Below are 57,026 nucleotides of genomic sequence, written 5' to 3'. Positions count from 1 at the left end.
CGTCGCTCGATGCGCTGCGCGCCAAGCTGGTGGGGATGATTCAGACCCCTGCCACGCGGATCGCGGGCGTCGTCCAGGCGCCGGCCGGCAACCTCGCGCGGGTCTTCGGGGCCTATGCCAGGAAGGACGAGGCGGCCTGACGCGTCAGGACGTGCCGATCTTTCCAAGATGTAATGCCGTTCGGGCTTGCATCGAACCGATCAGAGTTTTTATATAGGAATTTGACAATGGCTGACCTTTCCCGCCTGGTGGAAGAGCTTTCGAGCCTCACCGTCCTGGAAGCCGCTGAGCTTTCGAAGCTCCTCGAAGAAAAGTGGGGCGTTTCCGCCGCTGCTCCGGTGGCGGTTGCCGCCGCTGCCGGCCCGGCCGCCGCTGCCGCTCCGGTCGAAGAGCAGACTGAATTCACCGTCATCCTGGCCAAGGCCGGTGACAAGAAGATCAACGTCATTAAGGAAGTTCGCGCCATTACCGGCCTCGGCCTGAAGGAAGCGAAGGACCTCGTCGAGGGCGCGCCGAAGCCGCTGAAGGAAGGCGTGAACAAGGACGAAGCCGAGAAGATCAAGAAGCTTCTCGAGGAGAACGGTGCCGCTGTCGAGATCAAGTGATTTCGACCATTCCGGCCTTCGCGCCGGAATGGATATTGCGCGCTAAGATGGGGTGGGGACCGGCTTGGTCTCCACCCTTTCCTTGGTTGCGGGGAAGAGTTGTCCTCGCCGGGGCGCCACACGGCGTCTGATGATTGTAGAACGGTCCTGGGGGTCCCTCCGGATCGGGGCTGAGCTTCGCCGGCGCCTTCCGGGGCGTGGAAGGACGCGAAGCGGGATCGAAGACTTGGCCGGCCCTCCCCAGAGGCGCCGATCACAGTGCAGGCCGGCCGGCATTGTTCCGGCTGGGTATGAAATCGAGGGCTAAGGGCAAGCGATGAACGCTATTTCAGGTGGCTCGAACCAATCCTTCACCGGGCGGAAGCGCATTCGCAAGAGCTTCGGTCGCATCCCGGAAGTGGCGCCGATGCCGAACCTGATCGACGTGCAGAGGGCCAGCTACGAGGCCTTTTTGCAGATGAACGTGGCGCCCGACAGCCGGACGCAGACGGGCCTTCAGGAAGTTTTCAAGTCGGTCTTCCCCATTGACGACTTCGCCGGCCGCGGCCGGCTTGAATTCGTCTATTACGAGCTGGAAGAGCCGAAATACGACGTCGAGGAGTGCATCCAGCGCGGCATGACCTTCGCTGCGCCTCTCAAGGTCGTCCTGCGTCTGATCGTATGGGATCTAGACGAGGATACCGGCGCCCGCTCCATCCGCGACATCAAGGAACAGCCGGTCTACATGGGCGACCTGCCGCTCATGACCGACAACGGCACCTTCGTGATCAACGGCACCGAGCGCGTCATCGTCTCCCAGATGCACCGCTCCCCCGGCGTGTTCTTCGACCACGACAAGGGAAAGACGCATTCCAGCGGCAAGTTCCTTTTTACCGCGCGCGTCATCCCCTATCGCGGCTCCTGGCTCGATTTCGAGTTCGACAGCAAGGACCTCGTCTACGTCCGCATCGACCGCAAGCGTAAGCTGCCAGTGACGACGCTGCTCTATGCCCTCGACAGCGAGGCGACGGGCAAGCTGCGCGAGGCCCGTGCCGCGAAGGGCGAGACCGTCGATATCAGTGAAATCCGTGGCATGGACCCGGAAGAAATTCTCGGCAGCTTCTACGGCACGGTGACCTTCACCCAGACGCCGAAAGGCTGGGCGCGGCCGTTCGAGCCGGAAGCCTTCCGCGGCATGAAGCTCTTCGAGAACCTCGTCGATGCCGAGACCGGCGAGATCGTGGCCAAGCCCGAAGAGAAGATGACGGCGCGTCTCACCCGCCGCATCGCCGAGAAGACCAAGACGGTCCTCGCCACCCGCCTCGACCTGATCGGCCGCTTCATGGCGGTCGACCTCGTGAACGAGAACACGGGCGAGATCTATGTCGAGGCCGGGGAAGAGCTGACCGAGGCCCGCCTGACGGCGCTGGAGGAGGCCGGCATCACCGAGCTGCCGACGCTCGCTATCGACCAGGCCAAGGGCCCCTGGATCCGCAACACCCTGGCGGTCGACAAGAACACCAGCCGTGACGACGCGCTGATCGACATCTATCGCGTCATGCGTCCGGGCGAGCCGCCGACCAGCGAGACGGCGGAGGCGCTGTTCCGCGGGCTCTTCTTCGATGCCGACCGTTACGATCTTTCTGCCGTCGGCCGCGTGAAGATGAACATGCGTCTCGGTGTCCATGCCGAGGACACGGTGCGTGTGCTGCGCAAGGAAGACATCCTCCGGACCGTGCAGATCCTCTGCGAGCTCAAGGACGGCCGCGGCTCGATCGACGACATCGACAATCTCGGCAATCGCCGCGTGCGGTCGGTCGGCGAGCTGATGGAGAACCAGTATCGCGTCGGCCTGCTGCGCATGGAGCGCGCCATCCGCGAGCGCATGGGCTCGGTCGACATCGACACGGTGATGCCGCACGACCTGATCAATGCGAAGCCGGCGGCTGCCGCCGTGCGTGAATTCTTCGGCTCCTCGCAGCTGAGCCAGTTCATGGACCAGACCAACCCGCTCTCCGAAGTGACGCATAAGCGCCGCCTCTCGGCGCTTGGGCCGGGCGGTCTGACCCGTGAGCGTGCCGGCTTCGAGGTGCGCGACGTGCATCCGACGCATTACGGCCGCATCTGCCCGATCGAAACGCCGGAAGGCCCGAACATCGGCCTCATCAACTCGCTCGCGACCTATGCCAAGGTGAACAAATACGGCTTCATCGAGACGCCCTATCGCCTGGTCGAGAACGGCGAGGTGAAGGACGGCTGGAAGTATCTTTCCGCGATGGAAGAGGAAAAGCTGGTCGTCGCCCAGGCGGACGTGCCGCTGGATGGCAACCGCTTCTCGGAAGAGCTCGTCTCCGTCCGTCAGCAGGGCGATTTCCGCCTGGTGCCGCCGGATCAGGTGACGGCGGTTGACGTCTCTCCGCGCCAGCTCGTCTCGGTCGCGGCTGCGCTCATTCCCTTCCTCGAGAACGACGACGCGAACCGCGCGCTCATGGGCTCGAACATGCAGCGTCAGGCCGTGCCGCTGATCCGCGCCGATGCGCCGCTCGTCGGCACCGGCATGGAAGCGGCCGTCGCCCGGGATTCCGGTGCGACGATCGTGGCCCGCCGTGGCGGTATCATCGACCAGATCGACGGCGCCCGTATCGTGGTCCGCGCCTCTTCCGGCGAGGGCGGCACGGGTGGCGTCGACATCTACCGCCTGCGCAAGTTCATGCGCTCCAACCAGTCGACCTGCATCAACCAGCGGCCGCTGGTGCGCGTGGGTGACCGCGTGCAGGCCGGGGACATCATCGCCGACGGTCCGTCCACCGAGCTCGGCGAACTGGCCCTCGGCCGCAACGTCCTCGTCGCCTTCATGCCCTGGAATGGCTACAACTTCGAGGACTCCATCCTCATATCCGAGCGTATCGCGCGCGACGACGTCTTCACCTCGATCCATATCGAAGAGTTCGAGGTCATGGCGCGTGACACCAAGCTCGGCCAGGAGGAAATCACCCGCGACATTCCGAACGTGGGTGAGGAAGCGCTGCGCAACCTCGACGAAGCCGGCATCGTCTATGTCGGGGCCGAAGTGCATCCCGGCGACATCCTCGTCGGCAAGGTGACGCCGAAGGGCGAGAGCCCGATGACGCCGGAAGAGAAGCTGCTGCGCGCGATCTTCGGCGAAAAGGCATCCGACGTGCGCGACACCTCGCTGCGTCTGCCGCCCGGCGTCTCCGGCACCATCGTCGACGTTCGCGTCTTCAGCCGTCGTGGCGTGGACAAGGACGAGCGCTCGATGGCGATCGAACGTGCCGAGATCGAGCGTCTGGCCAAGGACCGCGACGACGAGAAGGCAATCCAGGAGCGGTCCTTCCTCAACCGCCTCAAGGAGCAGCTGCTGGGGCAGAAGGCTTCGGGCGGCTTCAAGGGCATCAAGGCGGGCACCGAGATCACCGAGGAGGTGCTGGCCGAGCATCCGCGTGGCGCGATGCGCCACATGGGTGTGCAGGACGATGCGGTGATGGCGGAGATCGAGCTGATCAAGCGCGAGTTCGATGCCTCGGTCGCGCGTCTCCAGCAGCGCTTCGAGAACAAGGTCGACAAGCTGCAGCGCGGTGACGAGCTGCTGCCGGGCGTCATGAAGATGGTCAAGGTCTTCGTCGCGGTGAAGCGCAAGCTGCAGCCGGGCGACAAGATGGCCGGCCGCCACGGCAACAAGGGCGTTGTTTCACGTGTGACACCGATCGAGGACATGCCCTTCCTCGAAGACGGCACGCATGTCGATCTCGTGCTCAACCCGCTGGGCGTGCCGAGCCGCATGAACGTGGGGCAGATTCTCGAGACCCATCTCGGTTGGGCCTGTGCGGCCCTCGGCCGCGAGGTCGGCGAGCTGGTCGAAGAGTATCGCCGCACCGGCCAGGCGCAGCAGGAACTGCACGAGAAACTGCGCGACATCTACGGCGAGAAGGTCTACCGCGACGTCATCGCCAATATGTCGCAGCAGGAGCTGGTCGAACTCGGCCAGAACCTGAAGAAGGGTATCCCCATCGCGACGCCGGTCTTCGACGGCGCGCGCATGGACGATATCGAAGGCATGCTGTCCAAGGCAGGGCTCGATACGTCCGGCCAGGTGACGCTGACCGATGGCCGCACCGGCGAGCCCTTCGAGCGCAAGGTGACGGTGGGCTACATCTACATGCTGAAGCTGCACCACCTGGTCGACGACAAGATCCATGCGCGGTCGATCGGCCCCTATAGCCTCGTGACCCAGCAGCCGCTGGGTGGCAAGGCACAGTTTGGTGGCCAGCGCTTCGGTGAAATGGAGGTCTGGGCGCTGGAGGCCTACGGCGCCGCCTATACGCTGCAGGAGATGCTGACGGTGAAGTCCGACGACGTGTCGGGCCGCACCAAGGTCTACGAAGCCATCGTGCGCGAGCAGGACAACTTCGAAGCGGGCATTCCCGAAAGCTTCAACGTGCTGGTGAAGGAACTGAAGTCGCTCGGCCTGAACGTCGATCTCGACAATCAGCCGGCATGATCGGGATGGCCGGGGGCTGGCGCCCCCGGCAGCTCCGGTCCGACGAATAGAATGCGTTCGATGAATCCCCAACGCCTCGGCGGCTTCGGCCAGAGGAACGGGGTTTGAAGGTGAAGCCCGCATGAACGAGCTTATGAAAATCCTGGGTCAGACCGGTCAGCCGATGACCTTCGACCAGATCCAGATCAAGATCGCCTCGCCCGAGCAGGTGCGCAGCTGGTCCTACGGCGAGATCAAGAAGCCGGAGACGATCAACTACCGTACCTTCAAGCCGGAGCGGGACGGCCTGTTCTGTGCCCGTATCTTCGGGCCGATCAAGGACTACGAGTGCCTGTGCGGCAAGTACAAGCGCATGAAGTTCCGCGGCATCATCTGCGAGAAGTGCGGCGTCGAAGTGACGCTCGCCAAGGTCCGGCGCGAGCGCATGGGCCATATCGAGCTCGCTTCGCCCGTTGCCCATATTTGGTTCCTCAAGTCCCTGCCGTCGCGCATCGGCCTGATGGTCGACATGACGCTGAAGGATCTCGAGAAGGTTCTCTATTTCGAGAACTACGTGGTGCTCGAGCCGGGTCTGACCGACCTCAAGCTGCACCAGATGCTGACGGAAGATCAGCTGATGGCGAAGCAGGACGAGTTCGGCGAGGACGGGTTCCGCGCCGGCATCGGTGCGGAAGCGGTGAAGCAGATCCTTGCCAACATCGATCTCGACGCCGAGAAGACGCGCATGCGCGTGGAGCTGAAGGCGACGACTTCGGAAGCCAAGCGCAAGAAACTCGTCAAGCGCCTCAAGCTGGTCGAAGCTTTCGCCGAATCCGGCTCGCAGCCGGCCTGGATGATCCTGGACGTCGTGCCGGTCATTCCGCCCGAACTGCGCCCGCTGGTGCCGCTCGACGGTGGCCGCTTCGCGACCTCGGATCTGAACGACCTCTATCGTCGCGTCATCAACCGCAACAACCGCCTCAAGCGGCTGATCGAACTGCGCGCGCCGGACATCATCGTGCGCAACGAAAAGCGCATGCTGCAGGAATCGGTCGACGCGCTGTTTGACAACGGCCGCCGCGGCCGCGCCATCACGGGCGCGAACAAGCGCCCGCTGAAGTCGCTCTCCGACATGCTGAAGGGCAAGCAGGGCCGCTTCCGCCAGAACCTGCTCGGCAAGCGCGTCGACTATTCCGGTCGTTCGGTCATCGTCGTGGGTCCCGAGCTGAAGCTACACCAGTGCGGCCTGCCGAAGAAGATGGCGCTCGAGCTGTTCAAGCCCTTCATCTACGCGAAGCTCGAGAAATACGGCCACGCCACCACCATCAAGGCGGCCAAGCGCATGGTGGAGAAGGAGCGTCCGGAGGTTTGGGACATCCTCGAAGAGGTGATCCGCGAGCACCCGGTCATGCTCAACCGCGCGCCGACGCTGCACCGCCTTGGCATCCAGGCCTTCGAGCCGGTGCTGATCGAGGGCAAGGCGATCCAGCTGCATCCGCTCGTCTGCACTGCCTTCAACGCGGATTTCGATGGTGACCAGATGGCGGTGCACGTGCCGCTTTCCATCGAAGCGCAGCTCGAAGCGCGCGTGCTCATGATGTCGACCAACAACATCCTGAGCCCGGCCAACGGCAAGCCGATCATCGTGCCGAGCCAGGACATCGTGCTCGGCCTCTACTACCTCTCGCTGGAGACGCCGGAATTCCGCGCGACCGACGAAAAGGACGCGCCGGCCTTCGGGCAGATCGGCGAGCTGGAGCATGCGTTGGCCGCCAAGCGCATCAAGATGCACGACAAGATCCGCGCGCGCATCAAGGTGAAGGAAGCCTCGGGCGAGGTCGTCAGCAAGATCGTCGTCACCACCCCGGGTCGTCTGCTCATCGGCCAGATCCTGCCGCTGCATCCGAGCGTCCCCTTCGCGCTGATCAACAAGCAGCTGACGAAGAAGAACGTCTCGGACGTCATCGACGCCGTCTATCGCCATTGCGGCCAGAAGGAGTGCGTGATCTTCGCCGACCGCCTGATGGGTCTCGGCTTCTCCAATGCGGCCAAGGCCGGCCTCTCCTTCGGCAAGGATGACCTGATCATTCCGGCCGAGAAGAGCGAGCTGATCGCCAAGACGCAGGCCGAGGTGAAGGAATTCGAGCAGCAGTATCAGGATGGTCTGATCACCGCCGGCGAGCGCTACAACAAGGTGGTCGACGCCTGGTCGCGTTGCACGGACAACGTCGCCGCGGCGATGATGAAGGAGATCTCGAAGCAGGAAGCCGGCAAGGCGACCAATTCGGTCTGGATGATGAGCCATTCCGGTGCGCGTGGGTCGCCGGCGCAGATGCGTCAGCTCGCCGGCATGCGCGGCCTGATGGCCAAGCCCTCGGGCGAGATCATCGAGCAGCCGATCATCGCGAACTTCAAGGAGGGCCTCTCGGTTCTCGAATACTTCAACTCGACCCACGGCGCCCGCAAGGGCCTCGCGGACACGGCGTTGAAGACCGCGAACTCGGGCTATCTCACCCGCCGTCTGGTGGACGTGGCGCAGGACAGCATCATCGTCCAGGAAGATTGCGGTACCGAGAAGGGGCTGACCGTCCGCGCCGTCATGGATGGCGGCGAGGTCGTCTCCTCGCTCTCCGAGCGCATCCTCGGCCGCACCGCGGCGGAAGACGTGCTGGACCCGGCCTCGGGCAAGCTGCTGGTTGCCAACAACACGCTGATCGAGGAGGCGGAAGCCGAGCTGATCGAGAAGTCCGGCGTGGAAGCAGTGAAGATCCGGTCGGTCTTGACCTGCGAAGCGCCTGTCGGCTGCTGCGGCCATTGCTATGGCCGTGACCTCGCCCGCGGCACCCCGGTCAATGCCGGTGAAGCGGTCGGCGTCATCGCCGCCCAGTCCATCGGCGAGCCGGGCACGCAGCTCACCATGCGCACCTTCCACATTGGTGGCGCGGCGCAGCGTGGCGCCGAACAGTCGAGCGTGGAAGCGAGCCATGACGGCACGGTGCAGATCCGCAACCGCAACGTCGTCGTCAACTCCGCCGGCGTGCCGGTGGTGATGAGCCGCAACTGCGAAATCGTGCTGGCCGACACCAACGGCCGTGAGCGCGCACGCTTCCGCGTGCCCTATGGTGCGCGCCTGCTGACGGATGACGGCGCGGCCGTCACTCGTGGGCAGAAGCTCGCCGAGTGGGATCCGTACACCCTGCCGATCATCACCGAGCGGGCCGGCGTCATCGAATTCGCCGACGTGCTCGAGGGTGTGACGCTGGTCGAGCGGATGGACGAAGTGACCGGCCTCACCTCCAAGGTCATCGTTGACTACAAGCAGGCCTCGAAGGCGGTCGATCTCCGTCCGCGCCTCCTGCTGAAGGATGCGAAGGGCGAGGTGGTGAAGTTCGCCAATGGTTCCGAGGCGCGCTACTTCCTCTCGCCGGACAGCATTCTCTCCGTCGAGAATGGGGCGACGGTCGCGGCGGGTGACGTGGTGGCGCGCATTCCGCGCGAAGGCTCGAAGACGCGTGACATCACCGGCGGTCTGCCGCGCGTCGCCGAACTCTTCGAGGCGCGGCGTCCGAAGGACCACGCGATCATCGCGGAAATCGACGGGCGCGTGGAATTCGGCAAGGACTACAAGGCGAAGCGCCGTATCATCGTGAAGAACGACGAGACCGGCGAAGAGACCGAGTATCTGGTGCCGAAGGGCAAGCACGTTTCGGTGCAGGAAGGTGACTTCGTGCGCCTGGGCGACCCGCTGGTCGATGGTCCGCGCGTGCCGCACGACATCCTGCGCGTGCTGGGCGTCGAGGCGCTGTCCGACTACCTCGTCAACGAGATCCAGGACGTCTATCGACTGCAGGGCGTGAAGATCAACGACAAGCACATCGAGGTGATCGTTCGCCAGATGCTGCAGAAGGTCGAGATCACCGACCCGGGCGATACGACCTTCCTCGTCGGCGAGCAGGTGGACCGCGCCGAGTTCGAGTTGGAGAACGACAAGCGCATGAATGCTGGCGAACGGGTGGCGGTTGCCATGCCCGTTCTCCAGGGCATCACCAAGGCCAGCCTGCAGACGCACAGCTTCATCAGCGCCGCCTCCTTCCAGGAGACGACGCGCGTGCTGACCGAAGCGGCGACGGCGGGCAAGATGGATCAACTGCAGGGCCTGAAGGAGAACGTCATCGTCGGACGTCTCATCCCGGCGGGCACCGGCAGCGTCATGAACCGTCTGCGCCAGGTGGCAACGGGCAATGCGAAGGGCCGGACGCTGCGTCAGGAAGTGACGAAGTTGGAAGGTTCCGACATCGCTGCCGAGTGATCGGGGCGCCTGGCCGGGTGGTTCTGCCGCCCGGCCAGGTCGTCCGATTGAGTTAGCCGAGATTTAACGCTGGCCCTGTCGACTGACAGCGCAAAACGGGGCATTGTGGGGCTCCCGCAACCTGACCGGGTGGGGGCCGTGGCACGTCAGGCAAGTGACAGCCCCGCCTTTTCGGCCGAGCCGCACGGAACGTTGGAAGAGTGGCATCCCTGCACAAAGGTTCAGACTCGGATCTGATGGATCGAGACTTCCCGGGTGAAGCGCCTGAAATGGCGGGCCATGGGGGCTCCCGTCTCGGCGGCGAGTTGCGTGCCGCCCGCGAGCGGCTGGGATGGGACGTCGATGCCGTGGCCGAGGCCCTGCGTCTGAAACCCGCCTATATCCACGCGATTGAACAGGGCGATATCCGCAGCCTGCCCGGCACCGCCTATGCGGTGGGCTTCGTGCGCACCTATGCCCAGGCGCTGGGCCTGGATTCGAACGAGGCGATCCGCCGCTTCCGTGCGGAGCGGGAAGAGGTGAACCGCAAGACCGAGCTGGACTTCCCGGCCCCCGTGCCCTCCCGTGGGGTGCCTGCGGGGGCGTTGGTGCTGGTCGGCCTCGTCATCGCCATCGGCGGCTATGCCGCCTGGTATCACTATTCCGGGCGCAGCGACCGGCCGTCCCAGACGGTCGAGGCGCTGCCTGCCCATCTCGAACCACTGGCGCCGCCCCCGGCGCCGAAAGTGGCGAGCGCGACGCCCGCAGCCCCGGCCGCGACGACGGCGCCTGCCGGCGGGACGGCGGCACTGCCCAATCCGACGGTCGCGAACCTGCCGCCTGCCTCCGACGTTTCGCCCTCCTCCGCCGCGGCTGCCGTGCCGCTGCCCAAGATCGCGAGCGAGACGCCTGCCGCCGAGGGTGGCGACGGCGGCACTGCGCCCGGGGCCCCTGCTACGACCGGCGCGGGCACCGTCGCCTCCGTAGCGGTGCCGCCTGCCGCAGGCAATGCGACGGGTTCCGCCAATGTCCCGGCCATGGCGACGAGCGCCACCGATACCGTGGGTCCGGGCGCGCCGGCACCGATGGTCATTCAGGCGACGGCCGATGCCTGGATCGAGATCAAGGATGCCAAGGGGAAGGTCCTCTATCAGACGATCCTGCATCCTGGGGATAAATACACGGTCCCCGATCAGCCGCAGCTGACGCTGACGACTGGCAATGCCGAAGGCACCGAGGTCGTTCTCTCCGGCAACGTCATCGGTCCGCTCAAGGGCCACGTGCTGCACAACATTCCGCTCGACCCCGGCAGCCTCAAGGCGGCCAGCGGCATCGTCCCCGCTGCGGCGCCGGTGACCAGCACCCCCTCGGTCGGAACCACCCCCGCGGCGCAATGAGACGGATCCCCAGGCGGGCCGGAGTCTGCGGACACAGGAGCAAGCCATGAACTATCGCGCCTATCAGCGGATCGACCGCCGCAAGTCCCGGCAGATCAGCGTCGGACCCGTGAAGGTGGGTGGCGACGCCCCGATCAGCGTCCAGACCATGACCAATACGCTGACGACCGACGTCGCCGGCACGGTGGCGCAGATTGGTCTCGCCGAGGTGGCCGGCGTGGATATCGTGCGCGTCTCCTGCCCGGATCAGGAAAGCACGGCCGCGCTGCGCGAGATCGTGCAGCAGGTGAAGGTGCCGATCGTCGCCGACATCCATTTCCACTATCGCCGCGCCATCGAAGCCGCGGAGGCGGGCGCCGCCTGCCTTCGCATCAATCCCGGCAACATCGGCAGCGCCGAGCGCGTGCGCGAGGTGGTGAAGGCGGCGAAGGACCACAACTGCTCCATTCGCATCGGCGTGAATGCCGGCAGCCTGGAGAAGCATCTGCTTGAGAAATACGGCGAGCCCAACCCCGATGCGCTGGTCGAAAGCGCGCTGGAGCACGCCAAAATCCTGCAGGATCACGATTTCCACGAGTTCAAGATCAGCGTGAAGGCGTCGGACGTCTTCCTTGCGGTCGCGGCCTATCAGCAACTGGCCGAGGTCTGCGACCATCCGCTCCACATCGGCATCACCGAGGCTGGCGGCTTGCGCACCGGCACGGTGAAATCTTCGATCGGCCTGGGCTCTCTGCTCTGGGCGGGTATCGGCGATACCATGCGCGTCTCTCTGTCGGCCGAACCCGAGGAAGAGGTGCGCGTCGGTTGGGAGATCCTGAAGTCCCTCGGCCTCCGCCATCGCGGCGTGCGCATCATCTCCTGCCCTTCCTGCGCGCGGCAGGGCTTCGACGTCATCCGCACCGTCCAGGCTCTGGAAGAGCGGCTGGAGCATATCGAGACGCCGCTCACCCTCTCCATCATCGGCTGCGTGGTGAATGGCCCGGGCGAGGCGCTGATGACCGATCTTGGCGTCACCGGCGGCGGCGCCGGCCGCCACATGGTCTACAGCGCCGGCAAGCAGGACCATACGGTCGACCGCGAGGCGATGATCGACCATGTCGTCGAACTCGTGGAGCAGAAGGCCGCGGCCATCCGGGCTGCTGAAGCGAAGGCCGAGCCGGCCCCGGCCGCCGCCGCCGAGTAGCGCCCCGGCCCAACAAGGAAGGGTCTCGCTTCCCGCATAGGGAGGCGGGACCTTTTTCGTTTAAGAGCCTGTCCACACGTTCCGAAAAGAGGCCTTCCCCTTGTCCAGCCTGCAGCCCGTGCGTGGTACCCGTGATCTCATCGGCGAGGATCAGCGCCGCCATCGGCATGTCGAGAGCACGGCGCGTCATGTCTCGGGCCTTTATGGCTTCGAGGAATGGTCCACCCCGATCTTTGAAGACACCCGCGTCTTCTCGCGCACCCTCGGCGAAACCTCCGATGTGGTGACCAAGGAGATGTACACCTTCACCGACCGCGGCGGTGACAGCGTGACCCTGCGGCCGGAAGGAACGGCGGCCGTCTGCCGTGCCCTGGTCACCAACGGGCTGACGCAGAGCCTGCCGCAGAAGGTCTTCTATGCCGGTCCGATGTTCCGCTACGAGCGGCCGCAGAAGGGGCGCTACCGCCAGTTCCACCAGATCGGTGTCGAGTTGATCGGCCCCGCCGAACCGATGGCCGATGCCGAGGTCATCGCCTGCGGCTGGCAGATCCTCTGCGATCTCGGTGTCGCCAAGGATGTTACTCTTGAGGTGAACACGCTCGGCGATGCCGAGAGCCGCGCCGCCTATCGCGCCGCCCTCGTCGCCTATTTCACCCGCTTCGCCGCCGATCTTTCGGAGGACAGCCGCCAGCGGCTGGAGCGCAACCCCTTGCGCATTCTCGACAGCAAGGACGAGGGAGATCGCCGGATCGTCGCCGATGCGCCGACCATCGCCGCCCATCTCACTCCCGCGGCGGCGACGTTCTACGACAAGCTGCGCGGCTATCTCACGCAGCTCGGCATACCCTTCGTCGACAATCCGCGCATCGTCCGCGGGCTCGACTACTACAACCACACTGCCTTCGAATTCGTGACGACGGCACTCGGGGCGCAGGGGACGGTGATGGGTGGCGGTCGCTACGATGGTCTCGTGAAGCAGATGGGCGGCCCCGAAACGCCGGCCGTGGGCTGGGCCGCGGGTATCGAGCGCCTCGCCATGCTGATCGCCGAGCCGCCGGCGGAGGCCTCCGCCATTGCCGTGATTCCCGCGGGTGAGGATGCCGAGCAGGCAGCCTTCGGCATCGCGCAACAGCTGCGGGGGGCCGGCCTGCGTGCCGACATCGGCTACAAGGGCAATCTCCGCCGCCGGATGGAGCGCGCGAACAAGACCGGAGCGCGGGCTGCCGTCATCCTGGGTGGCGAGGAAGCCGCGCGGGGAGTGGCGCAGGTGAAGGACCTCGTTTCGGGAACCCAAAGCGAAGTCGCGCTCGATCGTCTGGTGGAGGCGCTGCGTGCCTTGCCGGGGGTGGGCGCGTGACCCTCGCGGCCCGTTTCGACGATATCCTGGCGCGCGCCGAGGAGCTGCGCGACCTGCTCGCCTCCGGCGCGCAGGGGCAGGAATTCGTTCGCGCCTCGCGCGAACTCGCGGAGCTCGACCAGGTGGTGGGGCTCATCAGTGATCTGCGCGAGACCGAGCAGCATCTGAGCGAAACCACCGCTCTGCTCGCCGACCCCGAGATGCGCGAACTGGCGGAAGCGGAAGCCCAGGCGCTCAAGGCGCGCATTCCGGTGCTGGAGCATGAGATCCAGCTCGCGCTTCTGCCGAAGGACGAGGCGGACGAGCGTTCTGCCATCCTCGAAGTGCGTCCCGCGGCGGGTGGGGACGAAGCCGCGCTCTTCGCCGCACAGCTCTTCGCCATGTATCAGCGCTATGCCGAATCCCAAGGCTGGCGCTGGGAGATCATGGAATACGCCGACACCGAGCTGGGCGGCCTCAAGGAAGGCATCGCCTCCATCACCGGGCGCAACGTCTTCGCCCGGCTGAAATTCGAATCCGGCGTGCATCGGGTGCAGCGCGTGCCGGCGACGGAAGCGCAAGGCCGCATCCACACCTCGACCGTCACGGTGGCCGTGCTGCCGGAGGCCGAGGAGGTCGACGTCGAGGTCAATGAAAGCGACCTCCGCATCGACGTCTACCGGGCGTCCGGCGCTGGCGGCCAGCACGTCAACAAGACCGAAAGCGCCGTCCGCATCACCCATATCCCCACCGGCATCGTGGTGGCGATGCAGGAAGAGAAGAGCCAACACAAAAACCGCGCCAAGGCGATGAAGATCCTGCGTGCCCGCATGTATGAGCGGGAGCGGGCAACGGCCCACGCGACGCGGGCGGCGGACCGCAAATCCCAGGTCGGCACCGGCGACCGCAGCGAGCGCATCCGCACCTACAACTTCCCGCAGGGCCGGGTGACGGACCACCGCATCAACCTCACCCTGTACAAGATTGACCGGGTGATGATGGGCGAGCTGGACGAGGTGGTGCAGGCTCTGGTGGCGGACGATCAGGCGACGCGCCTCGCCAGCCTCGCCTCGGCGGCGTGACCGTCGATCTCGACGCCACGCTGCGGGATGCCACGGCTCGCTTGGGCGCTGCCGGCATCGAAGAACCCTATCGTGAGGCGCGCATCCTGCTTGCCGCGGCGATCGGCGCTGATCTCGCCGGTCTCCTCCGCCGTCGCGGCGGGACGCTGACGGCCGCAGAAGCGGAGTCCTACGTGGCAATGGTGGCCAAGCGGGCGATGCGTATCTCGGCCGCCCATGTGCTGGGCCATCGCGAGTTCTGGAGCCTCGATTTCCTGGTCACCGAGGATACGCTGGCGCCCCGCCCGGATTCCGAAGTGATGATCGAGACGGCTCTGGCGCTGCGGCGGGACCGCGCGGCCGTGCGCCGCATCCTCGACCTCGGCACCGGCACCGGCTGCCTGCTGCTCGCGGCGCTCAGCGAATATCCCGAGGCCTGGGGCCTCGGCGTCGATCTCTCGCCGCGTACGGCGGCGGTCGCCGCGGAGAACGCCCGCCGCCTCGGAATGGCACCGCGATGCGCGATTGCCGTAGGGCGCTGGTGGCAGCCTGTCTCTGCTCGGTTTGACCTCATCCTGTGCAACCCGCCCTATATCCCGGCGGCTGACATCGCGGGCCTCATGCCGGAGGTTCGGGATCATGAACCGCGTCTCGCCCTCGATGGCGGGATGGATGGCCTCGATCCCTATCGGCTGCTCTTCGCCGATCTGCCCAACCACCTGAATCCCGGGGGGCTCGCCCTGTTCGAATTCGGGATCGGCCAGGCTGAGGCCCTGGAGAGGCTCGCGGTTGCGGCGGGGCTCGGCGTTCGGGCGTTGCGCGCCGATCTCGGCGGTCAACCTAGGGTTCTGGCTGTATCCCACCGATAAAAAAACGGTTGGCTTCGGCTGTGGTGCGGGGTAGCGTGCGGCCTGCGCGGTGCAGGAGCCAACAGCGGTTTCTGCCTGCCACCGTTCTCCGGCCTTGCTTGCTCGGACTTGGTCCGATCCGAAGCCTGCCGGCGAGCCCCAAAGTCCGAAGCGTGCAACCTGGCCGATCACCACCCCTGTGTGTCACGGGGACTGTGCGAGGTTGCTAACAGGAAAGCGACTTGTCGTAATAATGAACATCAAACGTATGCGGGGCCGTGGCCATCGTGGAAACGGCTCCAATGGCGGCGGTGGCAATGGCGGCGGAATGCGGCACCAGGGATCCAGTTCCAACGGAATCCCGCTGAACCGCAACCACGTTTTCGACAGCAATGGGCCCGATCTGCGCGTGCGCGGCACGGCGCAACAGCTTTTCGAGAAGTATCTGCAGCTTGGCCGCGACGCCACGAGCTCGGGCGACCGGGTGATGGGCGAAGGCTATTTCCAGCATGCGGAGCATTACTTCCGCATCGTCAGCGCCATGAACCAGGCCGCGGCGCAGCAGCAACAGCAGCACCAGGCGAATCAGCAGCGCCGCGCGAACCACGACGACCAGCAGGTTTCGACCGACGAAACCGGCGGCGACGCGGTGGAGCGGGATGCCGAAGAAGCGCGCGGGGTGCCCGCGGAGGCGCGGGAAATCCCGATCGCCGTCGCCGCTCCCGAAGCCTGAGACCGCGTTTTATTTATCCGTCAGCCCGAGGCGAGAATCCGGAAGCCGGGTTCCGCCGGCGGGTCGGCGATCTCTTCCGCGATCGTGGTCACCTGGGCCAGGCGTGGTCCTCTGCGGCAGGCACGGGCCATCTCCTCCACGGCGTCGGCCGTGCCGCTGATCAAAGCCTCCACTGCGCCGTCAGGTCGGTTGCGCACCCAGCCATCGATGCCATGGGCCTGCGCATAGTCTGCCGCCCAAGCGCGGTAGCCGACGCCCTGGACGTGGCCGGAAATCACGAGGCGCTTGCAGCTCATGCCGTCCTCCTGCGATCAACCTGATCGGGTCAAAGCGAGATAGCGCGCGGCGTCGGCCGCCTCTGCTGCTTTCTGCGCCCGGCGGTTCGCCGCATCCGCATCTTCACCCCAGCGTTCTGCCTGAAAGATCTCGTCCAAGACCGACAGCCGATAGGCCTCGGCCGCGTCGAGCGCGCCGTCGATCACGGCGAGGCCCAGCACGAGACTACCATAGAGAGGCACCAACACGCCGAGCGTGGCGAGGCCCGCATCATCCAGCGCGGCGACTGCGGCATCGAGGGCGGCGAGGCTCGTCGCAGGTTGCTCAAGGAAGCCGATGCCCCGCGTCACCTGCAACAGCGCGTCGTGCCGGCGCGTCGCCCAGTCCAGCCAAGGCTGCCAGAGCTGCTGCTGCCGCTGCACCAGATCGGGCGGTTCGGCGGCACGGTAGCAGAGCAGATCGCTGCGGCCATAGGCGGCAATTGCGGCTTCGGTTTCCGCGCGCTTCGCCGGAATGCGGAACTGCGTGGTCGCCGCCAACTGGGTCAACGGCAGCAGGGCAGGCACCACCTCCGCCTGCATCGGCATGCTGCGCCACTCGGCGGCGATGGCCTCGGCCAGCGCCGTGCCCGCAATTGTCAGCACTTCACCGCCCGGCAGGCGCATCGGCTTGCCATCCAGCAGGATGACATGGCCCTCAGCCCCTCGGGTGGTGCCAGTTTCCGTCCAGAAGCGCTTCATCGCTCGTCGCCGTCTTTCGCCAAATCGGTGCCGCTCACTGGCCGTTCAGCAGCTTGTTGAACAGGTTCATCGGCTTCTGCAGCAGCCCGGCATCGCCACCGGCGGTCGCGTCCGGCCCCGGCTGTCCGTTGCGGGCGAGGACCAGAGCCGGGGCGCAAGCGGGAGAGACCCCGCGCGCCGCCTTGCGGCCACCGCCGATGATCGACTGGAACAGGCCGTTCAGCCCCTGAGCGCCATTCCCTGCTTCCTGGTTGATCACGACCTTGCCGACTTTGCCCACCTGCGGGTCCGCAAAGCTGCCGCCCACCGTCAGCGGCACGGTGAGATCCATTTCGCCGATATAGAGTTCGGGTGTCAGCGCTAGAGCAAGGCGCTCCTGGCCGAAATCCAGCGTTCCGGTGCCCTGCATCTGCAGGGCACTGGTATCAAGCAGCATGGCTGCGACATTGGCCTGGCCCTGCGTCGCATTCAGCCGCAGCGCCAAGCAGTAAAGCGGCACCTCTCCCGCGCGGTTCAGCAGGTTGCTGGGCACGACGCCCGCCGCCTGCACGGCCGGCGCCAGCATCTGGGCGAGGGCCCGGCCGTCGATCGTCCCGTTGACGGCGGCGAGACCGACGGCGCCGGTCATGCTGCCGGCGAGCGCCCGGGTCGTCGCACCGTCCGCCGCCAGATTGGCGAAGACCTGGACGAGGCCGCGCGCCGCCGTGGGCAGGCCGAGGGCCTGTAGCAAGGGCGCCACTGCGAGATTCTGAGCCTGCATTGCGAAGGTCACATGCGGCACGGCGGTCTGCGCATCGATCTTGCCAGCCGCGAGGATCTGGCCGCCCGGCACGACGACCGAGGAGGGGGCGAGGGAGAAGACGCCATTCTCCAGCGTCGCTGTCGCGACCAGGGCGCGATATTCGGCGCCGCCGAGCTTGAGGCTGGCGAAGGCGAACTTGGCCGAACCATCGAAGGCGTGGAGCAAGCCCACGGGCAGCGGCACGTCCGGGATCACGCGGCGCGGCCCCTGGGGCTTCGGTGCCGCTTGTGCCGGTGCGGCCGTGGCAGGGGGGGCCGGCTGAGGCGCGGCCGACCGAGGTGCCGCCGGGTTTGCATTCAGAATGCCGTCGAGATCGAGCCGCGCGGAGCGCAGGCTGGCGAGCACCGTGGGGCGTTTCGCGTAATCCACCGACACAGCGCCTTCGAGATCGCCTTGGGCGGCCGTCAGGTCGAGCGCCGTCAGGGTGAAGTCCTGGCTCAAGCCTTGCGCGCCGTCCGCCAGCTGTGCCGTGCCGTTGAGACTGACCAGCGCCGGCAGAGCCTGCGCGCCGAAGAGCGGGCCAAGCGTGCTGAGGTTGGCGATCGCGGCGGTCAGGCCGAGATGGAGTCCGCGCAGCGCCAGCGGGTCGGCGATCGAACCCTGCAGGTGCAGGCTGGATTGCGCCGCCGTCAGCATCAGGTCCACCGGCAGCCCGGCCGGCGCCGGGGCGGCGCTGCTTGGCTGAGGTGTCGCTGCGGCCGCCGGCACAGGCGGCGGCATCAGCGCAGTGAGCGGCCCCGTGCTGCCTGAGAGCGTGAAGGCGAGGCCGTTGCGCTGGCCGAGCAGGTTCACCGTCACCGGTTGGTCGAGGGCCGGCGTGATGACGGAGAGGCTGTCGAGCGCGAGATCGGGCAAGAGACTGCCGAGATCGGAGTTCTGCGCCTGCAGGCTGAGATTGGTGACGGCGGGCTTGCCCTGGCCGGCATCGGTGACCGTCGCGGCCAGGGCGACGCCATGGACGGGCGGCAGATGCGCGTCCTTGGGCAGGAGGCCGGGTGGCAGCAGCGGGGTGACGCTCTCGAGGGCGGGGATCGCCCCGTTCACCGCGAGCCGGTAGCCCAGCATGTGCTGCGGATCGGCAACCGTGCCCTTCATCGTCAGGGTGGCGCCGGCCGCGGCGAGGGTCAGATCGATCGGCCAATCCGTCGCGGCAGCCTGGCCCGTCAGCGCCGCAACCGGCCCCGTGCTTCCTTTCAGGGTGACGGCCTGGCCTTGCCAGACGGTGTCGGCCGAGAGGCTGAGCGGTGATGCTTCCGGCGGTTGGTCTGCCTGCCCGGTCGTCGCCAGCCGCGCATTCTTGATGGTGAGGCTGTCGTTCTGCCCGGTTGCGAGATCATGCCAGGTGAGCGTGCCATCGGTGATGTCGAGCCGCGAGAGGGACACCGACCACTGGCTGTGCCCGGCCTCAACCTTGACCGGTTGCGCGGCTTGTTGAGGTTCGGCCGGCTGAGGTGCAGCCGGCTGAGGCGCGGTCGGCTTGAAGACCCAGTTCGGCGTTCCGTCCTTCGTCCGCTCCAGCAGGATCGTCGGGTGCTGCAGGACCAGCGCCTCGATGTCGATCGCATGGTGCAGCAGCGGCAGCAGCGCGATGCGCGTCTCGATGGAGCCAACCTGGACCATGGCGGGCGAAGAGCCGCCAGTCAGGTTCGCGACCGTCACGTCGTGGGCGGTGATGGTCGGCACGAGGGAGAATTTGAGGGCGAGAGGCCCCGCGATCGTCACCTGCCGGCCGGTCGCCTGTGCCGCGGCCGACTCGATCTGCCCCTTATAGGCATTCGGGTCGAAGCTCAGCAGGAAGGCGCCTACGGCCGCCACGGGGACGACGACCACGATGACGACGGCGCCGATGAGCAGTTTCGGCCACAGCCTGCGCCGCCTGCGGCGCGTGGGGACGGAGGAGGGCGGAGGGGCGATGGGCTCGGGCGTTTCGTCCATGCGGCCTTGTACCATGGCCCGTCGCCTCAGGCGCCTCCCTCGGCGCGCTTCACCGCGCCCCACTCCGCTTCCATCTCGGCGAGACTCGCCTGATCCGCGCTCGATCCTGCAGCGACGAGCCGGGCTTCGACGGCCTGGAAGCGCCGCGTAAACTTTGCGTTAGCGGCGCGCAGAACCGTCTCTCCGTCGAGCCCGAGCTTGCGGCAGAGATTGGCCATGACGAAGAGCAGATCGCCCATCTCGTCTGCGATGCGATCGCGGTCGCCGCCAGGCAGCTCCGCCTTCAGCTCGGCCACCTCCTCGTCCAGTTTGTCGAACAGATCCTCGATCTTCGGCCAGTCGAAGCCGACGCGGGCGGCGCGGCCGGAGAGTTTCTGCGCGCGGGTGAGGGCAGGCAGCGTGACGGCCACACCATCCAGCGCGCTCACGCTGGCTTTCTTTTTCGCCGCGCGTTCCTCGGCCTTCTGCGCTTCCCAGGCGATGGTCTGGGCGCTGGCATCGCGCTGCGCGGCCTCGCCGAAGATATGGGGATGGCGGCGGATGAGCTTGTCGTTGATGCCCGCGGCGATCTCGGCGACGGAAAACAGCCCGGCCTCGCGGGCGAGCTGTGCATGGAAGACGACTTGCAGCAGTAGGTCGCCCAACTCCTCCCGCAGCGCCGACATGTCGCCGGCCTCGGCCGCTTCGGCCACCTCATAGGCTTCCTCGACCGCATAGGGGGCGAGGCTCGCGAAACTCTGCTTGAGATCCCAGGCGCAGCCCCCCACGGGGTCGCGCAGGCGTGCCATGGTGTCGATCAGGGCGTGCAGCGCCGCGGCGGCGTCCGGGCTGCGGTCATCCGGTCTGTCGTTCATGCCGTGAATTGTTCCGTGAGAATGCGTTCGGACAGGCCCTGGTCCGGATCGAAGAGGACGGTGACGGACATCGCCCGCTCCTCGCTGACGGCGACCGACACCACGCGCCGCACCTCGAAGGAATCCGCGACCGCAGCGACCGGCCGCTTGTCCTCTTCCAGGATTTCGAACAGTACGTCGGCCGAACTGGGCAAAAGGGCGCCCAGCCAGCGGCGTGGCCGGAAGGCGCTGATCGGCGTCAGCGGCAGAAGATTGGCCGAGAGCGGCACGATCGGCCCGTGGGCGGAGAGGTTGTAGGCGGTCGACCCCGCCGGGGTGGAGATGAGGATCCCGTCGCAGATCAGCTCCGGCATCCGCACCCGGCCGTCCACGGAGATGCGAATCTTGGCGGTCTGCCGCAGCTGGCGGAGGAGGGAGACCTCGTTCAGCGCCAGCGCTTCCTCGACCGCGCCGGTCTGCGTCACCGCATGCATGCGCAAGGGGTGCAGGACGGCGCCCTGGGTCTTGGCCAGATGCTCGGGCAGTGCCTCCTCGATATAGCTGTTCATGAGGAAGCCGACGGAGCCGCAGTTCATGCCATAGACCGGCGTCTCACGGCCCAGCACGCTGTGCAGCGTCTCCAGCATGAAGCCGTCACCGCCGAGGGCGACCACGACCTGCGCTTCCGCCACCGAATGATTGCCGTAGCGCGCGACCAGGCGATCGAGCCGGGACTGCGCCTGGATGGAGGGGGAGGCCACGAAGGCGATGCGGGTCAGCGGTTCCCCACCCAGCACCTGATCGAGACCGAGGGGGGCCGCAGCCCGGTTGAGCGTGTGAGAGACGCTCACGCCAGCTGCCGATGCGCGAGAACCGGCATGTCCCGCCGCACGCGGCCCGTCACCGCACTGTCGGCACGGGCCGTGATCCAGCCCGTGCCGTCTGAGGCGCGGGCGGTGACGAGGCCCCAGGGGTCGCAGATCAGCGAGTGGCCGTAGGTCTGGTGCGGCGCGCCCTGAGCATCCTGATGCTGGCCCCAGCAGGCGGGGGCGACGATCCAGCTTTGGGTTTCGATCGCACGGGCCCGCAACAGAACCTCCCAATGGTCCCGCCCGGTCTGCAGCGTGAAGGCGGCGGGCAGGAAGATGACTTCGGCTCCGGCGCGGCGCAGCGCGAGGAACAGCTCCGGAAAGCGGATGTCGTAGCAGATGGCGAGGCCGCAGGTGATGTCATGGGCGCGGAAGGTCACGATCTCGCCGCCCGCCTTGAAGGTGGCGCTTTCCCGGTAGCCCTGCCCATCGGGGGTTACGATGTCGAAGAGATGGATCTTGCGGTAACGCGCGATCTCCTGCCCGTCCGGGTCGAAGACCAGCGTCGTATTGTAGAGCAGATCGCCCGCCCGCTCGGCGATGGAGCCGCCATGCACGTGGATGCCGTTGGCCCGCGCCACCTCGCGCAGGAACTCATAAGCCGGTCCGCCCGTCTCGTTAGAGCCGGACGGCGGCAAGGTTTCGGCTTCACGGAACTTGGTGTCCCGGTCACCACCGAGGCAGCTCCACATCTCCGGCAGGGCGACGATGCGCGGCCGGCCCTCGCTGAGCGCCCCTTGGATGAGGTCGCGCGCCTGGGCGATGTTCTGCTGCTTGTCCGCTCCGGGGTTCATTTGGATCGCACTGATACGCATGGCGGCTCCTTCCTGTCGGTCCGGCAGGGTCAGCGGTCGAAACGCGGCTCCGCGCGGGGTGGGCGCGGCGGTTCGCGATCGCGGCTCACCGGCCGAGCCGTCCGGCCCAGCCGGGGCTCGGGGTCGTCGTCATAGCGATAGGGATCGGGGGCCGGCGGCACCGGGGGACGCGCACGCTGGGGCGCCGCGGCACGCGGCGCCGCCGGGAGCGGCGCCAGATCATAGGCGTCTTCGTCCGGCCGCACGAACCGGCCCGGCTCGCCGAGGCGCAGCGAGAGGATGCGGATCTCCCCCTGCAGTTCGTCCAGTCGTGCTTCGATGACGTCGAGGCGGCCTTTGACCCCGAAAACGCTGAACGGCATCAAAAGGAAGATGAGCGCATAGAGGATCGCCGGCACCAGAATGAGGATCGGCACCCACCAAGGCATCCAGGGGGGAAGTGTGAATGGCAGGGTCATGGAATCCTCCTTATCAGCAAATCCCCGCGACCGCGATGCCACTGTGGGGTGGATTTGGCCGTCGTGCCATGCCAAGGCAACCAGGGCGTGAGACGAAAGGGTGAGCCTATGCTGCTGTTGATTCCCGGACCGGTGACGACGCATCCGGAGGTTCGCGCGGCCGCCGATCGGGACGTCGCACCCTGGGATCAGGCGGTGCGGGACGAGATCGGCCGCTTGCTGATCCGCCTGCGGGATCTGGCCGGTGGCCGCGACGGTCACGAGGTGGCGCTGCCGCTGCCCGGGTCGGGCCATTTCATCGTGGAAGCGGCGATCCGCAGCTTCGTGCTGCCGGCCGTCGACCGCGGTCATGGCGCGTCCGGCGGCATCCTCATCCCGGCGACGGGGCAATATTCCGACCGGATGATACGCCTGGCGCGCGAAGCGGGCCGGCGGGTGACGGTGTTGCCCGCGTCGCTGACCGAGCCGCTGGACGCGGCGGCCGTGGAGGCGGCGCTCGCCGCCGATCCCAGCATCACCCATCTCGGCATGGTCTATAGCGAGACCAGCACCGGCATCATCCATGACGTGGAGGCCGTGGGCGCCGTGGTGCGGCGCCAGGGCCGGCGGATGATCCTGGATGCGGTTTCCGCCTTTGGCGCGCTGCCGGTCTCGATCGCGGACCACCCCGAGGTCGACGCCATGGTCTTCACCGCCAACAAGTGCCTGGAGGGGTTGCCGGGCTTCGGCATGGCCGTCTGTCCCGTGGCGCTCCTGCCTGAGGTGCGCGGAAAGGCGGACAGCTGGAGCTTCGACCTCGGGGACGTCTACGCCAACGGCCTCGAAAACCAGCCGGGAGCCGCGCGGTTCACACCACCCATCCAGGCGATGGTGGCGCTCGGCACGGCGCTTGACCGGCTGGAGCAGGAAGGCGGTCCCGCCGCCCGGCTGCGCCGTTATCGCGCCAACATGGAGGCGCTGTACACGGGTATGGAGAGCCTGGGTCTGCGGCCGATCCTGCCGCGCGCCCTGCAGGGCCCCATCATCATGAACGTCGCCGCCCCCGCGCACCCCGACTGGGATCTCAAGCGATTCGTCGAAGCCCTGAAGCGGCGGGGCGTGCTGATCAGCAACTTCCGCAACACGGAGCAGCCGAGCATGCGGATCGGTGCGATCGGCGCGATCGGCGTGGCTGAAATCCGCCGGGCCGTGACGGCCATGGGCGAGACATTGGATGAACTCGGCTGGCGCGTGCCGGCTGCGGCAGCGTGAGGGACGGGCGATGAGCATGGGTCATGACGAGGCGATTGCACGGGCCGCCGTGCTGCGCCCGATCGGCGAGATCGCGGCCAAGGCCGGCATCCCTGAGAGTGCCTTGGAGCCCTATGGCCGCACCAAGGCCAAGGTCGCCCTGGCTTTCGCGGAAGAGGTGAGACAGCGGCCGGAGGGCGCGCTGATTCTCGTCACCGGCATCAGCCCGACGCCGGCCGGCGAGGGCAAGACGACGACGACGATCGGCCTGGGCGACGCACTCAACCGTCTCGGCACCAAGACCATGATCTGCCTGCGCGAGCCGAGCCTTGGCCCCTGTTTCGGCGTGAAGGGCGGCGCCACCGGTGGCGGCCGTGCCCAGGTCGCGCCGATGGATCAGATCAACCTGCACTTCACCGGCGACTTTCACGCCATCACCGCCGCCCATAATCTTCTAGCGGCGATGCTGGACAACCACCTCTTCTGGGACAATCCCCTCGGCATCGACCCGCGCCGCATCCGCTTCCGCCGTGTGATGGACATGAACGACCGCGCGCTGCGCAGCATCGTGGACGGGCTGGGCGGCGTCTCCAACGGCGCCCCGCGCGAGGATGGCTTCGATATCACCGTCGCCTCCGAAGTCATGGCGATCTTTTGCCTCGCCCGCGATCTCGCCGATCTGCAGGATCGGCTGGGCCGCATCGTCGTCGCCGAGCGGCGGGACGGCAGCCTGGTGACGGCGCGGGATCTGAAGGCCGATGGCGCCATGGCGGCGCTGCTGCGGGATGCCTTCGCGCCCAATCTGGTGCAGACGTTGGAAGGCTCGCCTGCGCTGGTGCATGGCGGGCCCTTCGCCAATATCGCCCATGGCTGCAATTCGGTGATGGCGACGTGCCTCGGACTCGGTCTTGCCGACGTCGTGGTGACGGAAGCGGGTTTCGGCGCCGATCTCGGCGGTGAAAAGTTCCTCGACATCAAATGCCGCCAGGCCGGGCTCAAGCCGGCGGCGAGTGTCGTCGTCGCCACCATCCGGGCGCTCAAGATGCATGGCGGCGTCGCCAAGGAGGATCTCGGCACGCCGAACGTCGCGGCGGTCGCGCGCGGGGCGGAGAATCTGCTGCGCCACGTGGCCAACATGCGGAAATTCGGCCTGCCGGTGGTGGTGGCGCTCAACCACTTCACGAGTGACTCCGATGAGGAGCGCCGGGCGCTCGAAGGCCTACTCGGGCCGCAGGGCGTCACGCTGGTTCCCTGCACCCACTGGGCGGATGGCGGTGCCGGGGCCGAGGGTCTCGCGCGCACCGTGCTCGCCGTGCTCACCGAGAAGAAGGCCGCCTTTGCGCCGATCTATGAGGACGTACTGCCGCTGGAAGAGAAGCTCGCGACCGTCGCCCGTGAAATCTACGGCGCCGATGGCATTGACCTCGACCCCGCGGCAGCGAAGCGCCTGTCGGCGATCACGGCGTCCGGTTTCGGCCATCTGCCGGTCTGCATCGCCAAGACGCAGTACAGCTTCAGCGCCGACCCGAAGCGTCTCGGCGCGCCCTCGGGCCACCGGCTGCCGATCCGCGAGGTGCGGCTGTCCGCCGGGGCCGGCTTCGTCGTGGCGCTCGCCGGCACCATCATGACCATGCCCGGCCTGCCGCGCGTGCCGGCCGCCGAAAGGATCGGGCTGGACGAGCAGGGGCAAATCATCGGACTATTCTGAACGAGGCCCGAGCGAGGCCGCCTTCAGGGAGACGTCAGTGACGCAGAAAATCGCCATCATGGGTCTGGGCAAGATCGCGCTCGACCAGCACGTGCCCTCGATCCTCGGCAACGAGGCGTTCGAGCTGGCCGCCATCGTCAGCGGCCGCGGCGCCACCGTGAACGACCTGCCGAGTTTTCGCACGCAGGAGGCGCTGTACGAGGCGATGCCGGAGGTGACGGCCATCGCCCTCTGCACGCCGCCAGCCGGGCGGTTCGAGACGGCGCGGGCCGCCCTGCTGGCCGGCCGGGACGTGTTGATCGAAAAGCCGCCGGCGGCGACGCTGGGCGAAATCGCCGAACTCGCCACCATTGCGGAGGCCGAGCGCCGCGTCTTCTTCACCACCTGGCATTCCCGCTTCAATCCGGCGGTGGAGGAAGCGCGCCGCCTCCTCGCCGGGCGCCGGCTGGCGAAGCTCCGCGTGGACTGGCGGGAGGACGTGCGGCGCTGGCATCCGGGCCAAGCTTGGATCTGGCAGCCGGGTGGCTTCGGCGTGTTCGATCCGGGAATCAATGCGCTTTCCATCGTCACGGAGATCGCGCCGGAACCGCTCTTCGTGACCGCCGCTTCGCTCGAAGTGCCGGCCAACCGGCAGACGCCGATCGGCGCCGAGATGACCTTCTCGACCCCTGATCCCGTGCCCGGCGCCGACCTGACCGCCATCTTCGACTGGCGGCAGGAAGGCCCGCAGAGCTGGAACATCACGGCCGAAACCACCGAGGGGACGCTGCTAGAACTGAGCGAGGGCGGGGCCCGTCTCGCGGTCAATGGTGCCGAGGTGGTGGCCGCTCCCCCGGCTGAATATCCGCGCATCTACGAGATGTTCGCGCGCCTGCTGGAGGCGCGGGAATCGCATGTCGACGTGCGGCCCCTGCGCCTGGTCGCGGACGCCTTCCTCGTCGGCGAGCGCCGGGAGACGGCGGCTTTCGAGGATTGAGCACGTTGAAGGGTGGGCTCGAGGAGCCCACCCTCCGGCTATGGCGTCAGGTCGGCACGCCTTTCCGCGAGCGCCTGGTACTCCGCTTCGAGCTCCGCAATGAGGCTGGTATCGTCAGCGGGCTCGCCCAGGGTGGGGCCCTCCTGCAGACGCTCGATCTGATGACGGATCACCGCCATCGCATCCTCGATCTGTTGGCGGAGGGGCTTGTCTGATTCGCGCATGGCGCCAGGCTAGCCTGCTGCCGCGCCGGTGGACAGAGCCGGTCGATGCGAGGGGCGCGAGCGCCGATGGTTCAGCGCCCGCGCATTCGCTGGGCGCGGCGGGCGATGGCAAGAACCGCGGCATGGGCGATGGCTTCGGCCGGCAGACCCGTGCTCTTGCACTGGCGCTCGGCCTCACGCAGCTGGAGCTGCACGGCATCGACGGCGGCAGCGCTCCAGAGCTCTGCCGCCTCCAGCATGGCGCGTTCCCGGCGGAAGAAGACGGGCGGCCGCAGCGCCTTTACCGCCTCCGCCGCGCCCATGCCGGCTTCCCGCGCCGCGGCAATCCGCGCCAGCTTGTCCATGTGGCCATGCGCCGCCCGCACCAGGCCGACGGCCGAAGCGCCTTCGGCAAGTGCCGTTGCGGTCGCGCGGTCGGCTTCCGCCGTCGCGCCGCGAGCGGCGGCGAAGAGCGCATCTTCGATGGAAAGATCCGCTTGGTCACCGGCGATGCTGCGCACTGCCTCAAGATCGACAATGCCGCCGGGCCCGGCGAAGAGGGCGAGCTTTTCGACCTCCGAGCGGATCATGCCGCGATCGGCGCCGGCATGCTGCACCAGCCAGTCGAGGGCATCGGGCGCGATCTGCACCTGCTCGGTCTCGAAGAGGCCGCGCAGCGTGGTTTTGAGCGCTGCACCCTCCTCTGCATAGCATGCAAGAGCCCCGGCGTGGCCGTCCTTCTCCGCCCAAGCGCGCAGCTTGGAGCGCGGCGTGAGTTCGCCGGCTTCGAGGATGATCAGCGAGCCGTCGGGCAATTGGCAAAGGGCGGGAAGTACGGTCGCGAGGCTATCGGTCGCTTCGCGAACGCGGACGACGCGCCGCCCGCCTCCAAAAGCGATTGCGGTCGCTTCCAGCTCCAGCGTGCCGCCATCCGGGCGGGTGAGTTCGACAAAGCGAAAGGGATCGTCGAGGCCACCGGCTGCGGCCCGGGCCAGAGTCTCTCCCCGTTCCCGCACCAGCCCGGCATCCGGGCCGTAGAGCAGAACAGCCCGTAGGCGCGCGGCATCCCGGCAGAGGCCGGCAAAATCGCGCGCGTCGAGTTTCACGGCCGGAGGGCCCCGGGCGCCGGCTCAGCCGCTATGCTTGGCTTCTTCAAGCGCGCGTCCGCTGACGGTGAAGTAATGGGCCAGGCGGGTGACGATCTCGTCGGCGATGGACTGCGCCAGCCGCGCATTGACGACGTTGGTCTCCAGTTCCTGGCCGAAGGGCTGGTTGTCGAAGGCGTTTTCGCTGTCGCTCGCCTGGGCGATGTTGCTGACCAGCACCTTGTGGTTCGGATCGTCCTGGGAGACGAGCGACCAGGGCGCGGTCGCGATGAAGCGGACATAGGTGATGGTGCTGTCACCCTGAACGCCCAGGCCGACCTGGTTGATGCCGATGGAGACCTGCAGCGTGTAGCGGCTGTAGGTCGGGGTTTCGCCGGCATAGAGCCGGTCCTGCAGCGCCTGGCGCAGGATCTGGCCTTCGCGATCCCCCAGAAGCGGCACCTGCACCTGGCGGAGTTGGGCGCGGACGGTCTCGGCCCCTTTCGGCGCATTGCCGAAGGCATCCGGCGCATAGAGGGGGTGCGGGGCGCAGCCCACAACGCCGGCGGCGAGGCCGAGGCCCGTGGCCTTGGCACCGAAGGAAAGCAGAGCCCGGCGGGTGGGTGCGGTCATGCGGCCCTCAGCCTGCGGTGACGAAGTTGACGATACGGTCCGGCACATGCACGCGCTTGACGATACGCTTGCCTTCCAGCGCGCGCACGACGTTGGGCTCGGCCTCGGCCGCGGCGATCACCGCCTCCGCCGGGCTGCCGGGGGGAAACTCCACCGTGCCGCGCAGCTTGCCCATGACCTGGACCGCGATCGTCACCGTCTCGGCGGCGGTAAGGCTCTCGTCGAAGCTGGGCCATGCCTCGTTGGCGACGAGGCCGGCACCCGGATGCAGCAGCGCGTTCATCGCTTCGGCGAGGTGCGGCATCATCGGCGCCGACAGCCGGATGGTCATGTCGAGCGCTTCGACGCGGGCGGCGGCGAGGGAGGCATCGCCCGGGGCGGCCGCGCCCTCCTTCTCGGCCTCAGTCAGCGCCGCCGCCAGTTCGTAAAGGCGCGCGACGGCGACGTTGAAGCCGAAGGATTCGAGCGATTCCGACACCGCCTGGATGGTGCGATGGGTGGCGCGGCGCAGCTTGCGGGCTGCGGCGGACCATTCGGCCGGGGCCGGCACGGTGCCAAGGGCGGCGACGCCTTCGGCCAGGCGGTATAGGCGCTGGGTGAAGCGGTAGGCGCCGGCCACGCCCGCTTCCGTCCACTCCATGTCGCGGTCGGGCGGGTTGTCCGACAGAATGAACCAGCGGGCGGTATCGGCGCCGAACCGGTCGATGATGGCGCCAGGGTCGATGGTGTTGCGCTTCGACTTGGACATCGCCTCGATACGCCCGACCGTCACCGGCTCCTCGCTGCCGGCGACGACGGCCGAGCCGTCGGTCCGCCGTTCGACCTCGGTCGGATAGAGCCAGCGGCCGTCGGCGCCGCGGTAGCTCTCATGCGTCACCATCCCCTGGGTAAAGAGGCCGGCAAAAGGCTCGGCGACGCCGATGTCGCCCATGGATTCCATGGCGCGCGTAAAGAAGCGAGAATAGAGCAGGTGCAGGATCGCGTGTTCGATGCCGCCGATGTACTGGTCCACCGGCATCCAGTAGTCGGTCGCGGCGCGGGAGACCGGCTCCGCTGCCTCAGGCGCGCAGAAGCGGGAAAAATACCAGGAACTGTCGACGAAGGTGTCGAAGGTATCGGTCTCGCGCCGCGCCGCGGCACCGCATTGCGGGCAGGCGACGTGTTTCCACGTCGGGTGATGGTCGAGCGGGTTGCCCGGCCGGTCGAAGGTCACGTCCTCCGGCAGCACGACCGGCAGCTGGTCGTCCGGCACCGGCACGGTGCCACAAGCATCACAATGGATGATGGGGATCGGGCAGCCCCAGTAGCGCTGGCGGCTGACGCCCCAATCGCGCAGGCGCCAGTTCGTCTCGCCCTCGCCCCAGCCGATCTCCCGCAGCCGAGCGATCGCCGCGGACTTGCCTTCCTCGACGCCGAGACTGTCGAGAAAGCCGGAATTCATCAAGGTGCCGGGGCCGGTATAGGCTTCGTCCGCCGGCGGATCACCCTGCGCCGGCTTCACCACGGGGCGGATGGGCAGGCCGTAGGCGGTCGCGAAATCCCAGTCGCGCTGGTCATGCGCCGGGCAGCCGAAGATCGCGCCGGTGCCGTAGTCCATCAGCACGAAATTGGCGATCCAGACCGGGATCGTGACGCCCTCGAGGAAGGGATGACGGACGCTGAGGCCCGTCGCGAAGCCCCGCTTCTCGGTGGTCTCGATGGCGGCCGCCGTGGTGCCGAGGCGACGGCATTCGGCGATGAAGTCGGCCGCTTGCGCATTCTGCTCGCCGATCGCGAGTGCCAGAGGATGTTCCGGCGCGAGAGCCAGGAAGGACATGCCGAAGAGCGTGTCCGGCCGCGTGGTGTAGACCTCGACCTCGGACAGGCCGGCAGCGGGCGTGGTGAGCGGGAAGCGGATGCGCGCGCCCTCGCTGCGGCCGATCCAGTTGGCCTGCATCAGCCGCACGCGTTCGGGCCAGCGGTCCAGCCCGTCCAGCGCCGCCAGAAGCTCGGGCGCGAACTTGGTGATGGCGAAGAACCACTGCGACAGTTTCTTCTTTTCGATGAGCGCGCCGGAGCGCCAGCCGCGCCCGTCGATCACCTGCTCGTTGGCGAGTACCGTGCCGTCCACCGGATCCCAATTGACCCAGCTTTCGCGGCGCTCGACCAGGCCGGCCTTGAAGAAGTCGAGGAAGATTTTCTGCTGCTTGCCGTAGTATTCGGGCTGGCAGGTGGCGAATTCACGCCGCCAGTCGATGGAGAGGCCCATGCGCTTCAGCTCGGCGCGCATGTTGCGGATGTTCTCCCAGGTCCAGCTTGCGGGATGCGTGCGGCGCTCGCGGGCTGCATTTTCGGCGGGAAGGCCGAAGGCATCCCAGCCCATGGGATGTAGCACGTTGTAGCCCCGCGCCCGGCGGTAGCGGGCCACGACGTCGCCCAGCGTGTAGTTGCGCACGTGGCCCATGTGGATCTTGCCCGAGGGATAGGGAAACATCTCGAGCACGTAATATTTGGGCCGGCCGTCCTGCGGCACGTCTTCCACGGCGAAGCAGCTCTGGGCGTCCCAGGCCTGCTGCCATTGCGGTTCCTGGCGTCGGAAATCGTAGCGCGGGGCTTGTGGATCGGACGAGGTGATGTCGGTCATGGCGTGTCTATCCGGCACTTCCCGCCTCGCGGCAAGCGGCGGGACATCGCGGGCGAAATGCGGCCCGCGCACCGCACCCGGCATGGGTGCGGCGCGGTCTCCAGAGGCGTGTTAGTTGGTGGTGCCCTGAACGCGCAGCTGGCGCGCCCGGGCGAGGACCTTGTCCTCGATCTGCTCGTTGGTGCCGGGAGAAACCTGGGCATCCACCCACTGGCCGTTCTGCAGCACCTGCTTGAACACGGTCACGCGCACGCCATCGGCGCGCAGATCCTGGCCGAGAATATAGGCATTGGCCTTGTAGCGCTCGGTGGCATCGCCCGGCGGTTGATACCAATCGGTGATGATGACGCCGCCGAAGGGATCGGCGGAGGAGAGGGGCATGAAGGAGAGGGTGTCGAGCGCGCCGCGCCAGAGATAGGCGTTCACCCCAATGCCGGCATTGCCGGAGCTGTTGGTCGCGTGCGGATTCTTGTTGATGCCGAAGGACAGGCCGTCCGATCCCAGCAGGCCGCCGTCATTGCCCTTGTAGCCGGCGCCGGAAACCTGATCGCCGTTCAGCACCTGGGGATTAGCGGGCTCCGACTTGCCGCCGCAGCCCGTGAGGGATGCAACACCGAAAAGAAGCGCCGCGGAGAGGCTGCGACCGAGAAGAGAAGACCTACTATTCGTCAATGCCATTGCGCCTGCCCAGGGAAGAAAGCCGCACGACCCGCGCGGGGGCTTTGTCTCTAACCCTCGGCGTCCCGCCTGCCAAGCATCTAGCGTGACAGTCACACAAAGAAATAAGGCGGCGGGAATGTCCCGCCGCCTCATTCAGTCCAACCAGAGTGGTTAGATTACCACTGGATCTGGGTGCCGACGCCGAAGAGCTGCGACTGGACGCGGTTGTTGGCCGTGCCCGCGTTGCCGGTGGCGAAGTCGTAGCCACCCTGGTGACGCCAGCCGTAGTCGTAGTCGACGAACAGGTTCACGCCGGGGACCAGCGTGTAGGTGCCGCCGAGGGCGAGACCGTTGTTGACCTGCTGGCCGGTGGTCAGGCCGGCGGAGGTGATGGTGGCGCCGGAACCGGCGTCGATGCCGCCCGGAAGATCACCCGTCGTATTAAAGTTGAAGAAGCTGCCGCCGACCGTGATCGGGCCGGTGGTGTACTGCATACCAGCCAGCCAGCCGATCGCCGCGTTGCCGCCATCGGGCTCCAGCTGGAAGTTGTAGCCGGACACCTGGTTGAAGGCACCGTAGACAACGTTGCCACCGAAGGTGAAGCCCGCGATCGTCGCGGTCGCACCACCGGAGAAGATGTTCATGTTCTTGTAGGAGACGGCCGGGGTGTCGCCCGTGTAGGCAACCTGGCCAGCGCCGAGGTAGTCCGCACCGATCTGGATGCCGACCGGACCGAACTTGTGGGTGAACTGGCCACCAACGTCGATCAGGTTACGCGGCATGCCGCCGACGATCGGGGTCGTCGTGGAGGTTTCCGCCAGCGTGTAGTTCGCAGCGGTGTGGTTCGGCTCGAAGCCGACCGCGAACTGGAAGCCGGAGATGGTCGGGGACAGGTAGACGATCTTGTTCGTGGACTGGCTCAGGCCGCCGTTGTCAACGAAGGGATAGACCGGCTGCGCGTTGCCCGGAACGATCGCGGGAAGGTCACCCCACCAGCCACCGTCGTTGAAGCCTTCGAAGGTGCCGGTCTCGAAGAGCACGATCGGGCCGTTCTGCTGGCCGAAGCTGATCTGACCGACTTCGGGGAGGCCGAGGTAGCCATAGGCCTGGAAGACGTACAGGGTCTCAGCGCCGGCCGAAGAGCCGCCGTTCATGCGGATTTCGGTCGCCGCACCGTAGTGCAGGCCATTGGCGGCGACGCCGTCGAAGCCCGGATACAGGCGCATGTAGCCGAGGAAGCTGTCGGTCGAAGTCTTCGTGCCACCGATGTTGTCGAGGCTGGAGCCTTCGATGCCGGCGTACCAGTTGACGCGGCCATTGAGGCGGACCGTCACGGAGCCGGGCGCCGCCGTCTGGGCATCGGCCGCAGCGGCCAGACCCATCGAGGCACCCACGGTCGCGACCGTCGCGAGTAGGAGCTTACGCATTTATTCCTCCTGGTTAGTGCCGGAAACCGGCCAACAAACTATCGCCCCTACCTTCATCCATGGCTCACGCGTGCAGACCGCGAACCGGCTTGGGAGTAGCGCGAGGAATAATGGTCATTCGTTTGCCAAATTCGCAACGGCAACGCAGCCGCAGCATGACATTTACGAAACACTGTGGCGATTAAGCCACAGATGGCGGTGTCTGGATCCCCTATCTCGTTGCGAGAATGAACGAATAGCGCGCGCGGCAAAAAAAAAGCGGCCGGCATGTCTGCCGGCCGCTTCGATCGCACCCGCCGGCCGGAGCCGCGGGCTATGCGCGATATTTTACCAGTAGAGCCAGGTGCCGATTGCGAAGACCTGCGCGTTGGTGTCGTTGTTGATCGAACCGGCCTTGCTCGCGAGGAAGTTGTAGCCTGTCTGGTGACGGCCGCCATAGAGGTAGGAGGCGAAGAGCTTCAGGCCCGGCACCACGAGATAGGTGAGGCCCGCAGCCGCACCGTATTCGCGGCGGGTGCCTTCGGTGGTGGGCGAGGACATGTCGCCCTGGCTGTCATAGACGAAGTAGCTGGCACCGACGGTCAGCGGCCCGGTGTTGTAGGAGCCGCCAGCCAGCCAGCCGATGGCGTTGGAGCCACCTTCGTAGTTCGGCTCGAACTGGCCGTTCATGTTGCCGAACTTGGTGTTGCCGCCGACCACGAAGCCCGCGTAGCTCAGCGTCATGCCGAAGCTGCCGACCTGCATGTTCTGGTAGGGCAGGCCGGCCTTGGCCGTGCCGGTATAGGCCACGGGAGCCGCGGTCATGTAACCGGCCGAGGTGTTGAGTGCGAGTGCGCCGAACTTCTGCTTGTAGCGGATGCCGAGTTCGAGCGTGTTGCGGCGCAGGTCGGTCGCCGTCGTCGAGGAGACGGTCGCGGGCGCGTAGTTTTCCGCCGTCTGGTTTGGCTCGAAGCTCACGCCGAAGCTGAGGCCGCTGAAGGTCGGGGTGATGTAGTCGATCTTGTCCGTGGTGCGGGTGCTGTTCGACCAGGTGAAGGGATAGACCGGGCGGGCCGAGGAATTGACGAAGAAGTTCTGGATGTCGCCGTTCCAGCCGCCGTCATTGAAGCCTTCGGGGCCACCTTCGAAGCGGCCGGTGTCGAACAGGTAGAGCGCGCCTTCCTGCTGGCCGAAGCGGAGAAGACCGACCTGCGGCAGGCCGATGTAGCCGAAGTCACGCAACACGTAGAGGGTTTCGGTGCTGGCGCTGGTGCCGGGGCTGGTGGCGGTGTTTTCGCGGATTTCCGCCTGGGCACCATACTGCAGGCCGTTGGCGGCGACGCCGTCGAAGCCCGGATAGAGGCGCATGTAGCCGCCGAGGCCGTAGCTGGAATATTTGGTGCCGTTATAGTTCTGACCGGTGAAGCCGCTCACACCGGCCCACTCGGCGACGCGGCCGCCGAGGCGGACGACGATGGTGCCGGGGGCGATCTTCTTGGTGAAGTCGGGGGTCGAAACCTGGGCCTGGGCGGCGCCCGCGAGGCCGATGGCGGCCGTCAGCGCTGCCGCGCCGGCCAGGAGATACTGTCGCATGAGAAGAGGAATCCTCCGGTTGAGAACCCGCGGGCACCGGAATGCCGCGGCAAGGCACGTAGCGACCGCTCCCGCGAGCGGACAGATTGACGAACAACAGACGAGAGAACCTCTGTGCGGCGTCGCAGGAGGCGAGCGCCATCATCGGCTCGTAGAACCCGTATTCTGCCCGCCTGGCATTTTTGCCACAGCGGCCTGTGGGCCTAATGCCACAGTCGCTCTTGCCCATGTGTGAAGCTTCTTTGACATGGAATGCTGCGCCGCAACGCTTGACCCCCGGCGCGGCTTGTGAGGAATCTCGACGCCATGTCGCAGACCGCAGCCGCTTTGCCGAACGAGGCCCATTCCATTGCCGAGGCTTTGACCCGGGTGCGCGCCGATATCGCGGCGGCGGCGCGCGCGGCCGGACGCGCCCCGGAGGCGGTCGCGCTCGTCGCCGTGTCCAAATTCCATCCGCAAAGCGCGGTTGTCGCAGCGATGCAGGCAGGACAGCGCCTCTTCGGCGAGAACCGCGTGCAGGAGGCGGCGGCGAAATTCGCACCGCTGCGCGCCACGCACGACTTCCGGCTGCACATCATCGGCGCGCTGCAGACCAATAAGGCGCGGGAGGCCGTGCGCCTCGCCGATGCCATCGAGACGCTGGACCGGCCGAAGCTCGCCGATGCCATCGCCGATGCGGCCGAGCGCGAAGGCCGCCTGCCGGATCTCTACGTTCAAGTAAATGTGGGCGAGGAGCCACAGAAGGGCGGTGTTCTACCCGCGGAGGCGGATGCCTTCATCGCCGCCATGCAGCGGCGCTTCGGTGAGACGCTGCGGGGCCTCATGTGCATCCCGCCGGCGGAAGGCGACCCTACGCCGTATTTCCGCGCGCTCGCCGAGCGGGCCGCGCGGCACGGCCTCGTCGCCCTGTCGATGGGCATGTCGGGTGACTTTCCGCAAGCCATTGCCTGCGGCGCCACGCTGGTGCGTGTCGGCACGGCGATTTTCGGGCACCGCCCGGCAGGACCGGCCGGTGCCGCCGCGCCGTCTCTCTGAGCGCGAGCGGGCGGAGTGGCTGAGCTTCGCGCAGGCGATCGGCGCGAAACCTCTGGCTGCCGCCGAAGCCTTGGCGCTCGCCGCCTTCGCGCCGGCCCCGACGGTGGCGGCAGAGACGCCGCCGGCACAGGGAAAGGCGGTGGTTCTACCGGCGGCCCGGCCGGTGCCCAAGGCGCCCCCGCCGGAGATTGCGGTGGGTGAAGCCGCGGCAGGGCTCGACGGTGCGTCCTGGGAGAAATTGCGACGCGGGCGGATGCGGCCGCAGCGGACGCTCGATCTGCACGGCCGCACGGCGCAATCGGCTTTCGCCGCCTTCGAACGCTTCATTGCCGAGGCGCGGGCGGACGGCGTCCGCTGCGTCGAGATCGTGACCGGCCGCGGGGCGGGTGAAGGCGGCGTGCTGAAGCGCGAGCTGCCGCACTGGATCAACCGGCCGGACATCCGCGCCGGCGTCCTGGCCGCAGCCCATCCGCATCGCGCCAATGTCGGCGCGGTGATCCTGCTGCTCAGGCGGCGCCGGTGACGCCCTTCGGTGCCCGGCTGCGGGCCTTGCGCCAGGCGCGGCAGGTGACGCTGGCGCGGCTCGCCGCCGAATTACAGGTCTCTCCCGCCTACCTTTCGGCCCTGGAGCACGGCCGGCGCGGCGGTCCCAGCGCCGGCCTCGTCCACCAGGTGTGTGAGTTCTTCGGCTTGATCTGGGACGATGCGGAGGAATTGGCGCAGCTCGCCAAGCTCTCCCACCCGCGTGTCACCGTGAACACGGCGGGTCTGCTGCCGGAGCAGACGGCGTTGGCCAACCGCCTGGCGCAGACGATCCACCGTCTCTCACCCGAAACCATCGCGGCGATGCATGCACTGCTCGATGCGACGGTGCCGCCTCCGAAACCCCGGCTGCGGCGGCGGGCGACGTCACGCCTCTGACGGGCTTAGGGTGTCGAGGCGATCGACGACTTCGGCCATGGTGGGTCGCGCGGTGAGGCTGGGCTGACGGCAGGCGACGGACAGCTCGGCCAAGGCGGGGGCGGGCGTATCCGCGCGGTCGAGCAATTCCTGCAGCAGGATGCCGAAGGCCCGCACCTCGATCTTGGCAAGCAGGCCGGCTTCCGCCCCCTCCGGTAGAAAGCCGGCGCCGCCGAAATCGGTGAGCACCGCATGACGCTCGTCCCACAGGATGTTGTGGGCATAGAGATCGCCGTGGATCAGGCCGCGGGCATGGAGGTGGGCCACGGCAGAAGCGATGGCGCGGGCGATCCGCAGGGCCTCTTTGAACGGTAGGCACAGGCCTTCGTCATAGACGTCCCGCGTGCAGCTCTCGAGGCTGGGCGGCGCGGCGAGGGTTCGCATGCCGGACGGGAGAAGCGGGAGCACCAGACCGTCGCGGCCCTCGGGATGCCCGGTGATGCGGCCAAGTGCGGACAGAAGGTGCGGATGCCGCCCTGCCGCCAGGGTTGCCGCGATCTCGCGTTCCGGCAGTCCGTCGCTGGTCATGCGGCCTTTGAAGAGTTTCACCGCGACCGTCTCGTCGCTGGGCGCATGCTTCATTGCCTGGACGAGGCCCGATGCGCCTTCGCCGAGAGGCTGCGCACCGGACAGGTCGGCCCAGGGCATAGCGCGGGCGGCAGGCGGGATCGTACGGTCGAACGGATTGCCGGCCCAGGCGGGCCAGGCGAGGCACGGCAGCTGCGTGAGCCAGGGCGGCAGCCGCTCCAGCTGGTTTGCCGAGAGACGGAGCAGTTCCAAACGGGGCAAATCGCCCAAGCTTTCAGGCAGGCGGGCGAGCTGGTTGCCCGATAGCAGCAGCTTTTCGAGCGCTGGGCGCCGGCCGAGATCATCCGGCAGTGCCGTCAGCCGGTTGTCGGTGACGGTCAGCCAGCGCAGTCGAGGTGGCAGCGACTCGCCCGGAATCTCCGATAGGACGCCGCCGCGAATGCCGAGCTGGCTCAGGCTCGGGCAGTCTCCGAGCGCCGGCGGCAGCCGGGTGATCTGGCTTTGCGAGCAGAAGAGAACGCGCAACCGGTGCAGGCGGCTGATGTCGGCCGGCAGGTCGGTAAGCGGATTGTCCGACAGGTCGAGGATTTCGAGCGAGTCGGCGAGGCCAAAGATCTCGGTTGGGACGGCGGTGATGTTCCGCAACCGCAGATGAGTAGCGCCGGCGAGATCGCCCCGGCGCAGGGCCGCGAGCGTCATCGACAGGCGTCGGCATGATGGGCACCCGTTCCGGCCCTGCAGGGCCGGGTTCGGGGCGGATGTCTCAGCCGATCAGCGGCGATAGGTGCCGGCGGCGACAGCCGGAATGTCGAAGCGGCTGAAACCGAGTTCGGCGAGCTGCTCATCGGAGTAGGTCTCGAGCTCGCGGGCGATGCGGCGACGTTCGCGAACGACGGCCATGTGCGCGGCATAGCGGGCGCGCAGGCCCTGGAAGCGCTCGGCGAGGACGCGCCCAAGGGAACGGGTCTGGGATTGGGCGAGAGTGGCCACGGTGATGCTCCTCAGCATTTGTGCTGACGCGCAACATATACTCACGGCCCTCGCATTGCCATTGCGCACTGCAGCATGGTGGCATGCAATTCCGTCACATATTCGTTATTACGATTAACCATATCTGACGATCGAAAATATGCTCCTATAACCCATTGAAAAGGTTGGTGGAGAGGTACCGCTCTGCGGAGGAGGCGCAGATCACGACGATCCGCTTGCCACGGCTCGCGGGCTCGCGTGCGACGGCCAGACCCGCGGCAAGCGCGGCGCCCGAGGAGATGCCAAGCGGTATCCCCTCCAGCTTGGCGCAGAGCCGCGCCGTCTCCATGGCTTCGGTCTCCGAGATCGGGATCACGCGGTCGATCAGGCTCATGTCCAGCGTCTCCGGGCAGAAGCCCGGGCCAATGCCCTGGATTTCGTGCGGCCCCGGATCATCCCCCGACAGCACGGCGCTCTCCGCGGGTTCGACGGCGATGACCTGGAAGCCGGGGCGGCGAGGCTTCAGCGCGCGGGCGATTCCGGTGAGGGTTCCCCCGGTGCCCGCTCCCGCCACCAGCATGTCGATCTCGCCGGCGCAATCGGCCCAGATCTCCTCGGCCGTGGTGGCTTCATGGATCGCGGGATTCGCCATGTTCTCGAACTGCCGGGCCATCCAAGCGTCGGGCGCGGCCGCGACGATGGCCTCGGCCCGGCGAATGGCGCCCGCCATACCCTCCCGTGCCGGGGTCAGTTCCACGCGGCCGCCCATCAGGCGGATCATCCGCTGGCGTTCGACGGAGGCCGAGTCCGGCATGACGACGGTCAGCCGGTAGCCCTTCGCCGCAGCGACGAAGGCAAGGGCGATGCCGGTATTGCCCGAGGTCGGCTCCACCAGATGGCTGCGCCCGGGAATGAGCGTGCCTTCCGTTTCGGCCGCTTCGACCATGGCGAGGCCGATCCGGTCCTTCACCGAGCCGAGCGGATTGAGATATTCGAGCTTCAGAAGGAGTTCGGCAGCCAGCCCGTCCCGCTCCATGAAATGGCCGAGCCGCACCAGCGGCGTGCCGCCGATCGCGTCAAGAATGCTCGAGCAGATGCGGCCGCGCGCATGAACGGGCGGGCGCGGCGGGGTGGCGGCGGCGGGACGGCTCTCCGATTGCGAAATAGATGCCTGTTTCGATCGCCCCTCTACTTTGCTTGCACGCATCGCCCTATATTACCCTCTCAGGAAGTGAATTGCGCCCGGCCGTCCGGCCTGATCGGGGATAGACCATGCTCATGCGCCGTGAACGAGCCTATACCGCTGTGGCCGTCATGCTGGATATAGGATGGCACGCAGGTCGCCAGCGCCTGGAAAGTGCAGGCGACATTGCCGATCGCCTGTCCATGGCGCGACGGGGCATCGAGCCGGTGTTGCAGGGCCTGGCCCGGGCGGGCCTGTTGGACAGCACGCGCGGTCCGAAAGGAGGCTATCGCCTCGGCCGCAGCGCGCGCCAGATCACCCTGGCAGAGGTCGTGGATGCCGTGACCGGCGAAGGCCCCGATCATTCCGAAACGGAAGCCGGGGGCGAGCTGCAATCCGCCGCCGTGGCACCGCTCTGGGCCGAACTCGAAGGCCATGCCCGCACCCATCTCAAGAGCATCACCCTCGAAGCGCTGATCCAGCGCGCGCAGACGCAGGGCCTCAAGCGCCCGGCCCACGCGCCCATCGTCTTCGCTATCTGACCGGCCGTGACCGTGCCAGGCATGCCGGACGAAGTCATCGACACGGCGCTCGCCTGGCGCGCGAGCGGCACCGCGGTCGCGCTTGCCACCGTGACCCGCACCTGGGGCAGTGCGCCGGCACCTGCGGGTAGTCAGATGGCGATTGCGACGGATGGCCGTTTCGCCGGCTCGGTGAGTGGTGGCTGCATCGAGGCTGCGGTGATCGAGGCGGCCGGCCGCGTCATCGAGAGCGGCACCCCGAGCCTGCTCGCCTTCGGCGTAACGGAGGCACGGGCTTGGGAAGTCGGTCTCGCCTGTGGCGGCGAGGTCGAGGTGTTCCTGGAACCGCTGGCATGACCCCGGCGCTCGCCGCGGCGCTCGGCCGCGCGCGGGCGGAGGCGCGGCCGGTCGTGCTCGCCACCCGCTTGCAGGATGGGGCGCAATGCCTCCTGCCGGACCCGGAGATGCCCGAGGCGCTGAACCAGAAGGCGCGCGCCCTGCTGCGGACGGACCGCAGCGAGAGTATGGAACTCGCCGAGGTCCGCTGGTTCCTCCGCCCCTATAATCCGCCGCTGCGGCTCATCCTGGTGGGCGCCGTGCATATCGCCCAGGCGCTGGTGCCGCAGGCTCGTAGCCTCGGCCTCCAACCCACCATTGTCGACCCGCGCACTGCGCTCGCGACGGAACTGCGCTTTCCCGGTGTTCCGCGGATGACGGAGTTTCCCGAAGAGGCGATGGCGGCCCTGCGCCTCGACCCGCGGAGCGCCGTCGTCGCCCTCAGCCATGATCCGAAGCTGGACGATCCGGCGCTCGATGCGGCCTTGCGCGCAGAGGCCTTCTACATCGGCGCCCTCGGCTCGCGGAAAAGCCATGCCGCCCGGCTCGAGCGGCTGGCGGCACTGGGTCACGACCCGGCCACGCTCGCCCGCATTCGGGGACCGGTCGGGCTCGCCATAGGGGCGCTGACGGCGTCGGAGATCGCGCTTTCCATCCTGGCGGAGATCGTCGCCGTCCGGCGTGGCGGTGCCTGCGCCGACCGTGGCTGAGATCGCGGCCCTACTCCTGGCGGCTGGCCTCTCCCGCCGCATGGGCACCACGCCCAAGCTGCTGCAGGCCGGTGCCGATGGGCGGCCGATGGTGCTGCATGCGCTCGACCACCTATTGGCCGTCTTTCCGCAGGTGACGGTGGTCCTCGGCCACGACGCCGCAGCGATGGGCGCGGTGCTCGCCGCGCGGCCGGTGCGTCTGGTGGTGGCGGAGGATTATGCGGAAGGCTTGGCCGCGAGCCTGCGTACCGGCCTCGTGAGCCTACCAGCAAACACCGAGGCCGTTCTCGTGGCGCTGGCCGACATGCCCGGCGTCTCCCCGGAGACGCTGCGCGCCCTGGTTTCCGCACACCGGCCGGGGCAGGTCACGGTGCCGGTCTTCGCCGGCACGATCGGCAATCCGATTCTCTGGGACCGCGACTATTTCGTCGCCATGCGGGCGCTTACCGGCGATCGCGGGGCGAGATCCCTGCTGCCGGCGGACTGTCTGCGCGTTGCGGTGCCGGATGAAGGGATTCTGAGGGACGTGGACACTCAGGAAGACCTCAAATCCTGGCAGGCTCGCCTTTGAAGTAGCGGGCGAACAGAGGGTTGAAGCCGATGCGGTAGACGAGTTCCGCCGGCTCTTCGACGGTCCACACCGCAAGATCGGCGGATTTCCCGGCCTCCAGCGTGCCGGTCTCGGCGGCGAGGCCCAAGGCGCGTGCCGCCTCGCGCGTGATTCCGGCGAGGCATTCCGCCACCGTCATGCGGAACAGCGTCGCCCCCATGTTCATGGTCAGCAGCAGCGAGGTCAGCGGCGAGGTGCCGGGGTTGCAGTCGGTCGCGAGCGCCATCCGTGTGCCGGCCTCCCGAAAGAGGTCCACCGGCGGCGTCTTGGGTTCGCGGATAAAGTAATAGGCGCCGGGCAGCAGAACGGCGACGGTCCCGGCCTCAGCCATGGCGCGTGCATCGGCGGCATCGGCATATTCCAGATGGTCCGCCGAGAGCGCGCCGAAGCGCGCGGCGAGCTGCGCCCCGCCGCCATGAGACAACTGCTCGGAATGCAGCTTCACCGGCAGGCCGAGGGCGCGGGCCGCCGTGAAGACCTGCTCCATCTCGGCAGCGGAGAAGGCGATGCCTTCGCAGAAGCCATCCACCGCATCCACGAGGCCCGCGGCCGCCGCCTGGCGCAGGCCGGGGATCGCGACCTCATCGAGATAGGCTTGGGACCGGCCGCGATACGCCACCGGCAGGGCATGGGCCGCGAGCCAGCTCGTGCGGATGCGAACGGGGCGGCGCCGCTCCAGCATGCGTGCCGCTTCGAGCATCCGGCATTCGGAGGCGATGTCGAGCCCGTAGCCGGACTTGATCTCGACAGTCGTCGTGCCTTCGGCAAGCAGCGCGTCGAGCCGCGGCAGGCTGGCCTCGACGAGCTGTTCAGTCGAAAGCGCGCGCGTGGCGGCGACCGAGGAGACGATGCCGCCACCGGCGCGGGCGATCTCTTCATAGGTCGCGCCATCCAGCCGCATCTCGAATTCTCGCGCGCGATTGCCGCCGTGTACGAGATGGGTGTGACAGTCGATCGGCGCTGGGGTGACCCAGCGGCCGCCGAGATCGGTCACCGCGGCATCGGTGATCGGCGGCAGGCCAGCAGCCGGCCCGGCAAAGGCGATGCGCCCATCTTCGATCAGCACGGCGCCGTCCTCCACGACGCCGAGGCCAGGTGCGCCGTCCGCGAGCGTCACGAGGCGGGCCTGGGTGAGAAGCCGTTTCATGGCAGATCCTTCAGGGCGGAGAGCAGCGCGGTCCAGCCGAGGGTCGCGCAGGAAATGCGGGAGGGCACCTTGGCGAGCGGCTGGAAGCAGGCGAGTGGACTTTCGGCCGGCAAGGGCTGGTGACGGCGCAGCGCCTGTTCGAAATCCGCAGCCGTCGTGGCAATTTCGGTCGTGGTCAGCCCAGGCACCATCTCGGCCATCAGATCGGCCGAGGCGGCGCAGATGGCGCAGGCGCGGGCCTGATGGCGGATCTGGTTAACCCGCCCTCCGATGCCGAGCGTGAGTTGCAGGGAGATGCGGTCCCCGCAGAGCGGATTGCGTGCCTCGGCGCTGGCATCGGAAGGCTCCAGCCGCCCCGCATAGCGGGGCCGGCGGGCGCGATCCATGATGGTCGCGTGGTAGAACGCTTCGGCGGTCTCGTCCGTCATCAGCCGAAGATGCGGCGGCGGGGCGGCCGCCGCAATGGCACACCCCGTCGATCAGACGGTGGCGCCGAGTTGCCAGGGTGCGAATTCGTCATCCCCGAAGCCCATCAGCTCGCTCTTCGTACGCTCACCGGAGGCAACGCGCAGGATGGTCTCGAAGATGCGCTGGCCGCATTCCTCCACCGTCTCGGTGCCGTCGGCGATGGTGCCGCAATTGATGTCCATGTCGTCGGGTTGACGGTCGTAGAGCGGCGTATTGGTCGCGAGCTTCAGCGAGGGCGTGGGCTTGCAGCCGAAGACAGAGCCGCGGCCCGTGGTGAAACACAGCACATTGGCGCCGCCCGCGACCTGGCCGGTGGCCGAGACCGGGTCGAACCCCGGCCCATCCATCACCACCAGCCCCTTCTCGGTCACCGGCTCCGCATAGCCCACGACATCCACGAGATTGGTGGTGCCGGCCTTGGCGACGGCGCCGAGCGACTTTTCGACGATGTTGGTGAGCCCTCCGGCCTTGTTGCCGGGGGAGGGGTTGTTGTCGATCTCGCCGCCGTTGCGCCGGGTGTACTCCTCCCACCAGGAAAGGCGGTCGAGCAGCTTCTGGCCCACCTCCGGGCTGACGGCCCGGCGGGTCAGGAGGTGTTCGGCACCATAGATCTCGGTCGTCTCCGTCAGGACGACGGTTCCGCCATGGCGCACGATGAGGTCCGAGGCATGGCCGAGCGCCGGATTGGCGGTGAGGCCGGAGAAGCTGTCCGACCCGCCGCATTGCAGGGCGACGTTGAGATGCGAGGCCGGGACGGTGACGCGGGTGACGTTGTTCGCTTCGGGCAGAAGCTCGCGCACCTTGGCGATGCCGGCTTCGACGGTCTTCCGCGCACCGCCGCTTTCCTGGATCACCATGGTGGCGAGCCGGCTGCCGGGCTGAATGCCGCGGCTCTGCATGATCGGGCTGATCTGGTTGGTCTCGCAGCCGAGGCCGATGACGAGCACGGCCGCGAAGTTCACATGCTGCGCATAGCCCGCAATGGTGCGGCGGAGCGTATCCATCCCTTCCCCCGCGATCGCCATGCCGCAGCCGGTCTTGTGGGTCAGCGCCACCACGCCGTCGACATTCGGGTAATCGGCCAGCAGCCCCGCTTCGCCGGTGAAGGGATTGCGGCGGAAGGCTTCTGCGACGTAGCGCGCGGTGCCGGCCGAGCAGTTCACCGAGGTTAGGATGCCGATGTAGTTGCGGGTCGCGACCCGGCCGTCCGGCCGGATGATGCCCTGGAAGGTCGCCTGCGGCTGAATGTAGTCGGTGGGCTTGGCATCGGCGCCGAAGGCATGATCGCGCGCAAATTCATGGATTTCGCAATTCTGCACGTGGACATGGTCGCCCGGTGCGATGTCGGTCTTGGCGAAGCCGATCACCTGGCCATAGCGTAGGATGGGCTCCCCCTTCGGAATGGCCCTCAGCGCCATCTTATGGCCGCGCGGAATGCGCTGCCCTGCCGTCACCCCCCGATCGGCGAGCGCCGTTCCCTGGGGAATCTCCACCCGCGCGATGACCACGTTGTCGCGCGCATTGAGATGCATGGTGGAAGACAGGGTGTTCAGCATGGTTTCAATCCTTCGGCCCTTGGCGGCCGGTGCCGTTCTTGCCAGGGCCGCCCGCGCGGCGCCGGTGCGCGATCTTGCCCCGTCGGGCCCCCGCGCGCCAGAGACTTCTCGCAAGCCCTGCCTGCAAGAATCGGATTGGTCGGACGATCAGTCCGCTGGGCCGAGGACCGCAGCCGTATAGTTTTCGACGACCTGGGAGATGGGCGTGCCGCTTTCGGCCGTCAGCAGGCCGACGTTGCGCAGCACGTGGTCGGGCATCGGCCCTTTGCCCGGATGCCACAGAATCTCGCTGGACAGCGTCTGCCGCCGGAAATGCAGGCCGGCGACCGCCAGACCAAAAGGGGTGTCGCTATGGTCGAGCAGGGCATTCATTGCCGGCGTCAGACGGTCGGGCACGTACCAGTTGTCGGCATCCGATAGCACCTCGGAGCCGCACAGCAGTTGCACGCGGCGGTAGCCGAGCGCTTCGCCCGGGGCGAGGAGCAGATTGCGCCGCACGCTCTCCGGTGCGGGCTTGGGCGGCCCCGCCACCCGCTCGGCGACGATGCGGGGCTCGGCCGCGAGATGGTAGCGGGCACACCAGTCGGCGAGCACGCGGGTCGCGCTCGGATGGTCGCGCAATTCCTGCTGCAGGAGGGCGAGGCGGCTCGCGGCTGCCTGCCGCCGGGCCGCCTGTTCCTCAGCCCCGGCCATGGCCGGTAGAGCCGTCAGCCACAGCGCGAGAGCAAGCAGACCGGCGCGCCACGACACGGCTCAGGCCGTGCCGGCGACGAATTTTTCCAGCCAGTGGATGGTGTAGTCGCCCGACTGGAAGGTGGGATCGTCAAGGATGCGGCGGTGCAAAGGCAGGGTGGTCTTGACGCCGATGACCGCGAATTCGTCGATCGCGCGGCGCAGACGGGCGATCGCCTGGGCGCGGTCCGGCGCATGGACGATGAGCTTGGCGATCATCGAGTCGTAATAGGGCGGCACGCGATAGCCGCCGTAGAGCGCGCTATCGACACGTACGCCGAGGCCGCCTGGCGCATGGAAGGTGGTGATCAGCCCAGGGTTGGGAATGAAGGTGTCGGGGTCTTCCGCATTCACGCGCACTTCGATGGCGTGGCCGGAGAAGGTTACCGCCGACTGGTCGTAGCCCAGCGGCTCGCCGGCGGCGATGCGGATCTGTTCGCGCACCAGATCGACGTTGCAGACGAGTTCCGTCACCGGATGCTCCACCTGCAGGCGGGTGTTCATTTCGATGAAGGCGAACTGCCCGTCCTGATACAGAAACTCGAGCGTGCCGGCATTGCGGTACCCGAGGCCCTTGAGCGCGGTGGTCACCGTCTCGCCCAGCGCATCCCGCTGGGCGGCGGTGAGCGCGGGGGAGCCGGCCTCTTCCAGCACCTTCTGGTGGCGGCGCTGCAAGGAGCAGTCACGCTCCCCGAAATGGACGACGTTGCCGTGGCTGTCCGCCAGCACCTGCATTTCGATATGGCGCGGGCGGTCGAGATATTTCTCCATGTAGACGGCGTCGTTGCCGAAGGCGGCCTTGGCCTCGGTGCGGGCCACCTGCCAGGCTTCGGCCAGTTCGTCTGCGCTGTGGGCGACCTTCATGCCGCGCCCGCCGCCGCCGGCGGCGGCCTTGATGAGCACGGGATAGCCGATGCTGGCGGCGACTTCCGCGGCGGCCGCAAGGTTCGGCAGCGCCCCGTCCGAGCCCGGCACCAGCGGCACGCCGAGGCGCTTCATGGCGTCCTTGGCGGCGATCTTGTCGCCCATCATCGTGATATGCGCGGCAGTCGGGCCGATGAAGGCGATGCCGTGGGCTTCCACGATCTCGGCGAAATTCGCGTTTTCGCTGAGGAAGCCGTAGCCGGGATGGATCGCGTCCGCCCCGGTGATGGCGGCGGCCGAGAGGATCGCCGGGATGTTCAGATAGCTGTCGCGGGCGGCCGGTGGTCCGATGCACACGCTCTCATCCGCGAGGCGGACATGCATGGCGTCCGCATCCGCGGTGGAATGCACGGCGACGGAGGCGATCCCCATCTCGCGGCAGGCGCGCTGAACGCGGAGGGCGATCTCGCCGCGATTGGCGATGAGGATTTTCTTGAACATGCCGATTAGTCCAGAATCATCAGGACTTCGCCAAACTCCACCGGAGTTCCGGCGCCGACGATGATCTGAGACACGGTGCCGCCGCGCGGCGCCTTGATCTGGTTGAAGGTCTTCATCGCTTCGATCAGAAGCAGGGTCTGCCCGGCCTCCACGCGCTGGCCGACGGAGACGAAGTTGGGGCTCTCCGGATCCGGCGCGAGATAGGCGACGCCGACCATCGGGCTGGTCACGGCACCCGGATGGCTCGCATCGGGCGCGGCGGCGGCGGGGGCTGCTGCCGGCGCAGGCGCTGCCGCGGCGGCAACGGGCGCAGGGGCTGCCATCGCCGGCGCCGCGGCATAGCTCACGGGAGCCGGGGCGCGGGCGATGCGAACCTTGCGATCCTTTTCCGAGATTTCGATCTCGGTCAGGCCCGTCTCGTCCAGGATCGAGGCGAGTTCGCGAATGTCGTCAGGGTCAAATGACAGCCGGTTCATAGGCCACCTTCCAGAATCCGTGCCATCGCGATCAGACCCAGGGCGTAGCCATGTGTTCCGAATCCGCAAAGCACACCCGTTGCTATTTTGGAGACGTAAGAGTGATGCCGGAATTGCTCCCGGCGGTGAATATTCGAAATGTGGACCTCGACCACCGGCAGTTCGGCCGAGAGCAGCGCATCCATCAGCGACACGGACGTATGGGTCAGGCCCGCAGGGTTGATCACGATGCCGCTCGCGCGGCCCCGGCATTCCTGGACCCAGGAAATCAGCTCACCTTCACTGTTGGTCTGGCGGAAGTCGATCGCAAGCCCCAGACCCTCCGCAGTTTCAGCGCAGAGCTGTTCGACGTCGTCGAGCGTCGCCGAGCCATAGACTTCGGGCTGGCGCAGGCCGAGCATATTCAGGTTGGGGCCGTTGAGCACGGCGATCAGGGGCAGGCTCATGGCGCGCGGGCTAGCATAGGCGCGCCGTCCGGCCAATGCCCCCGCGGCATCAGGCCACCTCGCAGCATTCTTCGAAGGTGAGGCGCGGGTTGCGCGGCCCGTCCATCGGCTCGCCATAGCCCAGGCAGAGCAGGAAGTTGGAGCGCCAGCTGCGGCCGTCCATGAAAAGGCTGTCGACCTTGGCATTGTCGAAGCCGGACATCGGCCAGCAGTCGAGCCCGAGCAGGCGCGCGGCGAGGATGAGATAGCCGCCCTGGAGGCTGCCGTTGCGCATGGCAGTTTCCTGGGAGAACTCGTCGTTCCAGGCGAACCAGCTGCGGGCCTCCTCCGCCTGCGGATAGAGGCGGGGCAGGAAATCATAGAAGGATGGGTCGTATCCGACGATGACGACGACGGGCGCGGTCATCACCGCCTGCACGTTGCCGTGGGTCAGCGCCGGCCGCAGACGCTCCCGTGCTTCGCGGGAGCGGAGGAAGACGAAGCGGGCGGGGCAGCTGTTGGCCGAGGTCGGCCCCAGCTTCACGAGATCGTAGAGGTGCCGGAAGGTCTCCTCGTCCACCGGCCGGTTCGTCCAGGCGCGGGGCGTGCGGGCATGGTAGAAGGCGCGGGTCAGTTCCGGCGCCTCGAGATCATAGGGGAAGGTCTTCGGCCCGAAGGGTTCCGCCGGCGAATACGTCGCCTCGGTCTCCTCGGTTGCGGCGAGATCGGCCGCGATCATCGCCTCGCCGATGGAAGGCTCCGCGGATGCGGCCGCAGCGGAGGTTGCGGGCAGATGCGGCTCGGCCGCTGCCTCCACCTCCGTCTTGCCCTTCGGCTCAGTCACATCCGTCATACGCCCTATCCCCAAAACTCAAGCGGCGGGCTTTGATAGCACGCAGTCCGGAGGGATCAACCGGCCCCTCCGGTCAAGGCTCATTCCGCGGCCATCTGTGGCGTCGGCTCCGTCATTGCCACGGCGCGATTGAGATCGACCGACAGCAGGCGGGAAACGCCGCGCTCCATCATGGTGACGCCGTAGAGCCGGTCCATGCGCGCCATGGTGTGATGATGGTGCGTGACGACGAGGAAGCGCGTGCCGGTCTCGCGCACCACTTCGTTGAGCAGGGTGCACAGCCGCTCTACATTCGCGTCGTCCAGCGGCGCGTCCACCTCGTCGAGCACCGCGAGCGGCGCGGGGTTGGAGCGGAAGACGGCGAAGATGAGGGAGAGTGCCGTCAGCGCCTGCTCGCCGCCCGAGAGCAACGACAGGGTGGAGAGCTTCTTGCCCGGCGGCTGGGCGTAGATTTCGAGCCCGGCCTGCAGCGGATCATCCGAACCCACCAGCGCCAGATGCGCCCGTCCGCCGCCGAACATGCGCGCGTAGAACATCTGGAAATTCTTGTCGATTTCCGAGAAGACCGCCGACAGCCGCTCGCGCCCCTCGCGATTGAGGTGGCCGACCGAGCCGCGCAGCTTGGCGATGGCGGCGACGAGATCGCCCTTTTCGCGGTCCATCAGCTCGAGCTGGCGGGTGATCTCCTGCACCTCGATCTCGGCGCGCAGGTTCACGGGCCCCATCTCGTCCCGCTCCTTGGTCAAGCGCTCGAACTTGCGGCGGGCCTTCTCCTCCGCCTCCTGACTTGGCTCGCCCTGCAGTTCCGGAAACGAGGGATTGGCCCCGAGACGTTCCAGCACGCGTTCGGCGACCGTGCCCCAGGCGTGGTTCGCCTGTTCGACGGCGCTTTCGGCGCGGACCAAATTCTCGCGGGCCAGCGCCTGCGCGGTCTCTGCGGCGCGGGAGGCCTTTTCGGCGGCGCGCGCTTCGGTCTCCGCCTGCTTCAGTCGCTCGGCGATGGCGCGGTATTCGGTCTCCGCTTCGGCGAGCAGGGCGCTTTGGGCCGCGCGCTCCGTCGCGATCTTCTCCGGCGCGGCGGCGAGGGCCGCGTGCTCGGCTTGGGCTTCCTGTTGGCGCTGGCGGAGATCGGCGAGGTGGCTGCCCGCTTCCGCCGCGCGCTCGGCCCAGCCTTGGCGCTCGCGCGCCAGGCTGTCGCGCCGCTGGGCGCGGGTGCTGGCTTCGCGCAGCAGTGCGTCGTGCCGGCTGCGGCTGTCGCTTTCCTCGCGGCGCGCCAGCTGCAATGCGCTGCGCGCGGCTTCGACTTCGGCGCGCTTGGCGGAGAGGTCGGGCAGGGCGGCCGCTTCCGCGCGAATGGCCGCGAGCGCGGCGTCCGCTTCCTGCCGCTCGGGCTCGGCTGCTTCGAGCTGGGCGGCGACACCGGCGAGACGCGCTTCCGCCTGGGCGGCGCGATTGGTCAGAGCGGCGGCGGTGTTGCGCAGGCGTTCGGCCGTCTGGTCGGCCTCCCGCCGGGCCTGGCGCGCCGCCTGTTCCTCGGCGATGCCGGCACGATCCGCCGCTTGGGCGGCTTCCTGAGCGGCGCGTGCCTCCTGCGCTGCGGCATCGGCGGCGGTGCCCTCTTCCCGCAGGCGGCGCAGCCGGTTGCGCTGGGTGAGGCGCACGGTCGCGGCCGTCGGGGTGCCGGCCTTGATGGTATAGCCGTCCCAGCGCCAGACGCCGCCCTCTTCCGAGACGATGACCTGGCCGGGGCGGAGCTGCGCCTGCAGATCGGGTGCGGCCTCAGCGGAGGCGAGCAGAATGTGCGAAAGGGCGCGAGCCAGCGCCGGCGGCCCCTGCACCACGGCGCCGAGCGGCGTGCAGCCTTCGGGCATGGCGGCGCTCTCCGCCAGCGGCGGCAGTTCCCGCCAGCTGCGCGCGGCATCGCGCGCGGTCGCGGCACTCAGCTCCTCCCCGAAGGCGGCACCCAGCGCCGCTTCCAGCCCTGCCGGAACGGTAAGTTCGTCGACCAGCTGCGGCCCGGACTGGGTCTGCCCGACGCTCAGCACCTCGTTCAGCGCGCGGATCTCGGCGCGCAGCTTCGTCGCGGCGGACTCGGCCGCATTGGCCTTGTCACGCGCCGCGGCAAGCGCGCTCTGCGCGGCGACCCGCGCCTTCTCGGCGGCTTCCAGCCGGGTGGCAGCGGCCTTGCGCGCCTCTTCGGCCGTCTCGGCCGCCTCCTTCGCCTCGGCAAGTTTCTCGGGGGCAATGAGGTCCTGCGCCAGCCGGTCGCGCTCCACCGTCAGGCGGGCCACCTGCTCATTGGCGCGGCGGCTGCGCTGCTCGGCCTGGGTGACGCGGCCGGAGAGCGCCTGGACCGTGGCCGTCAGCGCCGCGTTGCGCTCGGCCGCGGCCTGCGCCGCCGTCTCTGCTGCGCGTGCTGCCTCCGCCGCATGCTGCATGGCGGCTTCGGCCTCAGCGAGTTTGCCCTTCGCCTCCTCTTCGGCGGCCGCGAGCGTCGCATCCTCGGCGGCAAGGCGGGATTCCGCCTCCGCCGCATCGCGCATCATGCCTTCGGCGCGACCGAGGTCGCGGTTCGCCTGCTCCAGCCGCTGCGTTGCCGCGGCGATGGCGGCCTTCGCGCGATTCTCCTCGGCGACGAGCTGCTCGGTCGCGACGCGCTGGCGCTCCAGCGCCGTGCGGGCGTCCGCCTCGCGGGAGCGCAGGCTCGGCAGGATTTCGCTGCCGGCGCCATGCGCCTGTTCGGCGGCGCGGTTTGCTTCGGCGGCTTCCGTCACCGCCTGCTGCGCCTTCTTCAGCGCTTCTTCGGCGGCCGCGCGGCCACGTTCGGCCCGGGCATATTGCAGACCGAGGAATTCCGCCTCCGCCGCGCGGATGAGGCCGGAGATGTTGCGGTAGCGCGCTGCCTGGCGCGCCTGTTTCTGCAAGCCCTGCAGCTGGATTTCCACCTGGCCGCGCATGTCCTCGGCGCGTTGCAGATTGGCTTCCGCCCCGCGCAGCTTCAGCTCCGCCTCGTGTCGCCGGGCGGAGAGGCCGGCGATGCCCGCCGCCTCTTCCAGGATCTGCCGCCGCTCTTCGGGCTTGGCGCCGACGATGGCGGCGACGCGGCCCTGGCCGACCATGGCGCAGCTGCGGGCACCGCTCGCCATGTCGGCAAAGAGTGTCTGCACGTCACGGGCCCGAATCTCGCGGCCGTTCAGCCGATAGCCGCTACCCGAGCCGCGTTCGATCTTGCGGGTGATCTCAAGTTCGGACTGTTCATGGTTCGGCGGCGGCACCATGCCCGCAGCATCTTCCAGCGTGACCGTCACTTCGGCGAGGTTGCGCGAAGGACGGCTGGTGGTGCCGGCGAAGATGATGTCGTCCATCTCGCCGCCACGGAGCGACCGGGCATTGCCCTCGCCCATGGCCCAGCGCAGCGCGTCCACGATGTTCGACTTGCCGCAGCCATTCGGGCCGATGATGCCGGTCAGGCCCGGCAGGATGTCCAGGCTGGTCGAATCCGCGAAGCTTTTGAACCCCGCGATGCGTAGACGGGCGAGCCGGGCCGGCATCTGCCGTTCTTACCCGGCAAGGCCGATGGCGGCGGCGAAGTCGTCGTACGACATGTCGCCGGCCTGGGTCTTGCCCTTGATGCGGAAGGAGGGAGTTGCTTCGATGTTGTACATCTTCTCGTCCGCCACCTGCTGGGTCTGAATCCAGTTCTTGAGCGCGTCGTCGCCCACTGCCTTGGTGAAGGTATCGTGGTTCATGCCGGCCAGGGCCGCCATCTTCCACAGCTCGTCCGTGTAGTTCACGCCTTGCGCGAAGGCCCAGGTGTCCTGGCTCGCGAAGAGGGCGGTGATGAAGGGGTAGTACTGGTCGGTCGGCAGGTAGCGGGCCACCATCGCGGCCTCCAGCGCCACCGCGTCGAGCGGGAAGTCATGATAGACGATGCGCAGCTTGCCGGGCTTCACCAGCTTTTCCATCACCTCGGGCATCGTCGTCATCGAGAAATGCGCGCAATGGGTGCAGGTGAGGGAGAAGAATTCGTCCACCGTCACCGGTGCGGTGGCGGAGCCGATGAAGCGCGGGCCTTCGGTGGCCGGCGCAGCATCGGCGAAGCTCATCGCCGGAAGGGCGGTGGCGCCCATCACGGCGGCGCCGGCGGTGAGAACGGAACGGCGAGAGATCATCACGGCTACCTTCAATATCTTGTGGTGAATAGCAGATCGGCCAACTAGCTGTCGATATTTCTATCGGTCAGCGCGGTTTCTGGCGGGCGGCAACCCGCTGCCCGAGACGCGCCAGCGCATCATGCAGCGGGCCTGGTGCAATCTCCGGCAGGGGCGGCGGTGGCGGCAGCGCCACCGGCCGCGGCGTCTTCGGCAAGGTCGAGAGGATGGGCATCGGCACGAAGCGGAGGCGCTGGATCGGCGCGCGGTCGCCGCTCGCGCCGAGATGGGTGTTCAGCCGCTCGATGAGCTGCGTGGACAGGTGCTGCAGTTCCATCGCGACCGGTCCCTGGCACCCGATGGTGAGTGTGCCGGCGGAGAGCTTCTGCGGCACCGTGCGCGGCCCGAGGACGGGCCCCATGATCTCCATCCAGTCGAGCATGATCTGGGCGGCGGCGGGGGAGCGGCGGCGGAAGCTCGCCCGGGTCACGCGCGGGATGATGCCGCCAAGCGGGCGCATGGCGAAGGCGCGGACGTCCTCGGGCGGCGGTTCCTTGCGTGCCGGGGCCTGCGGCGTCATCCTGCGCGCCGTGCCCTCGCCCCGCTCTTCCTCCCCCATGCGCTCCTCGCCCTCCGTCGCGCGCCTGCTCGATTGGTACGCACGGCATCGCCGCAGCCTGCCGTGGCGGGCAGAACCGGGTGAGGCCGCGGACCCGTATCGCGTCTGGCTGTCCGAAATCATGCTACAGCAGACGACGGTCGCTGCCGTCATCCCCTATTATGAACGTTTTCTAAGCCTGTTCCCCAGCGTTACGAGTCTGGCGGCGGCCGCGGACGAGACTGTGATGGCGGCCTGGGCCGGGCTCGGCTACTACGCCCGCGCCCGCAATCTGCTCGCCTGTGCGCGCGCAGTGGCGGCGATGGGGGGCAGGTTTCCCGCAAGCGTCGAAGGACTGCGAGCGCTGCCGGGCATCGGCGAGTATACCGCCGCGGCCGTCGGCGCCATCGCCTTCGGCCTGCCCGTGGTGCCGGTGGACGGCAATGTCGAGCGGGTCATGAGCCGGCTCTTCGCGATCGAGACGCCGCTGCCCCAGGCGCGCCCCGAGATCCGCGTGCGTGCGGCCTCCTTGATGGAGCAAGAGGCGGCGCGGGATGCACCGTCGGACACCGCGCAGGCGCTCTTCGATCTCGGCGCCACGCTCTGCACGCCCGCCAATCCCGCCTGCGCCCTCTGCCCCTGGAGCGACGCCTGCGCCGGGCGGGAGCGCGGGATCGCCGCCACGCTGCCGCGCAAGGCGCCGAAGGCCGCGCGGCCCATCCGTTTTGGCGCCCATTTCCATCTGACGGACGAGCAGGGGCGGCTGCTGTTGCGCCGCCGCCCCGAGAAAGGCCTGCTCGGCGGCATGGTGGAAATTCCCGGCACGTCCTGGCGCGCCGAGCCTTGGGAGCCCGCCGAAGCGCTGGCCGCGGCGCCCTTGGCCCAGGCGCCCTGGGTGAAGCTCGGCGAGGTGCGCCATGTCTTCACGCATTTCGAGCTGCGGCTCGTGGTCTATGGCGCGTCGGTCGTGGCCATTCCCGATGGCGCGATCGGGCAAGGCTTTCTCTGCCCGGCCGACGAGGTTGTGGCCCAGGCGCTGCCGTCTCTCATGGCAAAATGCCTGGCCTTGGGCCAAAAGACCGAAGCGCAGGCGGTGTCCGCCGCCCACCCGACCACCGACCTTCTCGTTTAGTCGTTCAGGGAGTGAGCCCATGAAAACCCGTGCCGCCGTTGCCCGCGCCAAGGCGCAGCCGCTCAGCATCGAGACGATCGACCTGGAAGGCCCCCGCGCGGGTGAAGTCCTGGTCGAGATCAAGGCGACCGGCATCTGCCATACGGACGAGTTCACCCTCTCGGGTGCCGATCCGGAAGGGCTCTTTCCCTCCATCCTCGGCCATGAGGGCGCGGGTGTGGTGGTGGATGTGGGCCCTGGCGTCACCAGCCTGAAGAAGGGTGACCACGTCATTCCGCTCTACACGCCGGAATGCCGTAACTGCGAATACTGCCTCAGCCGCAAGACCAATCTCTGCGTCGCCATCCGCAGCACGCAAGGCCAGGGGCTGATGCCGGACGGCACCTCGCGCTTCTCCTGCGAGGGCGAGCCGATCTACCACTATATGGGCACCTCGACCTTTTCGAACTTCACCGTCCTGCCCGAGATCGCGCTCGCCAAGATCCGCGAGGACGCACCTTTCGAGAAGGTCTGCTACATCGGCTGCGGCGTCACCACGGGCATCGGCGCCGTCATCAATACGGCGAAGGTGGAGCCAGGCGCCAAGGTCGTGGTCTTCGGCCTGGGCGGCATCGGGCTGAACGTGGTGCAGGGTGCCAGGCTCGCCGGCGCCGAGATGATCGTGGGCGTGGACCTCAACCCCGGCCGCGTGCCGATGGCCGAGAAATTCGGCATGACGCATTTCGTCAACCCAGCCGAGGTCGAGGGCGATCTGGTGCCCTATCTCGTCAACCTCACCAAAGGCGGGGCAGATTACAGCTTCGAATGCATCGGCAACGTGAAGGTGATGCGCCAGGCGCTGGAATGCGCGCATCGCGGCTGGGGCAAGTCCATCATCATCGGCGTGGCGCCCGCCGGGGCGGAGATCAGCACACGGCCCTTCCAGCTCGTCACCGGCCGGCAGTGGCTGGGCACCGCCTTCGGCGGCGCGCGCGGGCGGACAGATGTGCCGCGTATTGTTGACTGGTACATGGACGGCAAGATCAATATCGACGATCTGATCACCCATGTTCTGCCCTTCGAGCAGATCAACGAGGGTTTCGATCTCATGAAGCGCGGCGAGTCGATCCGGACCGTCGTCACCTACTGACCGGCAGACGGCCGGTGGGGATCAGCCCTGCCGGCCGCGACCGAAGGGGGTGACCCGCTTCGGCCGGCTCGCGGCCTCTACCGCGGCCACCCGGTCTTCCGGCACGCCACGGGAGAATTCCTCGGCCAGGATGAAGCCCACGCCGAGCAGGACCGGGCCCAGGAAGACGCCGAGGATTCCGAAGGCGAGCGCCCCGCCGAGCACGCCGAGTAGCACCAGGATGAAGGGTAGGTGCGCGCCACGGGCGATGAACCAGGGGCGCACCAGGCTATCGGCGATCGAAATGCCGATGCCGCACCAGGCGGCAAGGGCGAGCCCCGCGACGTCCGATCCCGAACTCAGCAGCCAGATCGCCGCGGGCACCCAGATCAGCGCGCCGCCGCCCGGCACGAGCGAGAAGAAGGTGCCAGCCAGCGCCAATGGCGCCGCATTGGGAACGCCGCTCACCCAGAGGCCGAGGCTGAGCATCACCCCCTGCACGAGAGCGGTGCCGAGAATGCCGTAGACCGCGCCCCGCACCGTGGCGCCCACGATCCCCAGAAGCCGCTCCGCCTGGTCACCGATGATCCGCGTCAGGATGCCGGCGATGCCGTGGGCCAGCCCGTCGCCATAGAGAAAGAAGAAAAAGGCGATGAAGAGGGCGAGCCCCATCCGGACGATGCCGTCGGTGATCGCCATCAGCAGGTGCAGCCCTTCCTTCGCGGCGAAGCCCATATAAGGATGGATCGCCGCCTGCAGGCTTTCGAGATCGGCCGACCAGTGGTTCCAGACGTCGGCCACCGTCGTGCCGAACAGCGGCAGGGCCGCGACCCAGGCAGGAGCCGGGGGCAGGCCGAAGATCAGCACTTCGTTGATCATGCGGCGCAGATTGGCCGCGTTCTGCAGACCGCTCTCCGCGATCAGAGAAAGGGGCAGGAGAATGAAGAGGGCCGCCATCAGAATCATGACGAGGGCGGCGAGGCCGCGCGACAGGCGCAACTGTGCCCTGAGACGGACATAGATGGGCCAGGTGATGAAGGTCAGGATCGCGGCCCAGGCAATCGCGGCGATGAAGGGCTGCAGCACGGTGAAGCAGCCGGCGAACAACGTGCCGAGCAGCACCCAGATGAGCAGTCGTTCGGTCACGGGGTGCGGATTCCTTGCAGCGAGCGGGGTATTCTCGCTCTGTACAGCATATTCGTGGCAGGGGGCAGAGCGTGCCTGCGCGTCTGCAACATCGGCCGGCGCCATGGCCGGTGGCAGCCTCCGCAGGGCCGCATGCGGTCTGTCGAGAATATGAGTTGAGAGCGCACGTCCAGACCGTCAGTCTGCCGCTGATGGGAACCATCAACCGCAAGACCCTCCGTCTGCCGAAGGCGGGCAACTGACC

At 67.7% G+C, this 57,026-nt stretch carries 50 protein-coding genes and 1 pseudogene (1 of these 51 running past the window's edge); 23 read left to right on the top strand and 28 right to left on the bottom strand.

Features of this window, described 5'->3' with window-relative positions; genetic code table 11:
• The 10 genes from rplJ to ACYQ6W_RS08020 all read left to right on the top strand — a co-directional run.
• Positions 1–140, top strand: the final stretch of a protein-coding gene (gene rplJ, locus ACYQ6W_RS08065) for a 50S ribosomal protein L10 (protein WP_459674831.1). 379 nt of this gene lie to the left of the window's left edge; the window shows 140 of its 519 coding nt (coding positions 380–519); its start codon lies beyond the left edge, outside the window; the stop codon is at positions 138–140.
• A gap of 87 nt (positions 141–227) precedes the next feature.
• Positions 228–605, top strand: coding sequence for a 50S ribosomal protein L7/L12 (gene rplL / locus ACYQ6W_RS08060; RefSeq protein ID WP_459674830.1), 378 nt, complete (start codon positions 228–230; stop codon positions 603–605).
• Between the two features lie 316 nt (positions 606–921).
• Positions 922–5,103, top strand: a complete 4,182-nt coding sequence (gene rpoB / locus ACYQ6W_RS08055) for a DNA-directed RNA polymerase subunit beta (RefSeq protein ID WP_459674644.1) — start codon at positions 922–924, stop codon at positions 5,101–5,103.
• A 121-nt stretch (positions 5,104–5,224) separates the two neighbouring features.
• Entirely contained in the window at positions 5,225–9,391 is a 4,167-nt protein-coding gene (gene rpoC / locus ACYQ6W_RS08050) for a DNA-directed RNA polymerase subunit beta' (RefSeq protein ID WP_459674643.1), read from the top strand.
• Positions 9,392–9,627: 236 nt separating this feature from the next.
• A complete protein-coding gene (locus ACYQ6W_RS08045; RefSeq protein WP_459674642.1) occupies positions 9,628–10,767 on the top strand; it encodes a RodZ domain-containing protein in 1,140 nt (379 codons plus the stop codon).
• A gap of 46 nt (positions 10,768–10,813) precedes the next feature.
• Entirely contained in the window at positions 10,814–11,950 is a 1,137-nt protein-coding gene (ispG, locus tag ACYQ6W_RS08040; protein WP_459674641.1) for a flavodoxin-dependent (E)-4-hydroxy-3-methylbut-2-enyl-diphosphate synthase, read from the top strand.
• A 100-nt stretch (positions 11,951–12,050) separates the two neighbouring features.
• Positions 12,051–13,307, top strand: a complete 1,257-nt coding sequence (gene hisS, locus ACYQ6W_RS08035) for a histidine--tRNA ligase (RefSeq protein WP_459674640.1) — start codon at positions 12,051–12,053, stop codon at positions 13,305–13,307.
• Positions 13,304–14,368 (top strand): peptide chain release factor 1, encoded by a 1,065-nt coding sequence (gene prfA / locus ACYQ6W_RS08030; RefSeq protein ID WP_459674639.1) that lies wholly within the window; start codon positions 13,304–13,306, stop codon positions 14,366–14,368. Before hisS ends, prfA begins: the two co-directional genes overlap by 4 nt.
• A complete protein-coding gene (prmC, locus tag ACYQ6W_RS08025) occupies positions 14,365–15,216 on the top strand; it encodes a peptide chain release factor N(5)-glutamine methyltransferase (protein WP_459674638.1) in 852 nt (283 codons plus the stop codon). Before prfA ends, prmC begins: the two co-directional genes overlap by 4 nt.
• Positions 15,217–15,448: 232 nt before the next feature.
• A complete protein-coding gene (locus tag ACYQ6W_RS08020; RefSeq protein WP_459674637.1) occupies positions 15,449–15,928 on the top strand; it encodes a DUF4167 domain-containing protein in 480 nt (159 codons plus the stop codon).
• Positions 15,929–15,948: 20 nt separating this feature from the next.
• Here the strand turns inward: ACYQ6W_RS08020 and ACYQ6W_RS08015 are convergent, their stop codons facing one another.
• The 7 genes from ACYQ6W_RS08015 to ACYQ6W_RS07985 form a co-directional block, all read right to left on the bottom strand.
• Positions 15,949–16,224 (bottom strand): acylphosphatase, encoded by a 276-nt coding sequence (locus tag ACYQ6W_RS08015; protein ID WP_459674636.1) that lies wholly within the window; start codon positions 16,222–16,224, stop codon positions 15,949–15,951.
• Between the two features lie 15 nt (positions 16,225–16,239).
• Positions 16,240–16,944, bottom strand: coding sequence for an ATP12 family protein (locus ACYQ6W_RS08010; RefSeq protein WP_459674635.1), 705 nt, complete (start codon positions 16,942–16,944; stop codon positions 16,240–16,242).
• Positions 16,945–16,978: 34 nt separating this feature from the next.
• The gene (locus ACYQ6W_RS08005) at positions 16,979–19,696 is read right to left on the bottom strand and encodes an AsmA family protein (RefSeq protein WP_459674634.1); all 2,718 of its coding nucleotides are present in this window, start codon (positions 19,694–19,696) and stop codon (positions 16,979–16,981) included.
• Positions 19,697–19,707: 11 nt separating this feature from the next.
• Complete coding sequence (gene mazG / locus ACYQ6W_RS08000) at positions 19,708–20,535, bottom strand: nucleoside triphosphate pyrophosphohydrolase (RefSeq protein ID WP_459674633.1); 828 nt, start codon at positions 20,533–20,535, stop codon at positions 19,708–19,710.
• Entirely contained in the window at positions 20,532–21,293 is a 762-nt protein-coding gene (locus tag ACYQ6W_RS07995) for an NAD kinase (protein ID WP_459674829.1), read from the bottom strand. Before ACYQ6W_RS07995 ends, mazG begins: the two co-directional genes overlap by 4 nt.
• A gap of 68 nt (positions 21,294–21,361) precedes the next feature.
• Positions 21,362–22,198, bottom strand: a complete 837-nt coding sequence (locus ACYQ6W_RS07990) for a carbon-nitrogen hydrolase family protein (protein WP_459674632.1) — start codon at positions 22,196–22,198, stop codon at positions 21,362–21,364.
• Positions 22,199–22,227: 29 nt separating this feature from the next.
• Entirely contained in the window at positions 22,228–22,656 is a 429-nt protein-coding gene (locus ACYQ6W_RS07985; protein WP_459674631.1) for a hypothetical protein, read from the bottom strand.
• A gap of 108 nt (positions 22,657–22,764) precedes the next feature.
• Between ACYQ6W_RS07985 and ACYQ6W_RS07980 the strand changes: the two genes are divergently transcribed.
• The 4 genes from ACYQ6W_RS07980 to ACYQ6W_RS07965 are packed head-to-tail and all read left to right on the top strand — an operon-like array spanning position 22,765 to position 26,785.
• The gene (locus tag ACYQ6W_RS07980) at positions 22,765–23,907 is read left to right on the top strand and encodes a 2-aminoethylphosphonate--pyruvate transaminase (protein ID WP_459674630.1); all 1,143 of its coding nucleotides are present in this window, start codon (positions 22,765–22,767) and stop codon (positions 23,905–23,907) included.
• Positions 23,908–23,923: 16 nt separating this feature from the next.
• Positions 23,924–25,594 (top strand): formate--tetrahydrofolate ligase, encoded by a 1,671-nt coding sequence (locus ACYQ6W_RS07975; RefSeq protein ID WP_459674828.1) that lies wholly within the window; start codon positions 23,924–23,926, stop codon positions 25,592–25,594.
• A gap of 37 nt (positions 25,595–25,631) precedes the next feature.
• Positions 25,632–26,570 (top strand): Gfo/Idh/MocA family protein, encoded by a 939-nt coding sequence (locus ACYQ6W_RS07970; RefSeq protein ID WP_459674629.1) that lies wholly within the window; start codon positions 25,632–25,634, stop codon positions 26,568–26,570.
• Positions 26,571–26,575: 5 nt separating this feature from the next.
• Positions 26,576–26,785, top strand: coding sequence for a hypothetical protein (locus tag ACYQ6W_RS07965; protein WP_459674628.1), 210 nt, complete (start codon positions 26,576–26,578; stop codon positions 26,783–26,785).
• Positions 26,786–26,865: 80 nt separating this feature from the next.
• Here ACYQ6W_RS07965 and holA read toward each other — a convergent pair whose 3' ends face one another.
• The 6 genes from holA to ACYQ6W_RS07935 all read right to left on the bottom strand — a co-directional run bounded on the left by holA (position 26,866) and on the right by ACYQ6W_RS07935 (position 34,773).
• Positions 26,866–27,879, bottom strand: a complete 1,014-nt coding sequence (gene holA, locus ACYQ6W_RS07960; RefSeq protein ID WP_459674627.1) for a DNA polymerase III subunit delta — start codon at positions 27,877–27,879, stop codon at positions 26,866–26,868.
• A 24-nt stretch (positions 27,880–27,903) separates the two neighbouring features.
• Positions 27,904–28,491 (bottom strand): LPS assembly lipoprotein LptE, encoded by a 588-nt coding sequence (gene lptE, locus ACYQ6W_RS07955; protein WP_459674626.1) that lies wholly within the window; start codon positions 28,489–28,491, stop codon positions 27,904–27,906.
• Positions 28,492–28,498: 7 nt separating this feature from the next.
• On the bottom strand, positions 28,499–31,114 hold the full coding sequence (gene leuS, locus ACYQ6W_RS07950; RefSeq protein WP_459674624.1) for a leucine--tRNA ligase: 2,616 nt from the start codon (positions 31,112–31,114) through the stop codon (positions 28,499–28,501).
• Between the two features lie 111 nt (positions 31,115–31,225).
• Positions 31,226–31,792: a DUF3576 domain-containing protein gene (locus tag ACYQ6W_RS07945; protein ID WP_459674623.1), complete on the bottom strand. Its 567-nt coding sequence runs from the start codon at positions 31,790–31,792 to the stop codon at positions 31,226–31,228.
• A 158-nt stretch (positions 31,793–31,950) separates the two neighbouring features.
• Positions 31,951–33,201: a porin gene (locus ACYQ6W_RS07940; protein ID WP_459674622.1), complete on the bottom strand. Its 1,251-nt coding sequence runs from the start codon at positions 33,199–33,201 to the stop codon at positions 31,951–31,953.
• A 327-nt stretch (positions 33,202–33,528) separates the two neighbouring features.
• Complete coding sequence (locus tag ACYQ6W_RS07935; RefSeq protein ID WP_459674621.1) at positions 33,529–34,773, bottom strand: porin; 1,245 nt, start codon at positions 34,771–34,773, stop codon at positions 33,529–33,531.
• A 306-nt stretch (positions 34,774–35,079) separates the two neighbouring features.
• Between ACYQ6W_RS07935 and ACYQ6W_RS07930 the strand changes: the two genes are divergently transcribed.
• From ACYQ6W_RS07930 to ACYQ6W_RS07920, 3 genes are read left to right on the top strand one after another with little or no spacing between them, the layout of a single operon-like run.
• A complete protein-coding gene (locus ACYQ6W_RS07930; protein ID WP_459674620.1) occupies positions 35,080–35,808 on the top strand; it encodes a YggS family pyridoxal phosphate-dependent enzyme in 729 nt (242 codons plus the stop codon).
• Complete coding sequence (locus tag ACYQ6W_RS07925; RefSeq protein WP_459674619.1) at positions 35,786–36,331, top strand: Smr/MutS family protein; 546 nt, start codon at positions 35,786–35,788, stop codon at positions 36,329–36,331. Before ACYQ6W_RS07930 ends, ACYQ6W_RS07925 begins: the two co-directional genes overlap by 23 nt.
• On the top strand, positions 36,328–36,729 hold the full coding sequence (locus ACYQ6W_RS07920; protein WP_459674618.1) for a helix-turn-helix domain-containing protein: 402 nt from the start codon (positions 36,328–36,330) through the stop codon (positions 36,727–36,729). Before ACYQ6W_RS07925 ends, ACYQ6W_RS07920 begins: the two co-directional genes overlap by 4 nt.
• Here ACYQ6W_RS07920 and ACYQ6W_RS07915 read toward each other — a convergent pair.
• The 3 genes from ACYQ6W_RS07915 to cysK all read right to left on the bottom strand — a co-directional run bounded on the left by ACYQ6W_RS07915 (position 36,718) and on the right by cysK (position 39,472).
• Entirely contained in the window at positions 36,718–37,995 is a 1,278-nt protein-coding gene (locus tag ACYQ6W_RS07915) for a leucine-rich repeat-containing protein kinase family protein (RefSeq protein ID WP_459674617.1), read from the bottom strand. The two genes, ACYQ6W_RS07920 and ACYQ6W_RS07915, sit on opposite strands and share 12 nt — an antisense overlap.
• Positions 37,996–38,067: 72 nt before the next feature.
• Positions 38,068–38,286, bottom strand: coding sequence for a DUF1127 domain-containing protein (locus tag ACYQ6W_RS07910; RefSeq protein ID WP_459674616.1), 219 nt, complete (start codon positions 38,284–38,286; stop codon positions 38,068–38,070).
• Positions 38,287–38,431: 145 nt separating this feature from the next.
• Positions 38,432–39,472: a cysteine synthase A gene (cysK, locus tag ACYQ6W_RS07905; RefSeq protein WP_459674615.1), complete on the bottom strand. Its 1,041-nt coding sequence runs from the start codon at positions 39,470–39,472 to the stop codon at positions 38,432–38,434.
• 65 nt (positions 39,473–39,537) lie between these two features.
• Between cysK and ACYQ6W_RS07900 the strand changes: the two genes are divergently transcribed.
• The 4 genes from ACYQ6W_RS07900 to ACYQ6W_RS07885 are packed head-to-tail and all read left to right on the top strand — an operon-like array spanning position 39,538 to position 41,586.
• The gene (locus ACYQ6W_RS07900; protein ID WP_459674614.1) at positions 39,538–39,990 is read left to right on the top strand and encodes an RrF2 family transcriptional regulator; all 453 of its coding nucleotides are present in this window, start codon (positions 39,538–39,540) and stop codon (positions 39,988–39,990) included.
• A 21-nt stretch (positions 39,991–40,011) separates the two neighbouring features.
• Entirely contained in the window at positions 40,012–40,326 is a 315-nt protein-coding gene (locus ACYQ6W_RS07895) for an XdhC family protein (RefSeq protein ID WP_459674613.1), read from the top strand.
• A complete protein-coding gene (locus ACYQ6W_RS07890) occupies positions 40,323–41,015 on the top strand; it encodes an XdhC family protein (RefSeq protein WP_459674612.1) in 693 nt (230 codons plus the stop codon). The genes ACYQ6W_RS07895 and ACYQ6W_RS07890 overlap by 4 nt, the downstream gene beginning before the upstream one ends.
• Positions 41,008–41,586 (top strand): nucleotidyltransferase family protein, encoded by a 579-nt coding sequence (locus ACYQ6W_RS07885; protein WP_459674611.1) that lies wholly within the window; start codon positions 41,008–41,010, stop codon positions 41,584–41,586. The genes ACYQ6W_RS07890 and ACYQ6W_RS07885 overlap by 8 nt, the downstream gene beginning before the upstream one ends.
• Here ACYQ6W_RS07885 and hutI read toward each other — a convergent pair.
• The 11 genes and pseudogenes from hutI to ACYQ6W_RS07830 form a co-directional block, all read right to left on the bottom strand.
• Entirely contained in the window at positions 41,561–42,772 is a 1,212-nt protein-coding gene (gene hutI, locus ACYQ6W_RS07880; RefSeq protein ID WP_459674610.1) for an imidazolonepropionase, read from the bottom strand. The genes ACYQ6W_RS07885 and hutI overlap by 26 nt on opposite strands.
• Positions 42,769–43,200, bottom strand: a complete 432-nt coding sequence (sufU, locus tag ACYQ6W_RS07875) for a Fe-S cluster assembly sulfur transfer protein SufU (protein WP_459674609.1) — start codon at positions 43,198–43,200, stop codon at positions 42,769–42,771. Before sufU ends, hutI begins: the two co-directional genes overlap by 4 nt.
• Positions 43,201–43,251: 51 nt before the next feature.
• On the bottom strand, positions 43,252–44,796 hold the full coding sequence (locus ACYQ6W_RS07870; RefSeq protein ID WP_459674608.1) for a UxaA family hydrolase: 1,545 nt from the start codon (positions 44,794–44,796) through the stop codon (positions 43,252–43,254).
• Positions 44,797–44,943: 147 nt separating this feature from the next.
• A complete protein-coding gene (locus ACYQ6W_RS07865; RefSeq protein WP_459674607.1) occupies positions 44,944–45,546 on the bottom strand; it encodes a hypothetical protein in 603 nt (200 codons plus the stop codon).
• A gap of 3 nt (positions 45,547–45,549) precedes the next feature.
• The gene (gene accC / locus ACYQ6W_RS07860; RefSeq protein WP_459674606.1) at positions 45,550–46,893 is read right to left on the bottom strand and encodes an acetyl-CoA carboxylase biotin carboxylase subunit; all 1,344 of its coding nucleotides are present in this window, start codon (positions 46,891–46,893) and stop codon (positions 45,550–45,552) included.
• 5 nt (positions 46,894–46,898) lie between these two features.
• Positions 46,899–47,369 (bottom strand): acetyl-CoA carboxylase biotin carboxyl carrier protein, encoded by a 471-nt coding sequence (gene accB / locus ACYQ6W_RS07855; RefSeq protein ID WP_459674604.1) that lies wholly within the window; start codon positions 47,367–47,369, stop codon positions 46,899–46,901.
• The gene (gene aroQ, locus ACYQ6W_RS07850) at positions 47,366–47,815 is read right to left on the bottom strand and encodes a type II 3-dehydroquinate dehydratase (RefSeq protein ID WP_459674603.1); all 450 of its coding nucleotides are present in this window, start codon (positions 47,813–47,815) and stop codon (positions 47,366–47,368) included. The genes accB and aroQ overlap by 4 nt, the downstream gene beginning before the upstream one ends.
• A gap of 49 nt (positions 47,816–47,864) precedes the next feature.
• Positions 47,865–48,443 (bottom strand): annotated as a pseudogene (locus ACYQ6W_RS07845) (malonic semialdehyde reductase); the annotation flags it as partial.
• Positions 48,444–48,727: 284 nt separating this feature from the next.
• Positions 48,728–52,198 carry a chromosome segregation protein SMC gene (gene smc, locus ACYQ6W_RS07840; RefSeq protein ID WP_459674602.1) on the bottom strand — a complete coding sequence of 1,157 codons (3,471 nt, stop codon included), beginning with the start codon at positions 52,196–52,198 and terminating at the stop codon, positions 48,728–48,730.
• Between the two features lie 9 nt (positions 52,199–52,207).
• The gene (locus ACYQ6W_RS07835) at positions 52,208–52,819 is read right to left on the bottom strand and encodes a thioredoxin domain-containing protein (protein ID WP_459674601.1); all 612 of its coding nucleotides are present in this window, start codon (positions 52,817–52,819) and stop codon (positions 52,208–52,210) included.
• A 67-nt stretch (positions 52,820–52,886) separates the two neighbouring features.
• Positions 52,887–53,378 carry a DciA family protein gene (locus ACYQ6W_RS07830; RefSeq protein WP_459674600.1) on the bottom strand — a complete coding sequence of 164 codons (492 nt, stop codon included), beginning with the start codon at positions 53,376–53,378 and terminating at the stop codon, positions 52,887–52,889.
• 37 nt (positions 53,379–53,415) lie between these two features.
• Between ACYQ6W_RS07830 and ACYQ6W_RS07825 the strand changes: the two genes are divergently transcribed.
• Positions 53,416–54,528 carry an A/G-specific adenine glycosylase gene (locus ACYQ6W_RS07825; RefSeq protein WP_459674827.1) on the top strand — a complete coding sequence of 371 codons (1,113 nt, stop codon included), beginning with the start codon at positions 53,416–53,418 and terminating at the stop codon, positions 54,526–54,528.
• A 19-nt stretch (positions 54,529–54,547) separates the two neighbouring features.
• Positions 54,548–55,657, top strand: coding sequence for an S-(hydroxymethyl)glutathione dehydrogenase/class III alcohol dehydrogenase (locus ACYQ6W_RS07820; RefSeq protein ID WP_459674599.1), 1,110 nt, complete (start codon positions 54,548–54,550; stop codon positions 55,655–55,657).
• A gap of 21 nt (positions 55,658–55,678) precedes the next feature.
• Here ACYQ6W_RS07820 and ACYQ6W_RS07815 read toward each other — a convergent pair whose 3' ends face one another.
• Positions 55,679–56,782 (bottom strand): AI-2E family transporter, encoded by a 1,104-nt coding sequence (locus ACYQ6W_RS07815; RefSeq protein WP_459674598.1) that lies wholly within the window; start codon positions 56,780–56,782, stop codon positions 55,679–55,681.
• Positions 56,783–57,026 lie beyond the last annotated feature (244 nt).

The organism is Acidisoma sp. 7E03 (assembly GCF_054665075.1).
Note: the sequence above shows the minus strand (reverse complement) of the source record. Positions and strands in the feature narration are given on the sequence as shown.

Coding starts and splice junctions, on each gene's coding strand:
- rplL (WP_459674830.1), top strand. CDS start 228: ATGGCTGACCTTTCCCGCCTGGTGGAAGAGCTTTCGAGCCTCACCGTC.
- rpoB (WP_459674644.1), top strand. CDS start 922: ATGAACGCTATTTCAGGTGGCTCGAACCAATCCTTCACCGGGCGGAAG.
- rpoC (WP_459674643.1), top strand. CDS start 5,225: ATGAACGAGCTTATGAAAATCCTGGGTCAGACCGGTCAGCCGATGACC.
- ACYQ6W_RS08045 (WP_459674642.1), top strand. CDS start 9,628: ATGGATCGAGACTTCCCGGGTGAAGCGCCTGAAATGGCGGGCCATGGG.
- ispG (WP_459674641.1), top strand. CDS start 10,814: ATGAACTATCGCGCCTATCAGCGGATCGACCGCCGCAAGTCCCGGCAG.
- ACYQ6W_RS08020 (WP_459674637.1), top strand. CDS start 15,449: ATGAACATCAAACGTATGCGGGGCCGTGGCCATCGTGGAAACGGCTCC.
- ACYQ6W_RS08015 (WP_459674636.1), bottom strand. CDS start 16,224: ATGAGCTGCAAGCGCCTCGTGATTTCCGGCCACGTCCAGGGCGTCGGC.
- ACYQ6W_RS08010 (WP_459674635.1), bottom strand. CDS start 16,944: ATGAAGCGCTTCTGGACGGAAACTGGCACCACCCGAGGGGCTGAGGGC.
- ACYQ6W_RS08005 (WP_459674634.1), bottom strand. CDS start 19,696: ATGGTACAAGGCCGCATGGACGAAACGCCCGAGCCCATCGCCCCTCCG.
- mazG (WP_459674633.1), bottom strand. CDS start 20,535: ATGAACGACAGACCGGATGACCGCAGCCCGGACGCCGCCGCGGCGCTG.
- ACYQ6W_RS07990 (WP_459674632.1), bottom strand. CDS start 22,198: ATGCGTATCAGTGCGATCCAAATGAACCCCGGAGCGGACAAGCAGCAG.
- ACYQ6W_RS07985 (WP_459674631.1), bottom strand. CDS start 22,656: ATGACCCTGCCATTCACACTTCCCCCCTGGATGCCTTGGTGGGTGCCG.
- ACYQ6W_RS07980 (WP_459674630.1), top strand. CDS start 22,765: ATGCTGCTGTTGATTCCCGGACCGGTGACGACGCATCCGGAGGTTCGC.
- ACYQ6W_RS07975 (WP_459674828.1), top strand. CDS start 23,924: ATGGGTCATGACGAGGCGATTGCACGGGCCGCCGTGCTGCGCCCGATC.
- lptE (WP_459674626.1), bottom strand. CDS start 28,491: ATGACCGCACCCACCCGCCGGGCTCTGCTTTCCTTCGGTGCCAAGGCC.
- leuS (WP_459674624.1), bottom strand. CDS start 31,114: ATGACCGACATCACCTCGTCCGATCCACAAGCCCCGCGCTACGATTTC.
- ACYQ6W_RS07945 (WP_459674623.1), bottom strand. CDS start 31,792: ATGGCATTGACGAATAGTAGGTCTTCTCTTCTCGGTCGCAGCCTCTCC.
- ACYQ6W_RS07940 (WP_459674622.1), bottom strand. CDS start 33,201: ATGCGTAAGCTCCTACTCGCGACGGTCGCGACCGTGGGTGCCTCGATG.
- ACYQ6W_RS07935 (WP_459674621.1), bottom strand. CDS start 34,773: ATGCGACAGTATCTCCTGGCCGGCGCGGCAGCGCTGACGGCCGCCATC.
- ACYQ6W_RS07930 (WP_459674620.1), top strand. CDS start 35,080: ATGTCGCAGACCGCAGCCGCTTTGCCGAACGAGGCCCATTCCATTGCC.
- ACYQ6W_RS07915 (WP_459674617.1), bottom strand. CDS start 37,995: ATGACGCTCGCGGCCCTGCGCCGGGGCGATCTCGCCGGCGCTACTCAT.
- cysK (WP_459674615.1), bottom strand. CDS start 39,472: ATGCGTGCAAGCAAAGTAGAGGGGCGATCGAAACAGGCATCTATTTCG.
- ACYQ6W_RS07900 (WP_459674614.1), top strand. CDS start 39,538: ATGCTCATGCGCCGTGAACGAGCCTATACCGCTGTGGCCGTCATGCTG.
- ACYQ6W_RS07895 (WP_459674613.1), top strand. CDS start 40,012: ATGCCGGACGAAGTCATCGACACGGCGCTCGCCTGGCGCGCGAGCGGC.
- ACYQ6W_RS07890 (WP_459674612.1), top strand. CDS start 40,323: ATGACCCCGGCGCTCGCCGCGGCGCTCGGCCGCGCGCGGGCGGAGGCG.
- hutI (WP_459674610.1), bottom strand. CDS start 42,772: ATGAAACGGCTTCTCACCCAGGCCCGCCTCGTGACGCTCGCGGACGGC.
- sufU (WP_459674609.1), bottom strand. CDS start 43,200: ATGACGGACGAGACCGCCGAAGCGTTCTACCACGCGACCATCATGGAT.
- ACYQ6W_RS07870 (WP_459674608.1), bottom strand. CDS start 44,796: ATGCTGAACACCCTGTCTTCCACCATGCATCTCAATGCGCGCGACAAC.
- accC (WP_459674606.1), bottom strand. CDS start 46,893: ATGTTCAAGAAAATCCTCATCGCCAATCGCGGCGAGATCGCCCTCCGC.
- accB (WP_459674604.1), bottom strand. CDS start 47,369: ATGAACCGGCTGTCATTTGACCCTGACGACATTCGCGAACTCGCCTCG.
- aroQ (WP_459674603.1), bottom strand. CDS start 47,815: ATGAGCCTGCCCCTGATCGCCGTGCTCAACGGCCCCAACCTGAATATG.
- smc (WP_459674602.1), bottom strand. CDS start 52,198: ATGCCGGCCCGGCTCGCCCGTCTACGCATCGCGGGGTTCAAAAGCTTC.
- ACYQ6W_RS07835 (WP_459674601.1), bottom strand. CDS start 52,819: ATGATCTCTCGCCGTTCCGTTCTCACCGCCGGCGCCGCCGTGATGGGC.
- ACYQ6W_RS07830 (WP_459674600.1), bottom strand. CDS start 53,378: ATGACGCCGCAGGCCCCGGCACGCAAGGAACCGCCGCCCGAGGACGTC.
- ACYQ6W_RS07825 (WP_459674827.1), top strand. CDS start 53,416: ATGCGCTCCTCGCCCTCCGTCGCGCGCCTGCTCGATTGGTACGCACGG.
- ACYQ6W_RS07820 (WP_459674599.1), top strand. CDS start 54,548: ATGAAAACCCGTGCCGCCGTTGCCCGCGCCAAGGCGCAGCCGCTCAGC.